General features: G+C 74.6%; 58 protein-coding genes and 1 pseudogene (2 of these 59 only partly in view). 20 read left to right on the top strand and 39 right to left on the bottom strand.

All coding sequences use genetic code 11. The features are described from left to right. The 8 genes from PSED_RS18510 to hpnC form a co-directional block, all read right to left on the bottom strand. Window positions 1-397 carry the 5' portion of a VC0807 family protein gene (locus PSED_RS18510; RefSeq protein ID WP_103380232.1) on the bottom strand. Its footprint begins 260 nt before the window's first position, so only the first 397 of its 657 coding nucleotides appear in the window; the start codon lies at window positions 395-397; the stop codon falls past the left edge of the window. Between the two features lie 150 nt (window positions 398-547). Further along, window positions 548-1,552, bottom strand: a complete 1,005-nt coding sequence (gene hpnH, locus PSED_RS18505) for an adenosyl-hopene transferase HpnH (RefSeq protein ID WP_013675771.1) — start codon at window positions 1,550-1,552, stop codon at window positions 548-550. Then, on the bottom strand, window positions 1,552-3,081 hold the full coding sequence (ispH, locus tag PSED_RS18500; protein WP_013675770.1) for a 4-hydroxy-3-methylbut-2-enyl diphosphate reductase: 1,530 nt from the start codon (window positions 3,079-3,081) through the stop codon (window positions 1,552-1,554). Before ispH ends, hpnH begins: the two co-directional genes overlap by 1 nt. Continuing rightward, a complete protein-coding gene (shc, locus tag PSED_RS18495) occupies window positions 3,078-4,985 on the bottom strand; it encodes a squalene--hopene cyclase (protein ID WP_013675769.1) in 1,908 nt (635 codons plus the stop codon). The genes ispH and shc overlap by 4 nt, the downstream gene beginning before the upstream one ends. Beyond that, entirely contained in the window at window positions 4,985-6,055 is a 1,071-nt protein-coding gene (locus PSED_RS18490) for a polyprenyl synthetase family protein (RefSeq protein ID WP_013675768.1), read from the bottom strand. The genes shc and PSED_RS18490 overlap by 1 nt, the downstream gene beginning before the upstream one ends. After that, window positions 6,052-7,485 carry a hydroxysqualene dehydroxylase HpnE gene (hpnE, locus tag PSED_RS18485; RefSeq protein ID WP_013675767.1) on the bottom strand — a complete coding sequence of 478 codons (1,434 nt, stop codon included), beginning with the start codon at window positions 7,483-7,485 and terminating at the stop codon, window positions 6,052-6,054. Before hpnE ends, PSED_RS18490 begins: the two co-directional genes overlap by 4 nt. Further along, entirely contained in the window at window positions 7,482-8,414 is a 933-nt protein-coding gene (locus PSED_RS18480) for a squalene/phytoene synthase family protein (protein ID WP_013675766.1), read from the bottom strand. Before PSED_RS18480 ends, hpnE begins: the two co-directional genes overlap by 4 nt. Further along, window positions 8,411-9,394, bottom strand: coding sequence for a squalene synthase HpnC (gene hpnC, locus PSED_RS18475; RefSeq protein WP_013675765.1), 984 nt, complete (start codon window positions 9,392-9,394; stop codon window positions 8,411-8,413). The genes PSED_RS18480 and hpnC overlap by 4 nt, the downstream gene beginning before the upstream one ends. A gap of 126 nt (window positions 9,395-9,520) precedes the next feature. Between hpnC and PSED_RS18470 the strand changes: the two genes are divergently transcribed. Continuing rightward, on the top strand, window positions 9,521-10,717 hold the full coding sequence (locus PSED_RS18470; protein WP_233899073.1) for a PucR family transcriptional regulator: 1,197 nt from the start codon (window positions 9,521-9,523) through the stop codon (window positions 10,715-10,717). Here PSED_RS18470 and PSED_RS18465 read toward each other — a convergent pair. Then, entirely contained in the window at window positions 10,704-11,372 is a 669-nt protein-coding gene (locus PSED_RS18465; protein WP_013675763.1) for a class II aldolase/adducin family protein, read from the bottom strand. The genes PSED_RS18470 and PSED_RS18465 overlap by 14 nt on opposite strands. Window positions 11,373-11,425: 53 nt before the next feature. Between PSED_RS18465 and PSED_RS18460 the strand changes: the two genes are divergently transcribed. Continuing rightward, the gene (locus PSED_RS18460; protein ID WP_041761588.1) at window positions 11,426-12,880 is read left to right on the top strand and encodes an FGGY-family carbohydrate kinase; all 1,455 of its coding nucleotides are present in this window, start codon (window positions 11,426-11,428) and stop codon (window positions 12,878-12,880) included. 61 nt (window positions 12,881-12,941) lie between these two features. Here the strand turns inward: PSED_RS18460 and PSED_RS18455 are convergent, their stop codons facing one another. Then, complete coding sequence (locus tag PSED_RS18455) at window positions 12,942-13,547, bottom strand: hypothetical protein (RefSeq protein ID WP_143770538.1); 606 nt, start codon at window positions 13,545-13,547, stop codon at window positions 12,942-12,944. Between the two features lie 485 nt (window positions 13,548-14,032). On the opposite strand from PSED_RS18455, the gene PSED_RS18450 reads away from it, so the two are divergent. Then, a complete protein-coding gene (locus PSED_RS18450) occupies window positions 14,033-14,785 on the top strand; it encodes a GntR family transcriptional regulator (protein ID WP_013675760.1) in 753 nt (250 codons plus the stop codon). Here PSED_RS18450 and PSED_RS18445 read toward each other — a convergent pair. Further along, complete coding sequence (locus PSED_RS18445) at window positions 14,763-15,917, bottom strand: acyl-CoA dehydrogenase family protein (protein ID WP_013675759.1); 1,155 nt, start codon at window positions 15,915-15,917, stop codon at window positions 14,763-14,765. The two genes, PSED_RS18450 and PSED_RS18445, sit on opposite strands and share 23 nt — an antisense overlap. 250 nt (window positions 15,918-16,167) lie before the next feature. Between PSED_RS18445 and PSED_RS35340 the strand changes: the two genes are divergently transcribed. Then, the gene (locus PSED_RS35340; RefSeq protein WP_013675758.1) at window positions 16,168-16,290 is read left to right on the top strand and encodes a hypothetical protein; all 123 of its coding nucleotides are present in this window, start codon (window positions 16,168-16,170) and stop codon (window positions 16,288-16,290) included. Between the two features lie 141 nt (window positions 16,291-16,431). Here PSED_RS35340 and PSED_RS18440 read toward each other — a convergent pair whose 3' ends face one another. After that, the gene (locus PSED_RS18440; RefSeq protein WP_013675757.1) at window positions 16,432-16,779 is read right to left on the bottom strand and encodes a DUF3784 domain-containing protein; all 348 of its coding nucleotides are present in this window, start codon (window positions 16,777-16,779) and stop codon (window positions 16,432-16,434) included. A gap of 25 nt (window positions 16,780-16,804) precedes the next feature. Beyond that, entirely contained in the window at window positions 16,805-18,505 is a 1,701-nt protein-coding gene (locus tag PSED_RS18435; RefSeq protein ID WP_013675756.1) for a sodium:solute symporter family protein, read from the bottom strand. A 278-nt stretch (window positions 18,506-18,783) separates the two neighbouring features. On the opposite strand from PSED_RS18435, the gene PSED_RS18430 reads away from it, so the two are divergent. From PSED_RS18430 to galK, 3 genes are read left to right on the top strand one after another with little or no spacing between them, the layout of a single operon-like run. Continuing rightward, window positions 18,784-19,578 carry a DeoR/GlpR family DNA-binding transcription regulator gene (locus tag PSED_RS18430; RefSeq protein WP_013675755.1) on the top strand — a complete coding sequence of 265 codons (795 nt, stop codon included), beginning with the start codon at window positions 18,784-18,786 and terminating at the stop codon, window positions 19,576-19,578. Beyond that, the gene (gene galT / locus PSED_RS18425) at window positions 19,575-20,651 is read left to right on the top strand and encodes a galactose-1-phosphate uridylyltransferase (RefSeq protein ID WP_013675754.1); all 1,077 of its coding nucleotides are present in this window, start codon (window positions 19,575-19,577) and stop codon (window positions 20,649-20,651) included. Before PSED_RS18430 ends, galT begins: the two co-directional genes overlap by 4 nt. Beyond that, on the top strand, window positions 20,648-21,826 hold the full coding sequence (gene galK, locus PSED_RS18420; protein WP_013675753.1) for a galactokinase: 1,179 nt from the start codon (window positions 20,648-20,650) through the stop codon (window positions 21,824-21,826). Before galT ends, galK begins: the two co-directional genes overlap by 4 nt. Here galK and PSED_RS18415 read toward each other — a convergent pair. Next, complete coding sequence (locus tag PSED_RS18415; RefSeq protein WP_013675752.1) at window positions 21,813-22,934, bottom strand: glycosyltransferase family 4 protein; 1,122 nt, start codon at window positions 22,932-22,934, stop codon at window positions 21,813-21,815. The genes galK and PSED_RS18415 overlap by 14 nt on opposite strands. 130 nt (window positions 22,935-23,064) lie before the next feature. After that, window positions 23,065-23,451: a hypothetical protein gene (locus PSED_RS18410; protein WP_013675751.1), complete on the bottom strand. Its 387-nt coding sequence runs from the start codon at window positions 23,449-23,451 to the stop codon at window positions 23,065-23,067. Window positions 23,452-23,671: 220 nt separating this feature from the next. Between PSED_RS18410 and PSED_RS18405 the strand changes: the two genes are divergently transcribed. Then, the gene (locus PSED_RS18405) at window positions 23,672-23,860 is read left to right on the top strand and encodes a DUF397 domain-containing protein (protein WP_041761584.1); all 189 of its coding nucleotides are present in this window, start codon (window positions 23,672-23,674) and stop codon (window positions 23,858-23,860) included. 195 nt (window positions 23,861-24,055) lie between these two features. After that, window positions 24,056-24,946 carry a Sco1979 family transcriptional regulator gene (locus PSED_RS18400; RefSeq protein ID WP_013675749.1) on the top strand — a complete coding sequence of 297 codons (891 nt, stop codon included), beginning with the start codon at window positions 24,056-24,058 and terminating at the stop codon, window positions 24,944-24,946. 60 nt (window positions 24,947-25,006) lie between these two features. On the opposite strand, the gene PSED_RS18395 is transcribed toward PSED_RS18400, so the two are convergent. From PSED_RS18395 to PSED_RS18375, 5 genes are all read right to left on the bottom strand, one after another. Further along, entirely contained in the window at window positions 25,007-25,834 is an 828-nt protein-coding gene (locus tag PSED_RS18395; RefSeq protein WP_013675748.1) for an SAM-dependent methyltransferase, read from the bottom strand. Window positions 25,835-25,994: 160 nt separating this feature from the next. After that, window positions 25,995-27,041: a sigma-70 family RNA polymerase sigma factor gene (locus PSED_RS18390; RefSeq protein WP_013675747.1), complete on the bottom strand. Its 1,047-nt coding sequence runs from the start codon at window positions 27,039-27,041 to the stop codon at window positions 25,995-25,997. Between the two features lie 168 nt (window positions 27,042-27,209). Beyond that, on the bottom strand, window positions 27,210-27,629 hold the full coding sequence (locus PSED_RS18385) for an ATP-binding protein (RefSeq protein WP_041759845.1): 420 nt from the start codon (window positions 27,627-27,629) through the stop codon (window positions 27,210-27,212). A 120-nt stretch (window positions 27,630-27,749) separates the two neighbouring features. After that, window positions 27,750-28,277, bottom strand: a complete 528-nt coding sequence (locus tag PSED_RS18380; protein WP_013675746.1) for a mycothiol transferase — start codon at window positions 28,275-28,277, stop codon at window positions 27,750-27,752. A gap of 43 nt (window positions 28,278-28,320) precedes the next feature. After that, a complete protein-coding gene (locus PSED_RS18375; protein ID WP_013675745.1) occupies window positions 28,321-28,941 on the bottom strand; it encodes a TetR/AcrR family transcriptional regulator in 621 nt (206 codons plus the stop codon). 61 nt (window positions 28,942-29,002) lie between these two features. On the opposite strand from PSED_RS18375, the gene PSED_RS18370 reads away from it, so the two are divergent. Then, window positions 29,003-30,460: an FAD-dependent monooxygenase gene (locus tag PSED_RS18370; RefSeq protein ID WP_041759843.1), complete on the top strand. Its 1,458-nt coding sequence runs from the start codon at window positions 29,003-29,005 to the stop codon at window positions 30,458-30,460. Here the strand turns inward: PSED_RS18370 and PSED_RS18365 are convergent, their stop codons facing one another. Next, a complete protein-coding gene (locus tag PSED_RS18365; protein ID WP_013675743.1) occupies window positions 30,461-30,847 on the bottom strand; it encodes a hypothetical protein in 387 nt (128 codons plus the stop codon). It lies immediately after the preceding gene. A gap of 235 nt (window positions 30,848-31,082) precedes the next feature. On the opposite strand from PSED_RS18365, the gene PSED_RS18360 reads away from it, so the two are divergent. Further along, window positions 31,083-31,274: a hypothetical protein gene (locus tag PSED_RS18360; RefSeq protein WP_143770536.1), complete on the top strand. Its 192-nt coding sequence runs from the start codon at window positions 31,083-31,085 to the stop codon at window positions 31,272-31,274. 16 nt (window positions 31,275-31,290) lie between these two features. Here PSED_RS18360 and PSED_RS18355 read toward each other — a convergent pair whose 3' ends face one another. Then, the gene (locus tag PSED_RS18355) at window positions 31,291-31,587 is read right to left on the bottom strand and encodes a hypothetical protein (RefSeq protein WP_013675741.1); all 297 of its coding nucleotides are present in this window, start codon (window positions 31,585-31,587) and stop codon (window positions 31,291-31,293) included. Window positions 31,588-31,881: 294 nt separating this feature from the next. Between PSED_RS18355 and PSED_RS18350 the strand changes: the two genes are divergently transcribed. Both PSED_RS18350 and PSED_RS18345 read left to right on the top strand, forming a co-directional pair. Next, window positions 31,882-32,292 carry an STAS domain-containing protein gene (locus tag PSED_RS18350; protein ID WP_013675740.1) on the top strand — a complete coding sequence of 137 codons (411 nt, stop codon included), beginning with the start codon at window positions 31,882-31,884 and terminating at the stop codon, window positions 32,290-32,292. Between the two features lie 251 nt (window positions 32,293-32,543). Further along, window positions 32,544-33,044 (top strand): STAS domain-containing protein, encoded by a 501-nt coding sequence (locus PSED_RS18345; protein WP_013675739.1) that lies wholly within the window; start codon window positions 32,544-32,546, stop codon window positions 33,042-33,044. Window positions 33,045-33,086: 42 nt separating this feature from the next. On the opposite strand, the gene ppgK is transcribed toward PSED_RS18345, so the two are convergent. The 9 genes from ppgK to PSED_RS18300 form a co-directional block, all read right to left on the bottom strand. Continuing rightward, window positions 33,087-33,857, bottom strand: coding sequence for a polyphosphate--glucose phosphotransferase (ppgK, locus tag PSED_RS18340; protein ID WP_013675738.1), 771 nt, complete (start codon window positions 33,855-33,857; stop codon window positions 33,087-33,089). A gap of 1 nt (window position 33,858) precedes the next feature. Continuing rightward, window positions 33,859-35,502: a phosphoglucomutase (alpha-D-glucose-1,6-bisphosphate-dependent) gene (gene pgm / locus PSED_RS18335; protein ID WP_041761580.1), complete on the bottom strand. Its 1,644-nt coding sequence runs from the start codon at window positions 35,500-35,502 to the stop codon at window positions 33,859-33,861. 58 nt (window positions 35,503-35,560) lie between these two features. Next, window positions 35,561-36,388, bottom strand: a complete 828-nt coding sequence (locus tag PSED_RS18330) for an ABC transporter permease (RefSeq protein WP_013675736.1) — start codon at window positions 36,386-36,388, stop codon at window positions 35,561-35,563. Beyond that, window positions 36,348-37,178 carry an ABC transporter ATP-binding protein gene (locus PSED_RS18325; protein ID WP_013675735.1) on the bottom strand — a complete coding sequence of 277 codons (831 nt, stop codon included), beginning with the start codon at window positions 37,176-37,178 and terminating at the stop codon, window positions 36,348-36,350. The genes PSED_RS18330 and PSED_RS18325 overlap by 41 nt, the downstream gene beginning before the upstream one ends. After that, complete coding sequence (locus tag PSED_RS18320) at window positions 37,175-37,654, bottom strand: MarR family winged helix-turn-helix transcriptional regulator (protein WP_013675734.1); 480 nt, start codon at window positions 37,652-37,654, stop codon at window positions 37,175-37,177. Before PSED_RS18320 ends, PSED_RS18325 begins: the two co-directional genes overlap by 4 nt. Before the next feature lie 69 nt (window positions 37,655-37,723). Beyond that, window positions 37,724-38,089 (bottom strand): hypothetical protein, encoded by a 366-nt coding sequence (locus PSED_RS18315; protein ID WP_013675733.1) that lies wholly within the window; start codon window positions 38,087-38,089, stop codon window positions 37,724-37,726. A gap of 64 nt (window positions 38,090-38,153) precedes the next feature. Then, window positions 38,154-38,960, bottom strand: a complete 807-nt coding sequence (locus tag PSED_RS18310; RefSeq protein WP_013675732.1) for a methyltransferase domain-containing protein — start codon at window positions 38,958-38,960, stop codon at window positions 38,154-38,156. Further along, window positions 38,953-39,837, bottom strand: coding sequence for a shikimate dehydrogenase (locus PSED_RS18305; RefSeq protein ID WP_083845456.1), 885 nt, complete (start codon window positions 39,835-39,837; stop codon window positions 38,953-38,955). The genes PSED_RS18310 and PSED_RS18305 overlap by 8 nt, the downstream gene beginning before the upstream one ends. Window positions 39,838-39,871: 34 nt before the next feature. Next, window positions 39,872-40,201, bottom strand: a complete 330-nt coding sequence (locus PSED_RS18300) for an MSMEG_0570 family nitrogen starvation response protein (RefSeq protein WP_013675730.1) — start codon at window positions 40,199-40,201, stop codon at window positions 39,872-39,874. Window positions 40,202-40,346: 145 nt separating this feature from the next. Between PSED_RS18300 and dprE2 the strand changes: the two genes are divergently transcribed. Beyond that, window positions 40,347-41,102, top strand: coding sequence for a decaprenylphospho-beta-D-erythro-pentofuranosid-2-ulose 2-reductase (gene dprE2, locus PSED_RS18295; RefSeq protein WP_013675729.1), 756 nt, complete (start codon window positions 40,347-40,349; stop codon window positions 41,100-41,102). A 626-nt stretch (window positions 41,103-41,728) separates the two neighbouring features. Here dprE2 and tatA read toward each other — a convergent pair. Then, the gene (tatA, locus tag PSED_RS18290) at window positions 41,729-41,998 is read right to left on the bottom strand and encodes a Sec-independent protein translocase subunit TatA (protein ID WP_013675728.1); all 270 of its coding nucleotides are present in this window, start codon (window positions 41,996-41,998) and stop codon (window positions 41,729-41,731) included. A gap of 303 nt (window positions 41,999-42,301) precedes the next feature. Here tatA and PSED_RS18285 point away from each other — a divergent pair, with 303 nt between their 5' ends. Continuing rightward, complete coding sequence (locus tag PSED_RS18285; protein ID WP_013675727.1) at window positions 42,302-44,365, top strand: transglycosylase domain-containing protein; 2,064 nt, start codon at window positions 42,302-42,304, stop codon at window positions 44,363-44,365. Here the strand turns inward: PSED_RS18285 and PSED_RS18280 are convergent. Next, entirely contained in the window at window positions 44,353-45,024 is a 672-nt protein-coding gene (locus PSED_RS18280; RefSeq protein ID WP_013675726.1) for a helix-turn-helix transcriptional regulator, read from the bottom strand. The two genes, PSED_RS18285 and PSED_RS18280, sit on opposite strands and share 13 nt — an antisense overlap. A gap of 94 nt (window positions 45,025-45,118) precedes the next feature. On the opposite strand from PSED_RS18280, the gene folE reads away from it, so the two are divergent. Together folE and PSED_RS18270 are read left to right on the top strand one after the other, a co-directional pair. Further along, on the top strand, window positions 45,119-45,754 hold the full coding sequence (gene folE / locus PSED_RS18275) for a GTP cyclohydrolase I FolE (protein WP_013675725.1): 636 nt from the start codon (window positions 45,119-45,121) through the stop codon (window positions 45,752-45,754). After that, window positions 45,747-47,012, top strand: coding sequence for an NAD(P)/FAD-dependent oxidoreductase (locus tag PSED_RS18270; protein WP_013675724.1), 1,266 nt, complete (start codon window positions 45,747-45,749; stop codon window positions 47,010-47,012). The genes folE and PSED_RS18270 overlap by 8 nt, the downstream gene beginning before the upstream one ends. On the opposite strand, the gene PSED_RS18265 is transcribed toward PSED_RS18270, so the two are convergent. Next, entirely contained in the window at window positions 47,013-48,185 is a 1,173-nt protein-coding gene (locus PSED_RS18265) for a trans-sulfuration enzyme family protein (protein WP_013675723.1), read from the bottom strand. A 52-nt stretch (window positions 48,186-48,237) separates the two neighbouring features. Between PSED_RS18265 and PSED_RS35690 the strand changes: the two are divergent. Continuing rightward, a pseudogene (locus tag PSED_RS35690) lies at window positions 48,238-48,465 on the top strand (DnaJ family domain-containing protein); the annotation flags it as partial. Window positions 48,466-48,741: 276 nt separating this feature from the next. Continuing rightward, entirely contained in the window at window positions 48,742-49,113 is a 372-nt protein-coding gene (locus PSED_RS35685; RefSeq protein ID WP_049803704.1) for a DUF3817 domain-containing protein, read from the top strand. A gap of 9 nt (window positions 49,114-49,122) precedes the next feature. On the opposite strand, the gene PSED_RS18250 is transcribed toward PSED_RS35685, so the two are convergent. The 5 genes from PSED_RS18250 to PSED_RS18230 all read right to left on the bottom strand — a co-directional run bounded on the left by PSED_RS18250 (window position 49,123) and on the right by PSED_RS18230 (window position 55,294). Continuing rightward, complete coding sequence (locus PSED_RS18250; protein WP_013675721.1) at window positions 49,123-49,989, bottom strand: SWIM zinc finger family protein; 867 nt, start codon at window positions 49,987-49,989, stop codon at window positions 49,123-49,125. Then, window positions 49,979-53,140 (bottom strand): DEAD/DEAH box helicase, encoded by a 3,162-nt coding sequence (locus PSED_RS18245; RefSeq protein WP_013675720.1) that lies wholly within the window; start codon window positions 53,138-53,140, stop codon window positions 49,979-49,981. Before PSED_RS18245 ends, PSED_RS18250 begins: the two co-directional genes overlap by 11 nt. Window positions 53,141-53,226: 86 nt before the next feature. Beyond that, a complete protein-coding gene (locus PSED_RS18240; RefSeq protein WP_013675719.1) occupies window positions 53,227-53,514 on the bottom strand; it encodes a GNAT family N-acetyltransferase in 288 nt (95 codons plus the stop codon). Further along, entirely contained in the window at window positions 53,511-54,497 is a 987-nt protein-coding gene (locus tag PSED_RS18235) for a pirin family protein (protein WP_013675718.1), read from the bottom strand. The genes PSED_RS18240 and PSED_RS18235 overlap by 4 nt, the downstream gene beginning before the upstream one ends. Before the next feature lie 92 nt (window positions 54,498-54,589). Beyond that, on the bottom strand, window positions 54,590-55,294 hold the full coding sequence (locus tag PSED_RS18230) for an MBL fold metallo-hydrolase (RefSeq protein ID WP_013675717.1): 705 nt from the start codon (window positions 55,292-55,294) through the stop codon (window positions 54,590-54,592). Window positions 55,295-55,336: 42 nt separating this feature from the next. Between PSED_RS18230 and PSED_RS18225 the strand changes: the two genes are divergently transcribed. Next, on the top strand, window positions 55,337-55,622 hold the 5' portion of the coding sequence (locus PSED_RS18225; RefSeq protein WP_013675716.1) for a TIGR03668 family PPOX class F420-dependent oxidoreductase. It continues 125 nt past the right edge of the window; the window shows 286 of its 411 coding nt (coding positions 1-286); its start codon is at window positions 55,337-55,339; its stop codon lies off the right edge, out of view.

Raw genomic sequence — 55,622 nt, 5'->3', positions numbered from 1 at the left:
GCGTGTCGGGGAACGCGCAGAAGTCGTCGGCTAGCTTGGCCAGCAGCGGACGCTCGAAGCCGAGGGTCACCAGCAGCGCCAACGCGAACACGAAGTTCTGCACCGTCGGCTGCAGGAAGTACAGGAACGCACTCCCCGTGCAGAAGCCCACCACCGTCCGCGCCAGCAGCAGCAGCGTGCTGATCACCAGGATCGCGGGGATCTTCCGGCGCAGCACCACCCGCCGCCCGATCGCCACCGCCGACCACGCGAGCGCGGCCAGCAGCCCCGCGTCGAAGCCGGCCTGGGTGAACAGCACCCAGAACAGCGCGAGCGGGACGAGCGTCGACTCGAGCAGCGGGCGTCCCGCCTGTCGCAGTAACGACCCGATGGGGGGCAGGTGGATCAGGGTCGTCATGCGGTGGTGGTCCGGCATCCGCGCGGTCCGCCTCTCCGGGGGGGTTCGGGGTCTCCGAAGCATATCGGTCCCGATAACGAGGAGGTAACGGGGCTGCTGTCCGGTTCGCGGCAGCTCGTGCCGAACGGGCCGTCTCTGACGTGGCGGGCCTCAGCTTCCCGCCGCGGCGCGGATCGACTCGCGCAGCGACCCCATGGTCGCAAACACCGCCGACGGCTCGTACCCGCAGTGCGCCATGCAGTTGGCGCACCGCTCGTCCTTACCGCGACCGAACGCATCCCAGTCGGTCTCCTCCAACAGTTGCCTGTAGGAGGAGGTGTACCCGTCATCGAGCAGATAACACGGCTTCTGCCAGCCGAGCAAGGAATACGAGGGAATCGCCCACGCCGTGCAGTCCAGGTCGACCTTGCCCTCGAGGAAGTCCAGGAACACCGGCGAGTGGTTGAGCCGCCACTTCTTGCGCCGCCCACCGTCGAACGCCTTGCGGAACAGCTCGCGGGTCTGCTCGACGCCGAGCCAGTGCTCCTGGTCGGGCGCCTTCTCGTAGGCGTAGCCGGGCGAGATCTGCATGTTGTCGATGCCGAGCTCGTCGTTGAGGTAGTCGAGCACGTCGATGACGTCCTGCGGCGTGTCGGTGTCGAAGAACGTCGTGTTCGTGTTCACCCGGAAGCCGAGCTCCTTGGCCTGCTTGATCGCGGCCACGGCCTGGTCGAACACGCCGTCCTTGCTCACCGACGCGTCGTGGCGCTCGCGCAGCCCGTCGATGTGCACCATCCACGCGAAGTTCTTGTGCGGGGTGAACTTGTGGATGTGCTTGGGCAGCAGGACCGCGTTGGTGCACAGGAAGACGATCTTGTTGCGGTCCAGCAGCTGCCGGACGATCTCGTCGATCTGCGGGTGCATGAGCGGCTCGCCGCCCGCGATCGAGACCATCGGCGCGCCGGACTCCTCGATCGCCGCGACCGCCTGCTCGACGGGCATCCGCTGCTTGAGCAGGGCGGCCGGCTGCTGGATCTTGCCGCAGCCGTTGCACTTGAGGTTGCAGGCGAACAGCGGCTCGAGCTCGACGAGCAGCGGGAACTTCTCGACGCGCTTGATCTTCTGCTTGATCAGGTAGGCACCCAGCCGAACCGACTGGCGAAGCGGCATGGCCATTAGTGGCTCACCTCCTTGGGAAGGGTGAATCGGACGTGCTCGGATCCGGTCGAGGTGGCCGTGACGGTCACCGGGCCGAGCCCGGACAGGCAGCTGACGACCTCGTCCACGAGGTCGTCGGGGGCGGACGCGCCGGCCGACAGCCCGACCCGGCCCACCCCGGCGAGCCAGGAGAGGTCGAGCTCGGACACGTCGTCGACGAGGTGGGCGGGCACACCCTGGCGGGCGGCGACCTCGGCGAGGCGCCGCGAGTTCGACGAGTTGGGCGACCCGACCACGATGACGAGGTCGACGTCGGCAGACACCGCGCGGATGGCGCGCTGCCGGTTGGTCGTCGCGTAGCAGATGTCGTCCTGGCGGGGCGCCGCGATCGACGGGAACCGCTCGCGCAGGATCGCCGCGATCCGCTCGGCCTCGTCGACGGCGAGCGTCGTCTGCATCGCGTACGCGACCCGCGTGGGGTCGGGGACCTCGACGGTGCGCGCGGACTCCTCGTCCTCGACCACGGTCACCCGCGCGGGGGCCTCGCCGACGGTGCCTTCGACCTCCTCGTGGTCGGAGTGGCCGATGAGCAGCACGGACTCGCCACGGCGGGCGTGCCGGCGGACCTCGGTGTGGACCTTGGCCACGAGGGGGCACGTGGCGTCGACGACCGAGAGCCCCCGGGCGTCGGCGTCGGCGCGGACCGCGGGGGAGACACCGTGTGCGGCGAGCACGACGTGCGCCCCGGGCGGGACCTCGTCGACCTCCTGGACGAACACCGCGCCGCGGTCGGTCAGCCGGCGCACGACGTGGGCGTTGTGCACGATCTGGCGGCGCACGTAGACGGGGGCGCCGTAGCGGTCCAGCGCCCGGTCGACGATCTCGATGGCCCGCTCGACCCCCGCGCAGAACGACCGCGGCTCGGCCAGCCGCACGGTGCGCGGTCCGGTCGCGTCGAGCCACGTGCGCAGCGCGGGCGCCGCCCGGCGCAGGGTCCGCAGGGCCGTCAGGCCGCGCACCGGGGTCCCGGGCCGCAGCAGCGGGGCCCCGGGCGTGTCGACGACGACGCGCACCACCGCGAACGGTCCGCCCGCCGCGGCCGCCGCGAGGTCGGCGGACTCCATGTCGACGACGAGCGCACCCGTCGTGGCCAGCGCGATCCGCTGGTCGCCGTCGACGACCTGCGGCGTGCTCACGACCGGTCCGACGTGCACGCGCAGTCCCAGCGCGCGCAGCGCGGCGGCGAGCGGCCGGGCCGTCGGCACGGCGACGGGCCCGCGCGCGCCGGTGCCGTCGCGGACCTCGTCGGCGACGACGACGTCGCCCGGCTCCAGGTGCGGGGCGAGCGCACCGGCGACGCCCGCGACGAGCACCGGGCGCGGCCCGTCGACGGCGAGCGCGCGCGCGGTGCCCGCGGCGCGCCGGCCCATCCCGGTGCGGACGAGCCTGACCCCGGCCAGCGCGTCCCCGTCGAGCGCGCGGCGTTCGACCGCCAACGGTGCGCACACGACCGGCGGTCCGAGGGTGTGGGGCAGCGGGGCCGTCATCGGGTGCCCTCGCCGTGGACGTAGCGGCCGAGCGCCGACACCGGGAAGACCATCCGGTAGAGGTGGTAGCGGATGTAGAACGCGCCGGGGAAGCCGGTGCCGGTGTAGAGCGTCTCCTCCCACGACCCGTCGGGGAGCTGGGTGTCGACCAGGTACCGCACGCCGCGGGCGGTCGCGGCCGAGTCCCGCTCGCCCGCGGCCAGCAGCGCGAGCAGTGCCCACGCCGTCTGCGACGGTGTCGACGCGCCCTTCCCGATCCACGCGGGGTCGTCGTAGGAGCGCAGGTCCTCGCCCCAGCCGCCGTCGTCGTTCTGGTGGCGTTCCAGCCAGGCGACGGCCCGGCGGATCGACGGCGCCGTGGGGGACACCCCGGCGGCGACGAGTGCGGGGACGACGCCGCCGGTGCCGTAGACGTGGTTGGCGCCCCAGCGGCCGAACCAGGAGCCGTCGGGCTCCTGCGCGGCGAGCAGCCAGTCGACGCCGCGCCGGCAGGCGTCGGTGCCGGCCAGGCCCTCCGCGGCCATCATCTCGACGACGTGCGCGGTGACGTCGGCCGACGGCGGGTCGATGACGGCGCCGAAGTCGCAGAACGGCAGCTTGGTGATCAGCTCCCGGGTGTTGTCGGCGTCGAAGGCGCCCCAGCCGCCGTCGCTCGACTGCATGCCGACGGTCCACGCGACACCGCGGTCGACGGCGGCCCGCAGCCGTGCCGGGTCGGGATGGGCGACGCGGCGCAGCGCGAGCACGACCTCCGCGGAGTCGTCGGTGTCGGGGTAGCCGTCGTTGTCGAACTCGAACGCCCAGCCGCCGGTGGGAATGTCCGGCCGGCGGACGGCCCAGTCGCCCCGGACGTCGCGGACCTCCTCGGCGAGCAGCCAGTCGGCGGCGGCGAGGACGTCGGGGTCGTCGGCGGGGACGCCGGCGTCGAGGAGCGCGGTGACCGCGAGGCAGGTGTCCCACACCGGGGACTGGCAGGCCTCCAGCCGCCGCACGACGCCGTCGGGGGTGTCCTCGCGGACCAGGAACCGGTCGAGCCCGCGCAGGCCGGCGGCGACGGCGGGGTGGTCGAGCGGGTAGCCGAGCAGGTGCAGGGCCAGCAGCGAGTACACCCACGGCGGCTGGATGCCGCCCCACGAGCCGTCGGCCTCCTGACGGGCCAGTACCCACTCCGCGGCGCGGCGCATGGCGAGCCTCCGCAGACCGCGCAGCGGGCGCCGGGAGTACGCGTGCAACACGCGGTCGAGCCGCTGGAACGCCCCGGCCCACGTCCAGGGCCGCGCGGGCGGGGGCGGCACCGCGCCGGTGCGCAGCTCGTCGACACCGAAGGGGAGCGGGCGGCTGGGCCGCAGCGTCGCGACCACGGTCAGCGGGACGACGGTCTGGCGCGCCCAGCAGGCCCAGTCGTAGACGTTGAGCGGGAACCACTTCGGCAGGAAGATCAGCTCGGGTGGCATGTCCGGGAGCTCGTCCCAGGACCAGAGACCGAACAGGGCCAGCCAGATGCGGGTGAAGACGCGGGTGCGCTCCAGGCCGCCGTGGGCGAGGACGTGGTGCTGCGCGCGACGCATGTGCTCGGCCGCCGGGTCGTCGCCGGCGAGCCGCAGCGCGACCCAGGCCTCGACCGTCGTCGACAGGTCGGGCGGGCCGTCCTGGAACGTCGCCCAGGTGCCGTCGGCGCGCTGACGGGAGCGGATCCAGCGGGCCGCCTCCGCGGTCTCGGTCTCGGTGCGGATGCCGAGGAACTCCCGCAGCAGCAGGTCCTCGGCGTCCATCGTGACGTTCGTCTCGAGCTCGCCCTGCCACCAGCCGTCGGGGTGCCGGCCGGCGCGCAGGAACGCGACGGCGGCGTCCAGCGCGGCCCGCGGCGTGCGGGTCGCGAGGAGCTCCGGCGCGGTGAGGGTCATCAGAACTCCCTGTCGACGAGGTGGTGTGCGACGGCGACGAGCTCGGCCGTGGGGCCGGGGAGGAGCCCGGCGCCGGTCACGGCGTCGAGTGCGCGGTCGCGGCGGCGGCGGGCCTCGGCGGCGGCCCACTCGCGGCCGCCGCCCTGTTCGACGAGCCGCGCCGCGGCGTGCAGCTCGTCGTCGGTCGGGTCGCCGTCGGCGGCGAGCCAGTCGCCGAGCTCGCGGCCGATGTCCCCGCCGTTGCGGATCGCGTAGGTGACCGGCAGCGACTTCTTGCGCGACCGCAGGTCCGACAGCACCGGCTTGCCGGTGACGCCCGGGTCGCCCCAGATTCCGAGCAGGTCGTCGACCAGCTGGAACGCCATCCCGACCTCGTGGCCGTAGGTGTGCAGCGCCTCGGTCTGCGCGGCCGGGGCGCCCGCGAGCACCGCGCCGATCGACGCGCTCGCCGCGAGCAGCGACCCCGTCTTGCCCGCGGCCATCGACAGGCACTCGTCGACCCCGACGTCGTCGCGCGACTCGAACGCGAGGTCCTCGGCCTGGCCGCGGATCAGCTCCCGGGTGGTGACGGCGAGCAGCCGGGCGGCCGGCGCCGCGTGCGGCGACGGCGCCTCGAGCAGCACCTCCTGCGCGAGCGCCAGCATCGCGTCGCCGCACAGGATCGCCGACGACGCGCCCCACTGCACCCACACCGTCGTGCGGTGCCGGCGTTCGGTGTCGCCGTCCATCAGGTCGTCGTGCAGCAGCGAGAAGTTGTGCACCAGCTCGACGGCGACCGCTCCCGGTACGCCCACCTCGACCCCGGCACCGGCCGCGGCGGCCGAGAGCAGCGCGAGCGCGGGCCGGACGGCCTTGCCGCCGCCCGCGCCGGGTGACCCGTCGAGCTTGGTCCAGCCGAGGTGGTAGCGGGCCTGGGTGCGGCTGGCGTCGTCGAGGCGGTCGACGGCGGCCTGCAGCGCCGGGGTGACGGTGTCGCGGCCGCGCCGCAGCACCGCGGTCGCCACCTCCCGGTGGCCGGCACCGTGGTCCGGGGACCCGGGCACCGCCCGGCTGCCCAGTGTCGCGGTCATGCCGCCGCCCCCGCGGCGACGGTCGCACCGGAGTCGGCGAGGACCGCGGCGGCCGCGGCGTCACCGCTGCGCACCGCGCCCTCCATCGTCGCGGGCCACCCGGTGGCGGTCCACGCGCCGGCCAGGGCGAGGCCCGCCAGCCCGGACACCGGCCCGGGACGCAGCGCGGCCTGCCCGGGGGCGGCGCGGAACGTCGCGTGCGGCTCGCGCGTCACGAAGAAGTCGAGCACCCGGGCCGTGGCGGCGGTGGGCAGCACCGCGGCCAGCGCCGGGAGCATCCGGTCGCGCAGCGCGGCGACGGGCAGCCCGATCAGGTCGTCGGCCGCCGACAGCGACACCGCCAGGTACTGCGCGCCCGGCGGATGCACCGACTCCGCGCCCGACGAGGCCGTCCGGTCGAACACCCACTGCACCGGGCCGTCGACGGCGGCGGCGAACTCGTGGTGCAGCACCCGCCGGTCGTAGACGACGTGCACGTTGACGATGGGGGAACTGCCGAGCCGCCCGGCCCAGCCGTCGGGCAGGTCGACGGCGCCGGCCGGCAGCAGCCGGGTCGCGGCGGCGGGGGGCACGGCGGACACGATCCGGTCGGCCACGATCTCCTCCTCTCCTGCGGGTCCGGCGGTGCCGGGCCCGGCCTGCGCTTGGGTGTCCCGTCTGGTTCGGGCGGTGGTGCGGGTGACGGCGACCCGCCAGCCGTCGGGGGCCGGGGTGAGCGACCGGACCCGGGCCGAGGTCCGGACGTCGACGCCGGCGGCGCGCAGTGCGCGGCGGGCGGCGTCGTCGTGGAGGCGGCCCAGCGGCACCCGGGCCCAGCCGATGTCGCCCGCCGCGGCGTCGGTCAGCAGGCCCAGCTGGAACACGGTGGCGGCCAGTGCGAGCGAGGCCTCGTCGGCCCGGGCGTTGAGCGTCGCGATGCCGACGAGGTCCCACAGCGTCTCGACGGCCCGCGGCCGCTGCCCGTGCGCCGCCAGCCAGTCGCCGAACGTCCGGGCGTCGACCGCCGGGTCGGTGGGGTCGACGCGGCCGAGTGCGAGCGCCGCGCCCAGCACCCGCACCCGGTCGGCGACGGGCATCGGGCGGTAGCGCAGCAGCGCCGCGCCGAGGTGCAGGGGAGCGGGCAGCCCGCTGCGGCGCAGGCGCGACGGAGCCGCACCCGGCGCGAGCACCGGGATGTCGAGACGGTCCTGCAGACCGACGTCGGCCGTGACCCCGAGCCGGTCGAGCAGCGCCAGGTAGGAGGTGCAGCAGCGCAGCACGACGTGCTGGCCGGTGTCGACGTCGAGCTCGCCGCGCCGGAAGGAGCCCGCGACCCCGCCGAGGCGCGCCCGCGACTCCAGCAACGTGACCCGCGCCCCGGCGTCGGCGCAGCGCAACGCGGCCGTGATCCCCGCCAGCCCCCCGCCGACGACCGCCACGTGCACGCTCACGCCCCGGCACCTCCCGGCGCGCGGCCGGCCAGCGCCTTGACCGCGACCCCGATCTTCTGGCGGCCCGACAACGACCGGCGCTGGTGGTAGACCGACGGCGGGTCGGCGGCGATGTCGTCGAGCAGCTGCCGGTAGATGCCGGCCATCGCGGTCGCGCAGGCGGCGCTGCGCCGGTCGAGCAGCGGTACCAGCCGCAGCCCGTCGGCGTACCACTCGCGCGCCCGCGCGGCCGAGAAGCGGATCAGCTCGGCCAGTCCGCCGGTCTTGTCGACGAGGTTGCCGTGCTCGTCGAGGCGCAGGTCCACGTCGAACCGGGCCAGCTCCTCGGTCGGCAGGTAGATGCGACCGTTCTGCAGGTCCTCGCGGATGTCGCGCAGGATGTTCGTCTGCTGCAGCGCGATGCCGAGCGCGTCGGCGAACCCGGGGGCCCGCGGGTCGGGGCGCGACCCGAAGATGCCCAGGCACAGCCGGCCCACCGAACCCGCGACCTGCCGGCAGTAGCCGACCATGTCGTCGAACGTCGCGTAGGGCGCGGACTCGCCCGGCACGTCGTCCATCCGCACGTCGGCCTCGACGCCGTCGACGAGCTCGTCGAAGGCGCCCAGCGGGATCGGGTAGCGGCGCGCGGCGTCGGTGACGGCGACGAGCACCGCGTCGCTCGCGTCGGGGTCCTGCTCGCGGGCGCGCCGCACCGACTCGCGGACCCGGCCCAGCGCGGCGAGCTTGGCCTCGGTGCCGGGGTCGCCACCGGCATCGCCGTCGCCGATGTCGTCGATGCGCCGGGCCAGCGCGTAGACGGCGCACAGCGCGGACCGCTTCGCGGGCGGCAGCAGCCGGATGCCGTAGTAGAAGTTGCGCGCCTGCTCCCGCGTGATGGCCTCGGTGCGCGCGTAGGCGAGCTCGAGGGCGGTGGACGGGCGACGGCTCATACGGCACTCCGGGCTAGCTCGCGGACCAGGTGGTGGGCGACGTCGCGCCTGCGTGTGCGCGGGCTGCCGGCGAGGACGTCGAACCTGCTGCGGCGCAACGCGTCTGCGGCGCCACGGCCCCCGGCGAGGTAGCCGGCGACGGCGAGCCGGGCCCAGCCGTGCAGCTGCCCGAGCAGCGGGGCGCCCTCGTCGAGCAGGGCGCTCGCGCGTTCGGTCTCGCGGGCGACGAGCGCGCGCACCGTCGTCGGTGTGTGCGGGGCGGTGAGGTCGGCCTCGGTCACGCCGAACGCGGCCATGTCCTCGGCCGGCAGGTAGACGCGCCCGCGGCCGAGGTCCTCGGCGACGTCCTGGCAGTGCTCCAGGACCTGCAGCGCGGTGCAGATCCGGTCGGAGCGCCGCTGCACGAGCGACCCGTCGGGGGCGTCGGCGCCGAACACCGCCAGGACCATGCGCCCGATGGGTTCCGCGGACAGCACGCAGTAGCCGAGGAGGTCGTCCCACGTCCGGTAGCGGGTGACGTGCTGGTCGGCCAGGTTGGCGGCGACCAGGCGCTCGAAGGGCTCCCGGGCCAGCCCGCAGGCGCGCACGGTCGGGACGAGGCGCTGCAGCACCGGATCGACGGGGCCGGGCGGGCCGTCCCAGACCCGACGCAGATCGGCGCAGAAAGCATGGAGCCGGGCGGTCCGGTCGGCCCGCTCGGTGTCGGTCCGGTTGGTGGCGGTCCGGTTGGTGTCGGTCCGGTCGGGGTCGGCGCGGTCGGGGTGGGTGCCGACCCGGCGGCCGGGGTCGTCGTCACCGTCGCCGATGTCGTCGATCGCGCGGACGACGTCGTAGACCGCGCGCAGGTGTGCACGCGTCCGCGCCGGCAGCACACGCAGTGCCACCGGGAAGTTCTCGGACCGCTCGGCGTCCCGCAGCCGGGCCTCGGTCGCGGACCCCGCCGCGGGCGCCGGCGGTGCCCCCGCCCGCCGACCTCCCACGGGGCAAATCCTGCTCCTTCGCGCCGGACGATCTCTGCGCACCAACGGTTAATTCTGCCCGGCCAGAGTTGTCACATCCTGATAAATCCGGTGAGTCGGATGCCCCGAGGGGCGTACAAAAGATGTGTGGACGTTCAGGACCCGTCCCTGACGGCGCTCTTACCGGTGCTCGCCGAGCGCCTCCCGGCGCTGCTGTCCGAGGTGCGCGCAGCGCTGGGGGAGGAGTGGCCGGACTACGCGTCCTTCCTCGACGAGCACGACGTCGAGGTGGCCGTGGCGGCCGACGCCGCGATGCGCAGGCTCGTCACCATGGCGGGGGCACCGAGCAGCGAGGACGGCGTGGGCCCCGAGCTGTTCGAGGAGATCGGGCGCATCCAGTGGCGCGAGGGTCGCGACCTCTCGGCGCTGCTGGGCGCCTACCAGGTCGGCGCCCGGGTGTGCTGGCACCACGTCTCCGCGGCGGCCGTCGAGATGGGGGTCGAACCGCGGACGCTGGCCTCGCTCGCCGAGGCCGTCTTCTTCTTCGTCGACAAGCTGTCGTCCTCGTCGGCGCGCGGCTACGTCCTCGAGCAGTCGGAGGAGGCCGCGACCCGCGAACGGCTGCGCGACGAGCTCGTCGGGCTGCTGCTCTCCGACCGGGCCGACCAGGCGGCCGTGCGTGCCGCCGCCGCCCGCGCCGGCTGGACCGTCCCCGACGAGCTGGGCGTCGTGCTCATCCAGCGCGACAACGCCGTCGGGCACCGCACGCTGGCCCGGATGGACGCGTCGTGCCTCGTGTTCAGCCGGCCGCCGCTGCTGGGTGCGATCGTGCCCGACCCGTCGCGTCCCGGGCTGCGGCGGCGGTTGGGGCTGACCCTGCGCGGGGCGGGTGCCGTCGTCGGGGTGGCCGTGCCGCCCGACCGGCTGCCGGCCAGCCTGCACATCGCCGAGATCGCCGCACGGTTGCAGCGCGAGGGCATCCTCACCGACGACCCGGTCTTCACCGACGAGCACCTCGACGCGATCATCGTCCACCGCGACGCCAAGCTGCTCGACGCGCTGCGCCACCAGGTCCTCGGCCCGTTGCGGGGGACGACGCAGGCGTCGCGGGAGCGGCTCGTCGAGACGCTCGGATCCTGGCTGCGGCACATGGGCGACCGGCAGGCGATCGCGGCGGAGCTGCACGTGCACCCGCAGACGGTCCGCTACCGCCTCGCCAAGCTGCACGAGCTGTTCGGCGACGACCTCGACGATCCCGAGGTGCGGGCCCGGATGGTGCTGGCGCTGTCGTTCGGGGAGGCGCGCACGCCCGCGTCCGACCCGCTGGCGGTCAGCTCGTCGTGACGGCGCCGCCCGCGGGCCTGCCGTAGCCGCGCAGCAGTTCCGCGACGCGGTCCAGCTCGTCGGCCGGCAGGAGCCGCGGGGTGCCCGCGAGGCTCGCCTGGTGCCACAACCGGCACAGCCACTCCAGGTACAGGCTGCGGGTGTAGGCGGTCGCGAGGTCGGGCCCGTGGGTGGTCGCGCCGTGGTTGCGCAGGATCACCGCGCTGCGCCCGGCCAGCGCCTCGACGCTCGCCCGGGCCAGCGCCTCGGTGCCGTACGTCGCGTACGGCGCGACCCGCACCGGTCCGCCCAGCGCCGCGACCATGTAGTGCACCGCGGGGAGCTCGTCGAGCAGCACCGACACCGCCGTCGCGTACAGCGGATGGGTGTGCACGACCGCGCCCGCGTCGGTGGCGCGGTAGACCGCGAGGTGCATGGGCAGCTCGCTCGACGGCACGACGGGCCCTGTCGCGTCCGGGTCGGCCGGGCGGCCGTCGAGATCGACGACGCACACCGCGGCCGCGTCGAGCCGGTCGTAGGGGACGCCGCTGGGCGTGACGGCCACCAGGTCGCCGACGCGGACGCTGATGTTGCCCGACGTCGCGACGGTGAGGTCGTCCGCGCGCATCCGCAGGCAGTGCTCGACGACGGCCTCGCGGGCCTCCGGCAGCAGCATGGTCGTCGGTCCTCCCGGTCGGCGTGATCACCGGCGACGTTATCGTCGCCGACGTGCTCGCGGAGGGACCCGGCGGTCCGGTCTGGCTGGGGGTCGACCTGGGTACCCAGGGGGTCCGCGCCGTCGCGGTCGACGCCGCGGGGCACGTCGCCGGCGCCGGGTCGGCGCGGCTGCGGCACGACCTGCGCCGGGGGCCGCGCCACGAGCAGGACCCGCAGGAGTGGTGGACGGCGACCTGCGCGGCGACGTCGGCGGCGCTCGCGGGGCTGCGCGGGCGCGAGGTCGCCGCGCTGGCCGTCGACTCGACGTCGGGGACGCTCGTCGTCCAGGACGGCGCCGGCCGGGCCGTCGGCCCGGGGCTGATGTACGACGACACCCGCGCCGCCGCGCGGGTGGCCGCCGTCCGGGAGGCGGGGCAGGCGGTGTGGGCGGCGCTCGGGTACCGCGTGCAGGCGGCGTGGGCGTTGCCCAAGCTCGTCGAGCTGTGCGCGACGGGTGCCGTCCCGGCCGGGCACACGGTCGTCCACCAGGCCGACCACGTCGTCGCCCGGCTCGCGGGGCACCCCGTCGCGACCGACACCAGCCACGCACTCAAGACCGGCTACGACCTGCTCGCCGACGCGTGGCCGACCGCCGTGTTCGAGGCGCTGGGGGTCGACGCGGCGGTGCTGCCCGCCGTCGTGCCGCCCGGGACCCCGCTGGCCGTCGTGTCGCCCGCGGCGGCCGCGGAGAGCGCGGTGCCGGCGGGGACGCCCGTCGTCGCCGGGATGACCGACGGGTGCGCCGCGCAGGTGGCGGCCGGCGCCCTCGCTCCCGGCGACTGGTGCTCCGCCCTCGGGACGACGCTGGTCGTCAAGGGGGCCACGGCCACGCCGGTCGTCGACCCCGCGGGCGGGGTGTACTGCCATCGCCATCCCGACGGCGGCTGGCTGCCGGGCGGGGCGTCGAACGTGGGGGCGGGGGTCCTGCGCCGTGAGCTCCCCGGTGTCGACCTGGCCGCGCTCACCCCCGCCGCGGCCGCGCTCGGCGTGCCGCCGGGTGCGACGTACCCGCTGGTGGGGGTCGGGGAGCGGTTCCCGTTCCCCGACCCCGACGCGCGGGGTTTCGACGTCGGCGGCCCTGCGGTCCCGACCCCGGCCGAGACGCTCGCGCGGGTCGCGCACGGCGTGGCCTACGTCGAGAGGCTGGCGTTCGACGTGCTCGCCGGGCTCGGTGCCGACGTCTCCGGCGCGGTCACCGTCACCGGCGCCACCAGCGCCAACGACTGGTGGAACCAGCTGCGGGCCGACGTCCTCGGCCGGCCCGTCGCCGTCCCCCGGGAGGCGGGCTCGGCGTTCGGCGCCGCCGTGCTCGCCGCCGCGGAGCCGGGGTCGCTCGCCGCGACCGCGCAGCGCATGGTCCGGCTCCGGGCCCGCTTCGACCCGCGGCCCGAGCGTGCCGACGCGCTGGCCGAGGGTTGTGCCCGCCTCCGCGCCGAGCTCACCCGTGAGCGCCGATGGTCGCTCTAGCGACCATCGCCGCTCACGACGTCTGAGCTGGGCTCGGCAGTGCCGGTGCCGGGGCGGCCCGTCAGGCGCCGGTCCAGCAGCCGATGATCGTGCGCGCGACCAGGAGCGCCGTCTGCGGCGGGGTGATCGGCGGGGAGCCGAGGCCGGGCGGGAGGTCCGTGTCGTCGACCAGCAGGACCTTGAAGTCCTTGCGCACCACGACCGAGCCGTTGGTCGTGACGAACGCGCCCTCGCCGAGCCCGTCCTCGGTGCGGGTCGAGCCGAGCCGCTGGGCCAGCGCGTCCATGTAGGCGGTCGTCTCGGCGACCGACGACAGCTCCTTGACCGACAGCGTGAACGAGCCGGCGGGATAGCGGTAGCGGCAGGAGTAGACGTGGTCGGCCCAGGTGGGCGGGTCGATGGCGGTGGGCGCCACGCCGAGGGCCTCCGTGATGTCCTCGCGCGCCTCGTCGGAGCAGACGAGCACCGAGCTCGCCGACGGGTTCGCCCCTGCGGGCTCGGCCGTCGTGGGTGCGAGGGGCGCGGGCACCTCCTGCGACGGCCCGGACCCCGACGGCCCGGACCCCGACGGCCCGGACCCCGACGGCCCGGACCCCGACGAGCAGGCGGTGAGCAGGGCGGCGACGGCCGCGAGGACGGCCATCCCCACGGCACGACGGCGGGTCACGCGGCCGAAGGCTAGCCACGGTCGCGGGCGGCGGTCCGGTCGGGCGGCGGGTGTGCGCCGAGCGGGCGCCGTCGGGAGGGCGGCGGGCCGCCGGCGAGGCTCTCGACCGCCGTCGCGCTCGGCGACGGCGCTGCCTCCCGCGACAGCGCCGCCCCCGCGACAGCGCCGCCCCCGCGACAGCGCCGCCCCCGCGACAGCGCCGCCTCCCGCGACGGCGGCGCCTCCCGCGACAGCGCCGCCCCCCGCGACAGCGCCGCCCCACGGGGAGGTCGGGGGCGACGGCCCTTCTCGGGTGCGGCGACGACGCTGCGCCGCAGGCGCGACGTGCCGGACCGGCCACCGCGCCGCCTCGGTGCTCGTCGGTCTCGCCGAGACGGTGCGCCGCGCGACGCCCGGTGTCCACGGCGGGCGGCGTCCCCTCGACCCCGGCCGGCGGACAGTAGGCTCGTCGCGGATCGGCGTGGTGACAACGGGAGACGACGGCGGTGGGGGAGACGGCGGGCGACGGTGTGCGGATGGGCCGGTCGTCGCAGCTCACCGACCGGGTCGCGAGCTGGCTGCGCGAGGCGATCATGGTGGGGGAGCTGCCGGCGTCGTCGTTCGTGCGGACCGAGCACGTGGCCGCGCGCCTCGGGGTGAGCGCCACCCCGGTCCGCGAGGCGCTCATGCTCCTGCACGGTGAGGGCGCCGTGCGCTGGGAACCCCGTCGGGGTTTCCGGGTGGTCCCGCTGACCCGCACCGACGTCGACGATCTCTTCGCGGTGCAGGCCCACATCGCGGGCGAGCTCGCCGCCCGGGCCGCGACGACGCTGTCCGACGACGGCCTCGCCGACCTCCACCGGCTGCAGCGGGAGCTGGAGGCGGCGGGGGAGCGCGGCGAGCTCGGCCGGGTCGGCGAGCTCAACCACCAGGTGCACCGCACGATCAACAAGGCGGCAGGCGCGCACCGGTTGGCGTCGATGCTGAACCTGTTCGTCAACCACGTCCCACGCGGCTACTACGACCGCGTGCCGGGCTGGAGCGACGCGACGACCCACGACCACGACGCCGTGCTCGCCGCTCTGGACGCCCGCGATCCGGCCGCCGCCCGCGCCGCGATGGACGCGCACATCCGTCACATCGGGGCGCTGCTGGCCGACCACCTCGAGCAGCGCGGTGTCCTCGGGCCCTCCCCCGGGGACACCGCGCCCGACGCCGCCCGGGCGAGCGAGCGGGTCAGCCGAGTCCGCCGCGCTTGACCAGCTGTGCGGCGATGACGTTGCGCTGGATCTCGTTGGTGCCCTCACCGACGATCATCAGCGGCGCGTCGCGGAAGTAGCGTTCGACGTCGAACTCGGTGGAGTAGCCGTACCCGCCGTGGATGCGCACGGCGTCGAGCGCGACCTGCATCGCGGTCTCGGAGGCGAACAGCTTCGCCATCCCCGCCTCCATGTCGCAGCGCTGCCCCGCGTCGAACCTGTCGGCGGCGAAGAGGATCAGCTGACGCGCCGCGGTGATCTTGGTGGCCATGTCGGCCAGGTAGTTGCCGATCGACTGGTGCTGCCAGATCGGCTTGCCGAAGCTCTCGCGCTCCTGGGCGTAGGCCAGCGCGTCGTCGAACGCCGCCTGGGCGACGCCGAGCGCGCGCGAGGCGACCTGGATGCGCCCGGTCTCGAGGCCCTTCATCATCTGCGCGAAGCCGCGTCCCTCCGTGCCGCCGAGGACGGACGAGGCGGGCGTGCGGTAGTCGTCGAACGACAGCTCGCAGCTCTCGACGCCCTTGTAGCCGAGCTTGGGCAGGTCGCGCGAGACGGTGAGGCCGGGCCCGTGCTCGACGAGCAGGATCGACACGCCGCGGTGCTTCGGCTCGGCGGCCGGGTCGGTCTTGCACATCAGCGCGATGAGCTGCGACCTGCGCGAGTTGGTGATCCACGTCTTCGCGCCGTTGACGACGTAGTCGTCGCCGTCGCGGCGCGCGGTCGTCGTCATCGCCTGCAGGTCCGACCCGCCGCCGGGCTCGGTCAGCGCCATCGTCGCGCGGATCTCGCCGGTGGCCATCCTCGGCAGGTAGCGGTCCTGCTGCTCCTTGGTGCCGAACGCGACGAGCAGCTTGGAGACGACGGTGTGCCCACCCATCGCGCCGGCCAGGCTCATCCAGCCGCGGGCGAGCTCCGCGGTGACGAGGGCGTAGCACGGCATCGACACCGGCGCCTCGCCCCACGGCTCGGGGATCGCGAGGCCGAAGATGCCGAGCTGCTTCATCTGCTCGATGAGCTTCTCGGGGTACTCGTTCGCATGCTCGAGGTCGCGGACCACGGGCCGCACCTCGCGGTCGACGAACTCGCGGACGGTCTCGACGACGGCGCGTTCCTCGGTGCTCAGCTCGGTCACGACGGCAGGCTCCTCGCTCGGGTCCAGGGATTCTCCAGAATATAGAATTTCCGGCCTCTTCGCGCCGCCGGGCGGACGTCGTCACACCGGGTCCGGGCGTGACGTGTATCGCGCACTCAGCGTGTCGGTAACGATTCAGAAGATCGCGTCGTTGGAACGAGTGGAGCCCAGGGAACGTGCTCCCCGCCGGGACCCCGACACCGTGCACGACCCCGGCCGGCACACATCGACCGCACCGGAGGAACACAGAATGGCCGTCATCGACCGCCGCACCGTGTGGAGCGCCGTGGTCCGCGCCGCTCGCCGCTTCGACGAGTGGACGCTCGTCAGCTTCAACCCGCGTTACCCCGTCGGCTCGCACGACGAGCGGTGAGCACCGCGCCCGGGCTCACCGGCGACACAGAGACGAACGGGCCGGCGCCGCCGCGAGGCGACGCCGGCCCGTTCGCACGTGCAGGGACGGCTCGTGCAGGGACAGCTGAGACTGCAGGGACAGCTGAGATCGCGCGGATCGTCAGTGGGCGGGTGGCCCGTCGTCGCGGGCCGCGGCGACCTGCGCGGGCGTCGGCGGCTTGAGCGGCCGCAGCGTCACCCAGAGCAGGAACAGCCCGGCGACGACCAGCATGCCGATGCCCATGTCCAGGTTCAGGTTCGAGCCGCCGGTCTTCGCCCGGTCCTCGGTGCTCGTGGACACCAGCCCCATGATCAGCAGGACGATGCCGTAGACGCCGAACAGGACGGCGATGATGGTGCGGAGGTCGAACAGGTTCGCCGCGGCCGACGGCGGTGCGTCGGTCCCGCCCTGCGGTACCTCGGTGGGGCCCGTCCCGGCGGCGTCGTGGGCCTCTGGGGAGTCGGTCATCCGTCTCGCTCCTTCGGTTCCGGGCTCAGATGAAGATGATGTAGAGGACGACGACGAGGATCAGCACCAGCACGGCGAGCAGCTGCGGCGACCGGTACCAGCCGGCGTCGTCACCCTCGACGGAGTGCGACCGGCTCGCCCGCGGCGTGAGGCTCCACACGAGCCCCGCGAGCTCGCTGTCCGGCTTCGGCCGGCCCGCCATCGAGACGAGCAGCGCGACCCCGACGCCGACGATGAACGCGGCGCTGGCGCCGACGAAGCTGCCGGCCTGGCTGGACAGCTGCAGGACGTCGAAGCGGACCAGCTGGTCGATGACGACGGCGGCGACCGTGCCCGACAGCAGGCCGACCCACGCCGCGGTGCCCGTCATCCGCTTCCAGAACAGACCGAGGATGAAGATCGCGAACAGCGGCGCGTTGAAGAAGCTGAACAGCGCCTGGATGTAATCCATCAGGTTCTGCGAGCCCGACGCGATGAAGGCCGTGCCGATGGCGAGCACGCAGCCGACGACCGTGACCAGGCGGCCGACCTGCAGGTAGTAGCGGTCCGACCGGCCCGGTCGCACCCAGTCCTGCCAGATGTCGTAGGTGAACACGGTGTTGAACGAGCTGATGTTGGCCGCCATGCCCGCCATGAACGCGGCGAGCAGGCCCGCGATCGCGACGCCGAGGATGCCGTTGGGCAGCAGCTCCTTCATCAGCAGCGTCAGGGTGTCGTTGTAGGTGATGTCGCTGCCCGCGGGCGCCGTGCCGGCCTTGACGGCCTGGATCTGCGGGAGCAGGACGGCGCCGATCATGCCGGGGATCACGACGACGAGCGGGATGAGCGCCTTCGGGAAGGCACCGATGATCGGCGTGCGCCGGGCCGCGGACATGCTCTTGGCCGACAGCGCGCGCTGCACCTCGGCGAAGTTCGTCGTCCAGTAGCCGAAGGACAGGACGAAGCCGAGCCCGAAGACGATGCCGATGACCGACCAGACCGGGTTGGAGATCTCGGTGAGCTCCGTCCCCGGCCAGGACGACAGCTGTTCGGCGCCGCCGGGTCCCGCGGTGACCTTCTCCTTCAGACCCTCCCAGCCGCCGACGCGGTTGAGGCCGGCGAGGGTCAGCGGGATCAGCAGCGCGAGGATGACGAAGAACTGCAGGACCTCGTTGTAGATCGCCGCCGAGAGCCCGCCGAGCGTGGTGTAGGCGAGGACGACGAGCGCGGCGACCGGGATCGCCACCCCCAGCGGCCAGCCGAGCAGGGCTTCGATGATCAGGCCGAGGGCGAAGAGGTTGACCCCGGCGATCAGGATCGAGGCGACCGCGAAGATGACGCCCTGGATGCGCTGGGTCGTGCGGTTGAAGCGCTTGAACAGGAACTCGGGGACGCTGCGGGCCTTCGAGCCGTAGTAGAACGGCATCATGACCAGGCCGAGGAACACCATGGCCGGGACGGCGCCGATCCAGTAGTAGTGCACCGTCGCGATGCCGTACTGGGCCCCGTTGGCCATCATGCCGATCAGCTCGAGGGCGCCGAGGTTCGCGGAGATGAACGCGAGCCCGGTCACCCACGCGGGCATCGAGCGGCCGGACAGCAGGAAGTCGAGGCTCGACGACACCGACCGGCGGGCCATGTAGCCGATGCCGAGCACCAGGACGAAGTAGAAGGCGACGAGCAGGTAGTCGACGAAGTTGGCATCGAGCCGGACGTCGGCCGCCGCCTGGGCGAGCACCGTGGTCATGTCGTGCTCCGGGCCTCGCGTCGGGGCCAGTGCCGTCCGGTTCGCATCATCGCGACTCCCGCTCTCGGTCGACCGTTGTGCGGAGCAAGCTACCGGCTTCGGACACGTTCGAACAATTATCGACGTAACGATCCGATACTCATGGGTCCGCTGCGACAGGGGCGGTGACCCCTACCACACCGGGCGGGTCCGCGCACGTTGACGACTGAGTGATCATGTTGCATTCTGTGCGAAGTCGTTCGCGTCGTGGCTTTCGGCAGCTCGTGCGAGGAGGGATCGTGGGCCTGCTCGCACAGCAGCGCCGGGAGCTGATCCTCGAGCAGGTCCGGGCCCGCGGTGCCGTGCGCGTCACCGACCTGGCCGAGCGGTTCGGCGTGTCGGACATGACCGTGCGCCGGGACCTCGACGTGCTCGCCCGGCGCCGGCTCGTCGACAAGGTGCACGGGGGCGCGACGGCCGTCGGCTCGCCCAGTACCGACGAGCCGGGCTTCGTCGTCAAGTCGCACCGCCAGCTCGCCGAGAAGGAGGCGATCGCCGCCGCGGCGGCCCGGCTCGTCGAGCCCGGCTCGGCCGTCGGGCTCTCGGCCGGGACGACGACGTGGGCGCTCGCCCGCAGGCTCGTCGACGTCCCGGGTCTCACGATCGTCACCAACTCGATGGCCGTCGCCGACGTCTTCCGGGGCACCGCGCGGTCGGACCCGACGGTCATCCTCACCGGCGGGGTGCGGACCCCGTCGGAGGCACTCGTCGGGCCCGTGGCGGTGCGGGCGCTGCGCAGCCTCAACCTCGACGCGGTGTTCCTCGGCGTGCACGGCATGGCCGCGGCCGCCGGGTTCACCACACCCAACCTGACCGAGGCGGAGACCGACCGGGCGCTCGTCGAGGCGGGTCAACGCCTCGTCGTCGTCGCCGACCACACGAAATGGGGAACCGTGGGCATCTCGACCATCGCCGCACTCGGCGACGCGGACGTGCTCGTGACCGACGACGGCCTGGCCGCCGACGCGCGGGCCGTGCTCGCGGGCGAGGTCGAGGAGCTCGTCGTCGCACCGGTGCCGGGGGAGGGCGCGTGAGGCGCACCGAGGGCAGGCTGGCCGACGGCCGTCGCATCCTGTGGTTCGACGAGGACGCGACGCCCGGGCGCGACCCGGCCACGCTCGTCGACCGGCGGGACCTGCCGCGGACGATCTCGGCGTCGCAGCTGCGCTACGACACGCTCGCGGGCGAGTGGGTCGCGGTCGCCTCCCACCGCCAGGACCGCACCTACCAGCCGCCGGCCGACCAGTGCCCGCTCGACCCGACGCACGGCGAGCACCACACCGAGATCCCGACGCCGGACTACGAGGTCGTCGTCTTCGAGAACCGGTTCCCGTCGTTCGGCGGCGGTGCGCCGCTGTCGGGAACGACCCCGGACCCGGCGGCCGGGCGGTGCGAGGTCGTCTGCTTCACCAGCGACCACGACTCGTCGTTCGGCGCGCTCACCCCGGCCCGGGTGCGGCTCGTCGTCGACGTCTGGGCCGACCGGACGGCCGAGCTCGGCGCGCTCCCCGGTGTCGCGCAGGTGTTCCCGTTCGAGAACCGCGGCGCCGAGATCGGCGTGACGCTCGCCCACCCGCACGGCCAGATCTACGCCTACCCGTACGTGCCGCCCATCCCCGCGCGGATGCTCGACAGGGCCCGTGCCCACCTCGCCGCGACCGGCCGCAACCTGTTCGCCGACGTGCTGCACGCCGAGCGGGCGGGCGAACGTGTCGTCGTGGCGGGGGAGCACTGGACCGCGTTCGTGCCGGAGGCGGCGCGGTACCCGGTGGAGGTCCACCTGTACCCGCACCGGCAGGTCCCCGACATCCCCGCGCTGACCGACGCCGAGCGTGACGAGTTCGCCGAGGTCTACCTCGACGTCCTCGGTCGTCTCGACGCGCTCTACGGCGACCCGCTGCCCTACGTCGCGGGCTGGCAGCAGGCGCCCGTGCGGCCCGAGCACGACGGCGACCGCGAGCTCGCCCACCTGCACCTGCGGGTGTCGTCGATCCGCCGGGCGCCGGGCAAGCTCAAATACCTGGCGGGCTCGGAGACCGGCGCGGGCGCGTTCGTCAGCGACGTGCTCGCGGAGTCCGTGGCCCAGCGGCTGCGGGACATCCGGTGACGGTCGGGTCGAGCACCCTGCGCGCCGCCTTCGCACGGCGGTTCGACGGGCCGCCCGACGTCGTCTGGCGGGCGCCGGGCCGGGTCAACCTGATCGGGGAGCACACGGACTACAACGACGGCTTCGTGCTGCCGTGGGCGCTCCCGCTCGGGGTCAGCGCGGCGTTGCGGCGCAACGACTCCGGCGTCCTGCGGATGGTGTCGCTGCAGCACGGCGACGAGGTCGTGGAGGCCGGGGTCGCCGACCTCGAGCCCGGGTCGGTGCCGGGCTGGGCGGGCTATCCCGCCGGTGTGGTGTGGCGGTTGCGCCGCGCCGGCCTGCCCGTCGGCGACGCCGGGTTCGACCTGGTCGTCGACGGTGACGTGCCGGCCGGTGCGGGGCTGTCCTCGTCGGCGGCGCTGGAGTGCGTCGTCGTCCGCGCGATCGACGACGTACTCGGCCTCGGCCTCACCGGCCCCGACGCGGCGGCCCACGCCAGGGGTGCGGAGAACGAGTTCGTCGGCGTGCCGAGCGGCGTGATGGACCAGATGGCCTCGCTCATGTGCGCGGAGGGCTGCGCGCTGTTCCTCGACACCCGCAGCATGGCGACGCGGCAGGTGCCCCTCGACCTCGATCCCGGTGCCGGTGGGGGGCTCGCGCTGCTGCTCGTCGACACGAACGCACCGCACCGGCTCGTCGACGGCGAGTACGCCGACCGGCAGCGCGCCTGCGCCGCGGGCGCCCGGGCACTCGGGGTGCCGGCGCTGCGCGACGTCCCGCTCGCCGGCCTCGACGACGCCCTCGCGCGCCTCGACGACGAGGTCGTCCGCCGCCGGGTGCGACACGTCGTCACCGAGAACGCCCGGGTGCTCGACGTCGTCGGCCTGCTCGACGCCGGGCGACCCGAGGAGATCGGGCCGCTGCTCACCGCCTCGCACGCGTCGCTGCGCGACGACTTCGAGGTCACCGTGCCCGAGCTGGACACGGCCGTGGCGGCGGCGCTGGACGCGGGCGCGCTCGGTGCCCGGATGACCGGGGGCGGGTTCGGGGGCAGCGTCGTCGTCCTCGCCAGGACCGACGCCGCCGGCGCCGTCACCGACGCGATCGCCGCCGCGTTCGCCGACCGTGGCTACGCGCCGCCGCGCGCGCTGCCGGCGACGCCGTCGGCGGGCGCGCACCCGATCACCGACGACTGAGCGTCGCGGTCCCGCTCTCGAGCAGTCCGGCGTAGATCCCGCGCAGCTCCGCGGCCCACCGGCCTGCCTCGAAGCGGTCGAGGAACCGCTGCCGGGCGGCCGCGCCGAGCCGCGCGCGCCGGTCGGGGTCGGCGGCGAGCGCATCGAGCGCGGCCGCGATCCGGGCGGCGTCGAGCGCGACGAGCACGCCGGTGTCGCGGGTGACGATCTCGGGGATGCCGCCCGTCGTGCTCGCCACCGCGGGCAGACCGAGCGCGAGCCCCTCGACCAGCCGGCGCGGCATGGCGTCGGACCGCGTGGTGTGGACCATGACGTCGGCGGCCCGCAGCAGGTCGAGGGGGTCGCCGGTGGGGTGGAAGACGATGCGCGCCGCGAGCTCGTCGTCGCGGTCGACGCGTGCCTGCAGCCACGGCCGCAGCGGCCCGTCGCCGCCGAGCACGACGGTGACCGGGCTGCTGTCCGAGAGCGCGGCGACGGCGTCGAGCAGCAGGTCCTGGCCCATCCCGCGGCGCATGGGCGCGACCGAGGCGACGAGCACGCCGTCCGCCGCCACCCCGAGGCGCTCGCGCAGCCGCTCGCGGGCGGTCGCGTCGCCGTGGCCGGGGTCGCCGACGCCGTTGGGCAGCACGACGAGATCGGCCGCCGCGCCCGCGTACCAGTCGCGCTGCAGCTGCGAGATCGCGATCGTGCGCGTCACGAAGCGGCGCCTGGCGAGGATCTTCGCCGCGCGCTTGGCCCGGTCCGAGGCGTCGGCGGGCTGGGACTCGATGCGGTGCACCGTCGACACGACCGGCATCCGCAGCCGCGCCCCGGCCAGCCCGCCGAGCGTGTCGGCGTTGCCGACGTGGGTGTGCAGCAGGTCGACGCGGTGCCGGCGCAGGACGTCGACGAGCCGCGGCAGCGACCGCGGATCCCACGGCGCCGTGCCCAGCTCGACGACGGGCACGCCCAGCGCGCGCAGCCGGCCGGGCACGGGGGAGAGCGCGGTCGTCGCGATCGCCACCACGACCAGTTCGAGACCGGCCGCGGGCGCGGCTCCGGCCAGGTCGAGGATGCCGTTCTCGGGCTCGTCCGGGTGCAGGGACGGGACGAGATGGGCGACGCGCACGGCGGCCTCCTGCTCCGGCCGGCCGGGGACCGGCCAGGGGCGACGGCGCCGTCACCCCGTCGGGTGATGTCCGTGCCGGACCCTACCGAGGGCCGCGCGGGCCGGCACGCGGGGTGCGCCCGGGACGCGGTCAGGCGCTGCGCCGCCGGCCCTTGCGCCGCTTGCGGGCCGTGCCCGTCATCTCGGCGCACGCGTCGCACGGCTTGCCGTCGGGCTCGACGAGCGGGGCGGGGGACACGACGTACCCGCAGACGGCGTGGTAGCGGCCTGTGTCGGCCGCGGCGGTGCGGGTGAGCTCGGTGTCCGGGACGTGGTGCGAGCGCGCGTCACGTCGACAGGTCACGGCGACGGTGACGATCCCGGCGTCGATCCTCGCCCCGTCCGCGACGGCAGCCGGCGCGACCGCGCCCGGCCGCGTGCCGCGGCGCTCTCCTGCTCGTTCCCCGCCCACCTCGGACTGGATCTCCTCGCCACGTACCCGGTTCCCGACCGGACAGGTCGTCCGCTCGGCACGCACGCTATCGTCCCCGGCTCGACGGCCATCTGCAAGGTCATCTGCACGTGCATCTGCAAGGACGAGCCGCCCGGAACGGCGGATCGGGGGACGACTCATGACAGCGGTTCCGCCCGCCACACCCGCGCCCGGGCCGGACGCGACCCGGACGCCGACGGCCGTCGGCGGCGCCGATGTCGACCGGTCGGCCCGGCCGTGGGTACGGGCGCCCGAGCTCGGCACCGTGCGCTGGCGCAAGAGCAGCGCGAGCAACCCGAGCGGTGACTGCGTCGAGGTCGCCGGGCTCGACGGCGGAGCCGTCGCCGTCCGCAACTCGCGCGACCCGCTGGGCCCGGCACTCGTGTACACCCGCGCGGAGATCGCCGCGTTCGTCCGCGGGGTGCGCCTCGGGGAGTTCGACGACCTGACCTGATCGTGAGTGGCGATGCCTGCTCGTGAGCGGCGTCGTCCCCTGATGTCCCGGACGACTCCGGATCCCGGTGCGGCACAGGGTGCGCGGTGCTGCGGCCGATCGGCCGTACGGTCCCGGCCCGGTGGCGGTCGCGGTCCGCGCACGGCCCGCTATGCTCCGTGACGACCGTGTGCCCGTCGGCGTCTGGAGTCGTTCGTGACCGCACCGGGCAAGCCGCAGGGGCTGCCGGATCCGGAACACAGCGGACCGACCGTGCTGAGGATCGTGCTCGGCACCCAGCTGCGTCGGATGCGCGAGGCCCAGGGGATCACCCGAGAGCAGGCGGGCGACCACATCCGCGCCTCGCACGCCAAGATCAGCCGCCTCGAGCTGGGGCGGGTCGGGTTCAAGGAACGCGACATCGCCGATCTGCTCACCCTCTACGGGGTCACCGACGAGCGCGAGCGCGGCGAGTTCATGGACCTCGTCGCGCAGGCCAACGTGCCGGGGTGGTGGCACCAGTACGGGGACCTGCTGCCGAGCTGGTTCGAGATGTACCTGCGGCTCGAGCAGGCGGCCTCGGTGATCCGCACCTTCCAGGTCCAGTTCGTCCCAGGCCTGCTGCAGTCCGAGGACTACGCGCGGTCGGTCATCGTCGTCGGGCATCAGGGCGAGTCCGTCGAGGAGATCGACCGCCGCGTCCACCTGCGGATGACCCGGCAGAAGCTGCTCGGCGAGCCGGGCGCGCCCGCGTTCTGGGCGGTGATCGACGAGGGTGCGCTGCGGCGGCCGTTCGGTCCGCCGCGGGTCATGCGCGGGCAGATCGACCACCTGCTGGAGATGACCGAGCTGCCCAACGTCACGGTGCAGGTGCTGCCGTTCACCTTCGGTGGGCACGCCGCCGCGGGCGGGCCGTTCACCATCCTGCGCTTCGCCGAGCCCGACCTGCCCGACATCGTCTACCTCGAGCAGCTCACGAGCGCGGTCTACCTGGAGAAGCGGCCCGAGGTCGAGGCCTACCTGGCCGTCATGGAGCGGGTGAGCGTGCAGGCCGAGACCCCGGCGCGCAGCGCCGAGATGCTGCACCGGCTGCGCCGGGGCCTCTGACACACGCTGACGGCCTCTGGCACAGGCTGACGCCCGCGCCGGAGGGCGCAGGACGTGCGCTCAGTCCTTGCGGCCGATCGCGCCCGCGCACAGCGTGTGCACCGGGCTGTCGGTGGGCGTCGCGGCGTCTGGGTGCCAGTCGTTGGCGTACACCAGGCCGGGCTCGACGAGCTCCAGCCCGTCGAAGAAGCGCCGGAGCTCGTCCCAGGTGCGGAACCGCCCGGTCCCGAGGCCACCCTGCAGGAAGCCGCGCTCGAGGCGCTTGGCGCGGGGCTCGTCGTCGTCGAGGAAGTGCGAGAGCAGCAGGTACCCGCCGGCGGGGAGCCGGTCGCGCAGCGTCGCGACGATCCCGCAGGGATCCTCGTCGTCGCCCAGGTGCTGGACGATGCCGGACAGCAGGATCGCGTAGGGCTCGCCGGTGTCGATGAGCCTGCCGACGGCGTCGTTGCCGAAGATCGAGTCCGGGTCGCGCAGGTCGGCCGTGATCACCGCGGTCGACGGGTCCCGGCCGAGCAACGCGCGTCCGTGGGCGAGGACCCCCGGGTCGTTGTCGACGTAGACGACGCGTGCGTCGGGGGCGACCTCGTGGGCGAGCTCGTGGACGTTGCCCTCCGTGGGCAGGCCCGAGCCGATGTCGAGGATCTGGCGGATCCCGGCCTCCGCGACGAGGTACCGCACGCCGCGGCGCAGGAAGTGGCGGTTCTCCCGGGCGAGCAGGGGCGCGTCGGGCAGCGCGTCGAAGATGCTCTGCGCGGCACGACGGTCGACCTCGAAGTGCTGCTTGCCGCCGAGCACGTAGTCGTACACCCGGGCGATCGACGGCCTGCTCAGGTCGGCCCCGGGCACCTCGTCGCGGGTGTCCTGGCCGGCGGCCGGTCGGTTGGTCACCGCGTGCTCCTTCATCGTGCCCGGGTCGTGCCCTGCGCCCCCGGCCGCCCGGTGCGGGCGTCCGGCGGTGCGGTGCCGAACCCTATCGAGATCGACACCGCGGGACCGCCGCGGCCCCACGGCACGTCCGGGTGCGTGTCGGGAACGACCCGATCGGGCGTCAGGCCCGGCGGATCTCCCCGTCGGGGTGCTGCGGGAGGCCGAAGAGCGGGAACAGGTTCGTGTCGAGGAAGTGGCTGAACCCGACGATCCGGTCGTCCTCGACGTGCAGCACCTGGATCGAGAACGGCTCGTGCAGCCCGCCCGGGCCGCTCGGGCGGTACGCCGCGAACGCGAGCTGGCCGTTGGCCTCGAAGGGCAGCAGCCGCGACCCCGCGCACCCGCTGCCGGGACCGCCGTCCATCCAGGCGATGATGTGGTCGCGGCCCCGCATCCAGAGCGCGAAGGGCGGCATGACCTGCACCGCGTCCTCCGCGATGAGCCCGACGAGCGCCTCCATGTCGAAGCGCTCGAAGGCGGCGACGTAGCGCTCGAGCAGCGCCCGGTTCTCCTCGTTCATCGGGTCGGGCCGGTCGTCGGTGAGGTCGCGCGACGACATCGTCGCCCGCGCGCGCTGCAGCGCGCTGTTGACCGACGCCACGGTCGTGTCCAGCAGCTCGGCCGTCTCGGCCGCCGACCAGGCCAGCACCTCCCGCAGGATCAGCACGGCCCGCTGCCGCGGCGGCAGGTACTGCAGGGCCGCGACGAACGCGAGCCGGATCGACTCCCGCGCCACGGCCGTCTCCGCCGGGTCGGCCGTGCCGGGCAGCACCCGCGAGTCGGCGATCGGCTCCACCCAGACCGTCGAGTCCAGCGGCTCTCCGAGCGCCTCGGCGACGGGCTCACCCGCCGCCGACAGGTCCATCGGCAGGGCGCGGCGCTTGCGCCCCTTCAGCATGTCGAGGCAGACGTTGGTGGCGATCCGGTACATCCACGAGCGCAGCGACGACCGCCCGTCGAACTTCGCCAGGCCGCGCCACGCCCGGATCATGGTCTCCTGCACCGCGTCCTCGGCCTCGAACGCCGACCCGAGCATGCGGTAGCTGTACGCCGTCAGCTCGCGCCGGTGCTCCTCGAGGCGCGGGTCGAACGCGGGTGCCGAGCCGGGCGGCGCCGGGTGTGGTGCCGGCCGTGCAGCCGGGTGCGGTGCCGTCGCCAGGTCCGTCATGCAGAACCCCTCCCCCAGGGTCGTCGGACGGGACCGGTCGCACGCCTGTCGCGGCCGGTGTGATGGCCAGCATAGGGACGGGCACCGACGAAAAACCCGCGTCGATCGGTGGGACGGCGCGGCCGGTCCGGCGGACGGCGCGGTCGTGTGCACTGTGCGATCGTCGGGTCACGGAGGGGTACGGCGCGGCCGGTCGTACGACGCGAGGTGCAGGGTCGTGCCCGCGTCGCCGTGCTCGACCCGGAGCTCGCGGGTCAGCGCCCGGATCAGCCGCATGCCGTGGCCGCGCGGTGCCGCGCTCGTCGCGACGCCGTCCCAGCGGCCGCAGTCGTGCACGGTGCAGTCGACGTGGCAGGACGCGTGTGCCGTGGTGAGCCGGGCGTCGACCCGGATGCCCTCGCAGACGCGCGCGCACCCGTGCTCGACGGCGTTCGACACGGCCTCGCTCACGGCGAGCACGAGATCGGCGGCCTCGTCGGCGGGCCAGCCCGCCGCCGCGAGCCAGCGCCCGAGATCGCGACGCAGCGGCTCGAGCGCGGTGGGCGCGCAGCGGACGGGCCACGACACCGCCCGCGCCGCCGCCCCCATACCGCCTCCGCGCCCGCCGTCTCGCCCGTCCACCCCGGTCGGCCTGCGGATACCCGGGCCCGGGGCGCGCCCAAACAGAACGCCGCGGCGCGCGGGGGAGCGGGGGCGCGGCGGCGGCGGTCAGCTCTCCGCGGGGCGACCGCGCTCCAGGACACCCCGCAGCAGCGCGGCCTGCCCGGCGTGCTGGGCGTCGTCGTCGACGACGCTCACGAGCCGCACGCCGAGGGTCACGGGCGGGTCCCAGCGCACGTCGACGACGCGGTCGAGGTCCTCGGGGGTGAGGGTGCGCAGGAACTGCTGGGTGCGCTCGTTCACGGCCGCGAGATAGCCGCGCAACAGGTCCGCGCCCGGCCGAACGGCGGCCACCTCCGCGGGGCCGTGGCCGTAGCCGGTGGCCGTCGCGGCATCCGCGAGCGGAAGTGCGAACCGGTCGGCCCAGCCGTCGGCGGTCCAGGCCTGCTCGCGACCCGCGACCTCGCTGACGTGGTCGTCCTGCACCCGGATCAGGTGCCAGACCAGCCAGGCGATGCTGTTGCCCTCGGGGTCGGGCAGCCGGACGAGCACGTCCTCGTCGATGCCGGCGAGCACGCCGTCGACGGTGTCGGGGATGCGGCCGAACGCGTCGGCGAGCAGGTCGGCCGGGGTCATGCGGGCCTCCGAGGAGCGTCGGTCGAGGATCTCCCGCGCGACGCTACGCAGGATCTCCCGCGACCGCAGCCGTGTCCACCGCCGACAGCGGCCGCAGGGTGTCGAGTGCCGCGTGAGCCCGCGCGGCGACGTCGGGCAGCTCGTCGGGGCCGGTCACCGCGCCGAGCCGCTCGATGGTGCGGACGACCACCGCCAACAGCGCGTCGGCCAGCACCGCCGCCCGTGGCCCGGCCGCCGGGTCGGCCGCGGCCAGCTCCGACGCGAGCCTGCCGGCGATCCGGTGTGCCAGCGCGAGCAGGGCGCGGTGCAGCGTGTCGCTCCCGGCGACGAGCCGGATCATCCCACCGGGCGTCGCGATGCCGCGTTCGGCCGCGGGGCCGAGGACGAAGTCGTCGAACCACCCGCGGAACGCGTCGAGCGGGTCCCGGCCGGGCGGCCGCTCGGCGACGGCGCCGAGCAGGGTCGCCTCGAAGACCGGGGCCTGGTCGAACACGAGGCTCTCCTTGGTGGGGAAGTAGTTGTAGAGCGTCTGGTCCGAGACACCCGCGGCGCGGGCGATCTGGCTCATCGAGACCGCGGCGTACCCGTTGCGGCCGAACAGCTCCGACGCCGCCGCGGCCATCGCGGCGCGGGCCTGCGCCTTCTTCTGCTCCCGAATCCCCATCCGTCCTCGCCCAGAATCTGGTGTTACTCTAATGTTTGTGCAACTCAAAGAATCTTACGACGTGTTGGTCGTCGGTGCCGGCCCGGTCGGTCTGTTCCTCGCCGCGGAGCTGCGCCGGGGTGGTGTCGACGTCGCGGTGCTGGAGCGCGAACCCGCCCCGGTCCCGCAGATCAAGGCGGGCTCGATCGGCCCGACGTCGGCCGAGCTGTTCGACCAGCGGGGGCTGGTCGATCGCTTCCCACAGCCCGACCTGACCCGGTTCCTGCCGGCCGCGCAGTCCGGGGCCCAGGAGCAGCGACGTCCCGTCGGGCACTTCGCCGGCCTGTGGTCGCTGCGGGGAGCCCCCGGGCTGCGCACCGCGCCGATCATCGCGGCCCAGTACGAGGTCGAGATGGTGCTGGCGGAGTACGCGGCCGGGCTGGGCGTCACCGTCGCGCGCGGGTACACCGTCACCGGGCTCGTCGACCACGGACCGACCGTGCGCGTCACCGCCGCGCGCGCCGGGGGCGAAACCGAGGTCGCGGCCCGGTTCGTCGTCGGGGCCGATGGCGGGCGCAGCGCCGTCCGCAGGCTCGCCGGGTTCGGGTTCGACGGCACGGCGGCGACGATCACGGGCAGGCAGGCGCTGGTCCGGCTCGCGGAACCGCATGCGCTGGAACGCGGCTGGCACCGGACCGGGCACGGCATGATCGTGTACGGCCCCGACCCGCGCCGCGTCCTCACCGCCGAGTTCGACGGCCCGCCCACCGACCGGGAGTCGCCGCTGACCCGGGAGGAGATCGAGAACAGCCTGCGCCGGGTGTCGGGCACCGACGTCACGGTCACCGAGCTGCTGACCGGCACCCGCTGGACCGACAATACCCGCAAAGCCGACGACTACCGGCGTGGCAGCGTGCTGCTCGCGGGCGACGCCGCCCACGTGCACCCGCCGTTCGGCGGGCAGGGCCTCGACCTGGGCTTCCAGGACGCGGCGAACCTGGGTTGGAAGCTCGCCGCCACGGTCGCGGGCACCGCGCCCGACGGACTGCTCGACACCTACCACGATGAGCGCGGACCGGCCGCCGCGGCCGTGCTGGACAACACCCGGGCGCAGGTGGCGCTGATGCGCCCCGACCCGCAGACCTCCGCGCTGCGGGACCTGTTCGCCGACCTGCTCGTCTACGACGACGCGAACGCGCACGTCAGCCGCCTGATGGCGGGGACCGGCAACCCGTACCCCACCGAGTCGGCGCATCCGGAGGCCGGCCGCCCCGCCGCCGACCGTGCGGTGGGCGACGAGCGGCTGTACGCCCTGCTGCGCACCCCCGGCGCGCTCCTGCTCGACGCCACGCCCGACGGTGCCGCACAGCGGGTCGCGGAGGGCTGGGCCGGTCGTGTGCGGGTCGTCGAGGGACCGGAGAACCTCCTGGTGCGCCCGGACGGTGTCGTCGCCTGGGGCGGGCCGGACCTCGACGGGCTGGCCGACGCGCTCACCCGTTGGTTCGGCGCTCCCGCCCGGCGGCCCTCGACCGTCGGGTGACTACGCCGGACGGCGCGGCGTCCCACGCATGCTGCACCAGAACGCGGCGATCTCGGCCGTCGTCAGCTCGGTGCGCACCTCGGCGGCCATCTTGTGTCCGAACCGGCGGCGCAGCGCCTTGCGCGCGATCTTGCGGACGCGCCGGTCGAGCTCGTCGGGCGGTTCCTGGTCGCCGAAGGACAGCAGCGCGACGAACCCGTGGCGGTACCGGTCCCGGCGGCGTGGCGGGGTGCGGACGTCACGCGCGACCGACAGCTCGGCGGTCATCGGACGCTTCGCGTTCCCGTTGATCGCGCGGGTCAGCTCCGCGGCGATCGCGTGCGGGTCGAGGTGCGCAGGCGCTGTGACGTGCACCACTGCCATGACGGCGTCCGACGCCTCGGCCACGGCCCACCTCCGGTCGACGTCGCGGTCCCCACGGGAACGGTATGCCAGCGGCGACCGGGCCGCCGGGCGCGCAGGCCCGACGGCGGTCGCGACGTCACGCGCACGCCCGTTCCGCGCGGTGCCCGCACTCACGCGACCGGTGCGCGGGCACCGGCCGCTCGCCAACGGGGCCGGCGAGGCCCGCCGCGCTGCCGCGCCGGCCGACGAGCCTGCCGTGCAGGGGGACACTGGGGGAATGACGGAAGCGGACCGCGACCTCCGGCCCGGGAACGGCGACCGGTACGAGCACGAGCACGCCGATCGGGGCGGCGCGCCGGCGTGCTTCGCCCACCTGCTGTGCCCGGAGTGCGCGGCGGTCCCGGAGGACGGCGCCACGAGCTGCTGGCGGTGCGGATCCGTGCTCCCGCGGCGTGACGCCTCGGGCTGAGCAGCTGCGCTCGGGCTCAGACCCAGGGGTACGACCCGGTGGCGCGGGTCCGCTCCGCCGGGTCGTCGGGCCTGCGCGCCACGTGTGCGGCGGCCCCCGGCGACATCCCACGGCGGCCGGGGTCCCACTCGCCCTGGTTCGGTGCCTCGTGCGCCGAGTAGCCCGACCCTGCAGGCGCGCAGGGCGCGGTGTGGACGTAGGTGTGGTTCCAGAGCACGGTGCCGTCCGGCAGTGCCCGGTCGATGTGGGCCAGGCCGAGGTGCTCGTCGGTCTCGGCGACGGGCCCGAAGCAGCGTTCGCAGATACGGATCATCGTTCGGTCTCCAGCGACGGGGTCCGTGCGGTGCACGGACTGGCGGAGGCGGCCGCGTCGGCGTTGACGGTGGTGTCGGTCCACCCTGTGTCCATGGGCTCGGGTACCCAAGTTCACGGGAAAGTGTCTCATTTCGAGACGACAATGCAGCGTTAGCTACGCCACGCGGCAGGATGCCGCCCCCTCGGTCCGAGGTTGCCCCGAAGGGTGGCGTCGGCGAAGGTGTCGAGCAGGACGCATCGTTGAGCAGCAGCCGTGCGCGCCGTTCCCACAGTCGGTCGACCGGGAGTGACGATGAGTCCGTTGACCAGCCCCGCCCCGGGCGGGTTCGAGGTGCGCACGCACGTCCCCGTGCCGACCGTGGCGGTGCTGCGCCCGGAGGGTGAGCTCGACCTGGTGACCGCGCCGGAGCTCGTCGCGCGCGTCGAGCTGCACGTCGGCCAGGGCCGCCACGTCGTCATCGACCTCCAGGACGTCACCCTGCTCACCTCCAGCGCCCTGCAGTCGCTGCTCGCCGTGCACACCACCGCCCGCACGGCAGGCCGCCGGCTGCGACTCACCGGCTGCGGGCACGCGCCGGTGGCCCGGGTCCTGGTCGGGACCGGGCTCGACGCCGTGCTTCCGCTGACGGCGCTGAGCAGCGAGGAGGTCGTCGCCGCACTGGCGCATCCCCGGGGCGCGACCCGGCGACCGGCGTCCGACTGAGCTCCGACGGGCGCGGGTGGGCCGGCCGCGGGACCGTTCGACCCGTCGTCCGTACGTCCCGCCGCGCCGCGCGGCCCGCTCGCCGCTGGGGGCCGTTGGTCCCTACTGTCCGTTCACCGTCGGGAGTGGACTGCCCGCGGCAGCGACGCCGGGTCTCGTTCGGGAGCCGCCTCCGCGGAGGAGGACGGCGGACACCGTGGTGGCGCCGCCCGTTCCGGGGCGCATCCCGGGTACCGGCCCGAGGAGGAACCGTGCGTGCTCTCGACCGCATGGTGATCGACACCCACCCCGACCCTGACCCCGACACCCGTCACGACGGCGACGTGCCCACCCGTCCGTTCCCGTCCGCCCGTCCCGCCGGCGCGCCGGTCAGCAGCGTCCTCCTCGGCGTGCACGGCGGGTGCGACGTCGTCGTCACGGTCCGCGGCCCGCTCGACGACGCCACGGTCGGCCGCATCGCCCGGCTGCTCGCGGTCGTGACGGCAGACGGTGCGCAGCACGTGATCGTCGACCTCACGGCGTGCCCCGACCTGCCGGCCGGCGCACGCCCCGTGCTCGACGAGCTGCGTGCCCGGCTGGCGGCGAACGGCGGCTGGCTGCTGGTCGAGGGTGCCACGACGGGACCGCCCGAGCCGAGCCTGATCGAGGTCTTCGCGGCCTACGCCGACACCGCCCGCAGGAACTGCGACGACCGCGACCAGACCGGTCCGGCGATCCCGGACCCCCGTGGGGAGTCCGTGCTCACCGGGTGAGCACGGGCGTCGCCGCGGGGACGGGCCCCCGCGGGCGGCACGTCAGTGACCGGCGGCCAGCACCGCCGCGCCGATGATCCCTGCCTCGTTGAGCAGCTCGGCGGGCACCATCTTCGTGTGGATGTCCACCTTCGACATCCACTTCGCGGACTTCTTGCTCACGCCGCCGCCGACGACGATCAGATCGGGCCGCAGCAGCGACTCGACGACGCCGTAGTAGCGGGTGAGCCGCTCGGCCCAGCCGTCCCAGTCGAGGTCCTCGCGCTCGCGGGCGGAGTCGGCGGCGCGCTTCTCCGCGTCGTACCCGTCGATCTCCAGGTGGCCCAGCTCGGTGTTGGGCCAGAGCTTGCCGTCGATGACCAGCGCCGATCCGATCCCGGTGCCGAGCGTGCTGACGAGGACGACACCGGAGTTGCCCTTGGCGGCGCCGAACCGGACCTCGGCCACGCCGGCGGCGTCGGCGTCGTTGACGACGAGCGCCTTGCGGCCGGTGGCGTTCTTCATCAGCTCGTGGGCGTCGGTGCCGATCCAGCTGTGGTCGATGTTGGCCGCGGTCCGCACGACGCCGTGCTGCACGACCGCCGGCAGGGTGCAGCCGAACTCGCGGTCCCAGCCGAAGTGGTCGAGCACCTTGGTGACGACCTCGGCGACGGCGTCGGGCGTCGCCGGCTGCGGGGTCGGGATGCGCAGCCGGTCGTCGGTCAGCTCGCCCTTGCGCAGGTCGACCGGTGCGCCCTTGATGCCCGAGCCGCCGATGTCGATGCCGAACCCGATGTGCTTGTCGTGCTTGGACTTCTCCGACTTGCCCGACATGTCACGCCCCTCCGAGTGCCGCGGAGACCACGTCGCGGGCCTCCTCCTGGATGCGCGCCAGGTGCTCCGCGCCGCGGAAGCTCTCCGCGTAGATCTTGTAGACGTCCTCGGTACCCGACGGCCTGGCCGCGAACCAGCCCGACTCCGTCGTGACCTTCAGCCCGCCGAGCGGCTCGCCGTTGCCCGGCGCGCAGGTGAGCCGCTCGGTGATCGGCTCGCCGGCGAGCTCGGTCGCCGTGACGTCGTCGGCCGAGAGCTTGCCGAGACGGCTCTTCTGCTCCCGGGTCGCCGCGACGTCGGTGCGCGCGTAGGCCGGGTCGCCGAAGCGGCCGGTCAGCTCCCGGTAGTGCTCGCTGGGCGTCGACCCGGTGACGGCGGTGATCTCGGAGGCGAGCAGCGCCAGGATGATGCCGTCCTTGTCGGTCGACCACGCCGAGCCGTCGAAGCGCAGGAACGACGCCCCCGCGCTCTCCTCGCCGCCGAACCCGACGGAGCCGTCGAGCAGCCCGGGCACGAACCACTTGAACCCGACGGGCACCTCCAGCAGGGTCCGGCCCAGGTCGGCGGTGACGCGGTCGATCATCGACGAGCTCACCGCGGTCTTGCCGACGGCCGCGCCGCCGGGCCAGCCGGGCCGGTGCGCGAAGAGGTAGCCGATCGCGACGGACAGGTAGTGGTTGGGGTTCATCAGCCCGCCGTCGGCGGTGACGATGCCGTGCCGGTCGGAGTCGGCGTCGTTGCCGGTGGCGATGCGGTACTCGGGGTTCTCGGCCATGCGCGCCACCAGCGACGCCATGGCGTAGGGCGACGAGCAGTCCATCCGGATCCTGCCGTCCCAGTCCAGCGTCATGAACGCGAACCGCGGGTCGACCTCGGGGTTGACGACGGTCAGGTCCAGCCGGTGCCGCTCGGCGATCGCGGCCCAGTAGTCGACGGCCGCGCCGCCGAGGGGGTCGGCGCCGATGCGCACGCCCGCCTGCCGGATCGCGTCGAGGTCGACGACGTTCGGCAGATCGTCGACGTAGCCGGTCAGGTAGTCGTGCGGCCGGGTCGTGGCCCGCGCCAGGGGCACCCGGCGGACCCCGGCGAGCCCGGCCTCGAGCAGTTCGTTGGCCCGGTCGGCGATCCAGCCCGTCGCGTCGGTGCCGGCCGGCCCGCCGTGGGGCGGGTTGTACTTGAAGCCGCCGTCGGCGGGCGGGTTGTGCGACGGGGTGACCACGACGCCGTCGGCCAGCCCGGAGGTGCGGCCGCGGTTGTGGGTCAGGATCGCGTGCGAGACCGCGGGGGTGGGGGTGTAGCGGCCCGCGGCGTCGACCAGCACATGGACGTCGTTCGCGGCGAAGACCTCGACGGCGGTCGTCCAGGCGGGCCCGGACAGGGCGTGGGTGTCGCGGCCGAGGAACAGGGGGCCGTCGGTGCCCTGCGCGGCCCGGTACTCGACGATGGCCTGGCTCGTCGCGGCGATGTGGTCGTCGTTGAACGTCGTCGTGAGCGACGAGCCGCGGTGGCCCGAGGTGCCGAACGCGACGCGCTCGGCGACGACCTTCGGGTCGGGGTGGCGGTCGCGGTAGGCGGCGTACAGCTCGTCGAGATCGACGAGGTCCTCGGGGCGCGCGGGGGTGCCGGCGCGCGGGTGCGGAGCCATGGTCACAGCCTGCCGCATCCCGCCTCGCGCGCAAGGGGTGCCCGGGTCGCCCGGGCCGTCAGCCGCGGACCAGCCGGGGGAGCAGCGACGACGCGATCGTGATCATCGCCGCGGCCGCCAGCAGGAGCACGGCGAAGTCCAGCCAGAGCCGCGCCGGCGTGCCGATCAGGAGCCCGCGCAGCGCCTCCACCTCGTAGCTGAGCGGGTTGACGTGGTTGATCACCTGCAGCCAGCCGGGCATGAGCTCGACGGGGTAGAGGGCGTTCGAGGCGAAGAACAGCGGCATCGTGATCGCCTGCCCGATGCCCATCAGGCGGTCGCGGGACAGCACGAGCCCCGCGATCGTGATCGACAGGCAGCAGAAGAAGGCCGACCCCAGCAGCAGCGCGACGACCACCCCGAGCCAGTGCAGGGGGTTGGGGGACAGTGCCACCCCGAGGACGAGCGCGAGGAGCAGCACGACGACCGCCTGCGCCACGGCCCTGACCCCGGCCGCGAACGCCTTGGCGGTGACCAGGGCCATCCGCGGCGTGGGGGTGACCAGCAGCTTCGACAGCACCCCGGCGTCGCGTTCCCAGATGATCTGGATGCCGTAGAAGATCGCGATGAACAGTGCCGACTGGGCGAGGATGCCCGGGGCGAGGAAGTCCAGGTACGGGGTGTCCCCGGTCGGGATCGCGTGGATGCGGGTGAACACCTGGCCGAACACGAGCAGCCACAGCGCGGGCTGGACCGCCCGGGTGACCAGCTCGGAACGGTCGTGGCGCAGCCGCTGGAGCTCGACCAGGCACATCGTCGCGACGCGGCGGGCCGCGGTCGCGAGGGTGCCGAGCGGGCCGGGGTCCTCAGCCGAGGCGGCCGGCGGTGCGACGGGCAGCACGGACATCGCGCAGTCCTCCGGATCGGTCGGCGAGCGTGTCGCCGGTGTGGTGGCGGAACACGTCGTCGAGGGTGGCGTCGGGGCCGAGAGCGCCCCGCAGGTCGGCGGGGGTGCCCAGGGCCTGGACCCGGCCACGGTGCATGAGGGCGATCCGGTCGCACTGGGCGTCGGCCTCCTGCATCGCGTGGGTGGTGACCAGGACGGTCATCCCGGTCGCGAGGCGGATGTCGGTGATGCGGTCCCACACGCCGTCGCGGGCGACGGGGTCCAGCCCGACCGTCGGCTCGTCGAGCACGAGCACCCGCGGTGCACTGACCAGCGCCTGGGCCAGCTCCAGGCGCCGGACCATGCCGCCGGAGTAGGTCTTGACCTGCCGGTCGGCGACGTCGAGCAGGTCGACGGCGGTGAGCACGGCGTCGACCTGGGCGTCGCGGTCGCGGCGGGGGACGTCGAAGAGCCGGGCGAACAACGCGACGTTCTCCCGCCCGGAGAGCGTGCCGTCGGCGGACAGCTGCTGCGGGACGTAGCCCAGCAGCCGGCGCACCGCGCTGCGCCGACGGGCCACGTCGATGCCGAACACCTCGATCGCGCCGGGCGGGGCCGGGAGCAGCGTCGTGATCATGCGGATCGTCGTGGTCTTGCCGGCGCCGTTCGGCCCGAGCAGGCCGAACACCTCGCCGGGCCGGACCTCGAGGTCGATGCCGTCGACGGCGACGGTGTCGCCGAAGGCCTGGCGCAGGCCGGTGCAGCGCACGGCCGGGACGTCGGCGGGGGGTCCGGCGCCGATGGCGGTCATCGAGCCTCCTCGGGGGATCGGGTGACGGGAACGGGGAGCTCGTCGAGGGTGCCGGCGAGCTTGTCGAGGATCGGCAGCGCGGCGGCGAGCACGGCCTGTTCGTCGGCGCCGAGCGTGCGCAGCCCGGCGGTGACCAGCTCGGTACGGGCGGCCCGCCAGCGGGCGAGGCGCTCCCGTGCGGCGGCGGTGAGCTCGAGGCGGGCGGCGCGGCGGTCGTCGGGATCGACGGTGCGGCACAGCAGGTCGGCGGCGACCAGCTGGTTGACCAGGGTGCTGACGGTGTTGGGCGCCAGGTGCAGCCCCCGGGCCGCCGCGGCGACGCCGATGCCGGGCTCGCGCTCGACGAGCTGCAGCAGCTCGACCTGCGCCCCGCGCAGCGGGACGGTCCCGGGGAGCTGCTCGCGCAGCCTGCGACGGACGACGCGGCGCAGCCCGAGGACCGCTGCCATCAGCTCGTCGCCACGGGGGAGGGACACGCCGGAACCATACCTCCGAGTCAGAGCTATTGCCTAATGGCAAGTATCACGTCCCGACGGGCGGCGTGCTCAGGCGGACGAGGCGTAGTACACCTGCATGACCACGCCCATCACGATCGCCGCGACCCCGACGACCAGCGCGGCGATCCACACCCCGCTCGCGCCGCGCCGGCGGGCGAGCACCGCGAGGACGATCGCGGCGAGGCCGAGTGCGTAGCCCGCCAGCGGCATGAAGTACCCGGACGCGACACCCGCGACCGCGATGACGACGGCCGCGACGGCCTGGGTCGAGGCCTGGCCCATGCCGCGCTGGGGTTCCGCCGCAGGCGCGGGGGCGGGCGTGGCGGGCTTCGGCGCGGTACGGGGCGCGGGTCGGGCGGCCGCGGACCGGGACGTCCCGCCGCGACCCTTGCCGCCCCGGTTGTTCTTGGCCATCGCTGCCGCCCCTGCCGTCACTCGATCCGGTATCCCGACCGGGCACCACCGTACCGAGGCCGCCTCAGTGCGGTGCGCGCGCGAGGACCTCCCCGTTCGGGACGGTGAACCAGCCGTCGGGGTCGGCCGCCCAGGCCCGCCAGCCCGCGGCCATCTCCGCGAGCTCGGATGCGGACGCGATGCCGCGTTCCACCGCCTGCTGTGCCACGCGCGAGGTCGTGATGCGGTCGGCCCAGAGCCCGCCCCACCAGGCGCGCTCGTCGGGCGTCGTGTAGAGCCAGACCGACGCCGAGGCCGTGACCTCGGTGAAGCCTGCCTGCCGTGCCCAGGCGTGGAGCTTGCGGCCCGCGTCGGGGTCGGCGCCGTTCGACCGGGCCACGGCCCGGTACGTCGCGAGCCAGGCGTCCAGCCGGTCGTCGGCCGGGTACCACGTCATCGCCGCGTAGTCGGCGTCGCGGACGGCGACGACGCCGCCGGGGGCGAGGACCGACCCCATGGCGCGCAACGCCGCCACCGGGTCGGTGAGGTGCTGCAGGACCTGGTGGGCGTGCACGACGTCGTAGCGCCCGGCGCCCGGGTCCAGCGCGTACACGTCGGCGACTGCGAACTCCAGCGTCGTGATCCCGGCGCCGGCCGCGCGGGCCTCGGCGAGCGGGTCCTCGACGGGATCGATGCCCAGCGTCCGGCCGGGCGCGACGAGCCGTGCGAGGTCGGCGGTGATCGTCCCCGGCCCGCAGCCGACGTCGAGCAGCGAGAGCCCTGGCCGCAGGTGCCCCAGCAGGTAGCCGGCCGAGTTCTGCGCAGTGCGCCAGCGGTGCGAGCGCAGGACGCTGTCGTCGTGCCCGTGGGTGTAGACGTCCTGGTCAGACACGGGTGGCCCCCTGAGGCGTCGAGACCGCCGCGTCGAGCGCCGCGCGCATCGGCTCGACCGGCCCGGCATGCCCGGTCATCAGCGTGACCTGGGCGACGGCCTGGTGCAGCAGCATCGACAGGCCGCTCACGACGGCGCAGCCCGCCACGCCCGCCGACCGGGCCAGCGGCGTCGGCCAGCCCGCGTAGACGGCATCGAGCACGGCGGTGCCGGGCGTCCAGACCGTGTCGACCAGGACGTCGGCGGCCCCGGGCGGCAGCGTCGAGACGACGACCCCCGCCCCGGCCAGGGTGCCCATGGCGACGCGCGGGTCCGCGAGATCGGCGCGCACGTCGGGGGAGACGCCCAGCCGCTCGGCGGCCGTCCGCAGGTCGGCGGCCCGGGCGGGGTCGCGGACGAGGACCCGCGGTGCGGGGTCGCCGAGGTCGCGCAGCGCCGCCAACGCCGCGCGCGCCGTGCCGCCCGCGCCGAGGACGACCGCGTCGCGTGCCGTCCGCACCCCGGCCTCGCGCAGCGCCGCGACGATGCCCGCGACGTCGGTGTTCTCGGCGACCCGGCCGGCGGCGGACAGGACGAGGGTGTTGGCCGCCCCGGTGGCCGCGGCGAGGTCCGACACCGTGTCGGCGACGTCGAGGGCGACGCGCTTGAGCGGCATCGTCAGCGACAACCCGGCCCAGGTCGCGTCGAGGCCCTCGACGAACGCGGGCAGGCCCGCCTCGTCGCACTCGTGCAGCCCGTACTCCCAGCCGGTGAGGCCGAGCGCGGCGTACGCGGCGCGATGCAGGACGGGGGACAGCGAGTGCGCGACGGGCGAGCCGAGCACGGCGGCGCGGCGCACCGGGCCGGTCTGTTCCGGGGCCGCCGGTTCCACGGGCATGTCCGGCAGTATGCGCACCGCCGCCGCGCGGGCACTACGCGGGCGGCGCACCCCAGCTGCGGAAGCGCTCGACGGTGACCTTGCCGGCGCCGGGGTCGGGCTCGCCGGCATCGGCGCGCGCCGTGAACCGCCGCACGCCGTACTCGACGCCCGCGAGCGTCATCGCCGACTCCGAGCAGCCGATGCCGTACTTGGCACGGACCCGCTCGTCGGCGATGGTCATGCACTCCCGCGTGCGGGCCAGGAAGTCGTCGAGCGAGTACTGCGCACCCGCCTCGAAGTAGTCCTTGACGATCAGCGAGGGCGAGTAGAACGACTGCGTCGACCCGTCCGGCCAGCGGACGTCGAACAGGACATCGGGCACGGTGCTCCTCGGAGTGCGCGGCCACGGGGGATCGGGAGGGGTCGACCGACCACGCCGTCGATCACCGACAGGTTAGGCGACGCCGGTCACCTGAGACGAGACCCCGGCCCGCGGCCCCCGCCCGGCGCTCCGGGAGACTGCGCGCGTGGCGGGGCGTGGGACGGGTGGGACGGTGCTGGTGCTCGGCGGGCGCAGCGAGATCGGGGTGGCGGTCGCCGAGCGGCTCTCGGCCGCCGGTGCCGAGCGGGTCGTCCTCGCCGCGCGGCGCAGCGCCGAGCTCGACGACGAGGAGCGCCGGATCCGCGCCGGCGGGGCGGCGGTCGAGCGCGTCGAGTTCGACGCCGACGACCTGGCCTCGCACCGGCCGCTGCTCGACGACCTCGTCACCCGGCACGGTCGCCTCGACGTCGTCGTCGTCGCGTTCGGGATCCTCGGGCAGCAGGCCCGCGCCGAGACCGACGCCGCCCACGCGGTCGAGATCGTGCACACCGACTACGTCGCCCACGTGCACGTCCTCACCCACCTGGCGCAGGTGCTGCGGGCGCAGGGAGGTGGGCGGCTCGTCGTGTACTCCTCGGTCGCGGGCTGGCGGGTCCGGCGGGCCAACTACGTCTACGGCTCGGCCAAGGCGGGCCTCGACGGCTTCGCCAGCGGGCTGGCCGACGCCCTGCACGGCAGCGGCGTGCGGATGCTGCTGGTGCGGCCGGGGTTCGTCGTCGGCCGGATGACGGCGGGCATGACGCCCGCGCCGCTGTCGAGCACGCCCGAGCAGGTGGCGGACGCGACCGTCGCCGCGATGGCGCGCGACAGTCGTGAGCTGTGGGTCCCGGCGGTGCTGCGGCCGGTGTTCTTCGGGATGCGGCTGCTGCCGCGGGCGGTGTGGCGGCGGCTGCCCCGCTGAGGTCGCGGCCTCGCGCAACGGCCCGCGTGCGGCGCGGGGTGTGGGGCGCGGGAGTACGGGCAGGGTGCGCGGCGTGGATTGTGTGCGGGGCAGGACACTCGGCCGACGCGGGGACGCGAAGACGATCACGGCGTGCGGTCGGATGACGACCGAGCCGAGGGCTCCACGGGGTGATCACCGAATTCGGGACATCAACGCAGTATGCGGCGCTCATGCCCCGCCGACGACGATCATGCTCCGGCGGACGGGCCGCCGCGGCGACGACGCAGCGGGACGACGGATGGGCACGCCGAGGGATGACGCAGGGTACGACCACCAGCCGACGCCGACCCCGGCTCACCGCTGCTGATCGCCGAAACGGGGACATGAGCGCGGTATGCGGCGTCCATGTCCCGCACACGGCGATCACTCCGGGTCCGCGCCGATCACAGGACCCTTGGACCCTGGACGCAGGACCGCAGGGCCGCTCGACGCGCACGACTTCGCAGCCGAGCTGCACCCCGCTGCCGCTACGGCCGCCGCCCGGCACGGCCGCCCGCCGCGACCGCCGCCGTCTGCCTCGGTCCGCCACCTGCTGCGGCCCGCCCGCTGCGACCTCGGCTACGGCACCCGGACGGGACCTGGGTCTAGGTCGCGGCGGGTGGGGCACCCGCGGCGGGCTGCGCCGTCGCGCCGGGCGCGGACGCGGGCGGAGCCGTGGCGGCGGCCTGCTCCGCGGACGGTGCCGGCGGTGGGGTCGGGGCGGTGCGCTCGTCGGCGTCGGCCCGCAGCTCGGCCTTGAGGATCCGCGTGGACTGGCCGAGGCTGCGCGCCGCGTCGGGCAGCCGTTTGGCGCCGAACAGCAGCATCGCGACACCGATCACGATCAGCCAGTGCCACCAGCTCAACTCACCCATGACGGTTCCTCCTCACCATGACCGCGTGCCGGTCGGCCGCGTTCCAGTCTGCCTTCCGCAACGCCGTGGCGGCGGGCCGGGTGCGAATTCATCGGTGCGTCGAGGCAAATCCGGCGGAATTATGCAGCGTGATTTCCACGAATCGTCGCCATTGCGCCGCCGATGCGACCGTTCTCCTTTTCACGACGTTCGGGCGTGCTGTCCGGGACGCGGCGCGGCACGGCGGGACGAGCCGGTCAGGAAGGTCGCGACCCGCCCGGGCCGGTCGTTCCGGACGGGCTCCGGCCTGGTAGACACGCACGGGTGAAGGTGAAAGGTGCGCTCGGCCGACTGGTCGTGATGATCGTCGCGGCCGGGCTCGTCGGCGCCGCGATCGCGTTCCCGTTGGTCGGCGGGGCCGGGGTGGTGGCGGGGCAGGTCGCCGATTCCGCGGTGGGCTCGACGAGCGACCTGGAATCGGGCGTCATGCCCGCTGCGACGACGGTGACCGATTCCGCGGGCACGCCGATCGCGTACCTCTTCGACCAGTACCGCATTCCCGTCCCGGCCGACCGCATCTCGCCCGCGATGAAAGCGGCGATCGTCGCGATCGAGGACAGACGTTTCTTCGAGCACGGCGGTTTCGACCCGCTCGGCGCTGCCCGGGCGCTCGTCAACAACTCCAACGGGGGCGCGACGCAGGGTGCTTCCACGCTGACCGAGCAGTACGTCAAGAACTACGACCTCTACGTCGCCGCGCGCACCGAGGCCGAACGGCGGGCGGCCGTCGCCCCGAGCTATGCCCGCAAGCTCAAGGAGGCCGAGCTGGCGATCAGCCTCGACCATCGGGTGAGCAAGGACGACATCCTCGCCGACTACCTGAACATCGTGTACTTCGGGAACGGGGCCTACGGGGTCGGCGCCGCGGCGCAGGCGTACTTCGGGACCACCGCCGACCGGCTGACGGTCGCGCAGGCCGCGCTGCTCGCGGGCATGGTCCAGAGCCCCACCGAGTACGACCCGATCCAGCACCCGGAGGCGGCGACGGGCCGGCGCAACGTCGTGATCGAGCAGCTGCGCCAGCAGGGCTCGGTCGACGCCGGCCAGGCAGCGGCGGCGGCCGCCGAGCCGCTCGGCGTCGCCGCGGTGCCCACCGCGCCCGCGGAGGGCTGCATCGGCGCGGGCGACGCCGGGTTCTTCTGCTCCTACGTCGTGTCGTACCTCGCGCAGTCGGGGATCACGCAGGACCAGCTGGAGTCGGGCGGGTTCACGATCCGCACCACGCTCGACCGCGGGGCGCTCGACAAGCTCAAGGCCGCGGTCGACGGGCAGGTGCCGCCGACGCAGCCCCACGTCGCCGACGTCATCTCCGTGATCACGCCTGGTGCCGACGGCCACCACGTCCTCGCGATGGCCGCGAACCGGACCTACGGCAACAAGCCCGGGCAGTCCAGCTACGGCCTGCCCTACGTCCCGGAGAACATGGGCGCCGGGTCGGTCTACAAGATCTTCACGGCGGCGACCGCGCTCGAGCAGGGCGCGCTCGGGATCAACACCGTCATCCCCGTGCCGCCCAGCGGGTACACCTCGCCGATCTACCGGGGACCGAGCGGCACCCCGATCCCGGTCCGCAACGACGGCAACTACGCCGACCAGCTGCCGCTCACCGACGCGCTGGCGGAGTCGCCGAACACGGCGTTCGTCAAGCTGGAGGAGACGACGGGGGTGCCGCCCGTCGTCGACATGGCCGAGCGGCTCGGCCTCACGTCACTGGCGACGACGCCGGCGTCCCGCGCGCCGGGCGCACCGTCGATCGGCGACGTCGCCCGCCGGCAGCGGCAGGCGTCGTTCACCCTAGGGGTCTCGCCGACGAGCTCGCTGGAGCTGGCCAACGTGATGGCGACGCTGGCCAGCCACGGGACGTGGTGCCCGCCGAGCCCGGTGCTGTCGGTGACCGACCGGTCCGGTGTGCCCGTCACGGTCACCCAGCCCGCGTGCAAGCAGGTGCTCGACCCGGGGATCGCCGACACCCTGATGAACGGGCTGAGCCGCGACGACGCTCCGGGCGGGACGTCGGCCGCCGCCGCCGGGTCCGAGGGCTGGGACCGGCCGGTGGCGGCGAAGACCGGGACGACGCAGGAGTACAAGTCCGCCGCGTTCGTCGGGGCGACGCCGCAGCTCGCGGGCGCTGCGATCGTGTTCGACGACAGCAACGCCCCGCGCCCGATCTGCGACGGCACCCCGCCGTTCAGCTGCGGGTCCGGCAACATCTACGGCGGCAAGGTGCCCGCCCGGACCTGGTACCGCGGCGTCGGCGACATCCTCGCGGGACAGCCCGTCGTGCCGCTGCCCCCGCCCGACCCGCGCTACCTCGGTCAGCAGCCCTGACGCCGGCCCCCGGTCAGGACCACGCAGCAGCGCCCGGGTGCGGGGTCGAGGACGGCCGTCGTCGCGTCGGCGCCGCGCTCGGCGAGCACCGCACCCACGAGGTGCAGGCTCATCCCGCAGGTCAGGTCGGGATGGTCGACGGCGAGCCGGTGGAACGGGCAGTTCGCGAGCGTCGTGACCGCGCCCTCGTCCCGTGGCTCGAAGCCCAGCGCGGCCAGGACGGTGAGTACGTCGTCGCCGCTCTCGCGGGCAGCCTGCGTGCCCGCGGCCGCGGCGGCGGTGCGCACGGCCTCGCGGATCGGTGTGCCGTGGGATGCCGAGTCCTCCGCGGCGGCGGCGAGCACCGCCGCGGCCAGGGCGTAGCGACGGTCGGGGACGGTGACGTCGAACTCCCGCGCGGAGCGGCGGTACAGCTTGGTCGGGCGCCCCGCGCCCGGTCCGCGCCGGGTGCCCAGTCGGCGGAACTCGGTGTCGAGCAGCCCGTCGGCGGCCAGCCGGTCGAGGTGGAACTTGGCGGTGTGCCGGGGCAGGCCGGTCGCGGCCGCGGCCTGGTCGCGGCTCACCGGTTCCGGCTGCGCGACGACGTAGCGGTAGAGGGCACGGCGCTGGGGTTCGGCGAGCGCGCTCACGCTCTCGATCTGCGCGGCCAGGTCCGGCACGGACCGCCTCCTTCTAAAGGACAGAACTGTTGACGCAAGAGAAGTCCGGGTTCTAACGTTAAGCGTAGCGTCCTTTAGAAAATGGGGGTACCGCATGAACGGCGACAGCGCTCTGGCCGAGGCGGTCGTACGACCGCTGCGGGTGGTCCCGCCGGACTCGGGAATCGATCTCGGCCGGGCCGAGCGCGCCGCCCGGGACTTCCTCGTCGCGCTGGGTGTCCCCGTCGACGGCGACGCCACCGCCGGCACCCCCGGCCGGATGGCCCGCGCCTACGCCGAGATGTTGGCGCCGCGGTCGTTCGACCTCACGACGTTCGCCAACGACGAGGGCTACGACGAGCTGGTCCTCGCCCGCAGCATCCCCGTGCAGTCGGTGTGCGAGCACCACATGCTGCCCTTCGTCGGTGTCGCGCACGTCGGCTACCTGCCCGGCGAGCGGATCCTGGGGCTGTCCAAGCTCGCCCGCGTCGTCGAGCTGTTCGCCCGGCGGCCGCAGGTGCAGGAACGCCTGACCAAGCAGGTCGCGGACTGGCTCGACTCGCAGCTCGCGCCGCGCGGGGTCGGGGTCGTCGTCGAGGCCGAGCACATGTGCATGTCGCTGCGCGGGGTGCGGGCCGACGGCACGAGCACGATCACCTCGACGTTGCTCGGCACCCTGCGCGAGGATCCGCGCTCGCGCGCCGAGTTCCTCGCGCTGACGATGCCACGACCAGGAGGCGGACATGTCTGAGGCGGGTTCGGGCCGAACCGTCGTCGTCGCGGGCGGTGGGCTCGCCGCCGCGAAGACGGCGGAGGCGTTGCGCGGCGAGGGGTTCGAGGGCTCGATCGTGCTGGTCGGGGCGGAGGCCGTCGTGCCGTACGAGCGCCCGGGGCTGTCCAAGGGCTATCTGCAGGGCAGCGCCGAGCGCGCGTCGCTCGACGTGCACCCGGCGGACTGGTACGCCGACAACGCCGTCGACCTGCGGCTCGGCGCGGCCGTCACGGCCCTGGACGTCGCCGGGCACGCGATCACGACGGCCGACGGCGACCGCACCCGCTACGACACGCTCGTCCTCGCCACCGGCTCGCGCGCCCGCCGGCTCGACCTCCCGGGCGCCGACGCGGCCGGGGTCCACCACCTGCGCGACGTCGGCGACAGCGAGCGGCTGCGCGCCGCGCTGCGCCCGGGTGCGCGGGTCGTCGTCGTCGGCGGCGGGTGGATCGGGCTGGAGACGGCGGCCGCCGCGGTCACGGCCGGTGCGCAGGTGACCGTCGTCGAGGTGGCGGAGCTGCCGCTCGTGCGGGTGCTCGGGCCGGAGGTCGCCCGGGTGTTCGACGACCTGCACCGGGCGCACGGCGTCGACCTGCGCTGCGGTGTGGGGGTGCGCGACGTCGTGGCAGGGGACAGTGGCGAGGGCGCGAACGTCGTGCATCTCGACGACGGCACCGCGCTGCCGGCCGACGTGGTCGTCGTCGGCATCGGGGCGGCGCCGAACGTCGAGCTCGCCCGCGACGCGGGCCTCGAGCTCGGCGGTCGCGACACCGGCGGCGGGGTGTGCGTCGACGAGCACCTGCGTACCTCGCACCCCGACGTGCTGGCCGTCGGCGACCTCGCCGCGGCGTGGAACCCGTTGCTGGGCAGGCGGATCCGCGTCGAGCACTGGGCCAACGCGCTCAACCAGCCCGCGGTCGCCGCGCGCACCGCGCTGGGCGTGCCCGCGTCCTACGACCGGCCGCCGTACTTCTACACCGACCAGTTCGAGCTCGGGATGGAGTTCACCGGCTGGTTCGACCCGACCCAGCCCTACGACCTCGTCGTGCGCGGCGATCTCGACAGTCGCGAGTTCGTGGCGTTCTGGCTGGTGGAGGGCGTCGTCGCGGCCGCGATGAACGTGAACGTGTGGGACGTGACCGAGCATCTGGGACTGCTCGTCCGCAGCCGGGCGACGCCGCCCGCCGCACACCTGGCCGACCCGGCGGTCGCCCTCGCCGATCTCGCCGAGGGCTGATCAGAGCCGGTCGAGGGCCTGGGTGAGGTCCGCGACGAGGTCGCGGGGGTCCTCCAGGCCGACCGAGAACCGCAGGTGTCCCCACCGCCGGAACTCCGGCGGGTAGAACCGGGCGCGCTCGTCGTCGGCCGCGACGTGCACGATCAACGACTCGTCGTGTCCCAGCGACACCGCGGACGTGATCACCCGCAGGTCGGCGACGAACCGGTTCTGCGCGGCGGTGTCCCCGCGCACGGCGAAGGCGAGCATGCCGCCGAAGCCGCCGTCGAGCGTGCGTGCCGCGAGCGCGTGCTGGGGGTGCGAGGCCAGGCCCGGGTAGGCGACGTAGGCGACGCGCGGGTCGGCCTCCAGGAACTCGGCCAGCTCCAGCGCCGACGCGCAGTGCCGGCGCATCCGCAGCGGCAGCGTCACGGCGCCGCGCATGATCAGCCACGCGTTGAACGGACTGATCGTGGCGCCCGCGTTGACCATCGCCTCGGCCCGGATCCGCTCGACGAGATCGGCGCGCCCGATCACGGCTCCGCCCATCGCGTCGTCGTGCCCGTTGACGTACTTCGTCAACGAGTGCACCACGAGGTCCGCGCCCAGCGCGAGCGGGCGCTGCAGCACCGGTGTCGCGAAGGTGGCGTCGACGCTGAGCAGCGCGCCCGCGTCGTGCGCGATCGCCGCGACCGCCTCGACGTCGGTGATCCGGGTCGTCGGGTTCGCCGGTGTCTCGACGTGGACGAGCCGGGTCCGCGGGCGGATCGCCGCCCGGACGGCCTCCGGGTCCGACGAGTCGACCAGCGTCGCGGTGATCCCGTACTTGCGCGGCAGCAGCTCGGTGAGCAGTCGGTACGTCGCGACGTAGGTGACGTCCGAGCAGACGACGTGGTCGCCCGCCTCCAGGAACGTGAACAGGACCGCGTGCAGCGCGCCGACGCCGCTGGCCAGCGCGACGGCCGCCTCGCCGCCGTCGAGGGCGGCGAGCTTGTCCTCGAGCCAGCCCTGGTTGGCGCCGCCGTTGCGGGTGTAGAGCGCCGTGTCGGTGCCCGACCACGACAGCTGCGACGGGTCGTCGGGCAGCGCGTAGGAGTTGGCGGCGACGATCGGGCGGCGGATGGCGCGCGTCCCGGGGTCGACGTCGTTGCCCGCGTGGACGGCGAGCGTGGCGAGGTGGGGTGGCTCCTGCATACGCTCGTTCTAGCCCTGGCACGGGATCCACGGGCGCGGGGGGAGGGGGCCGGTGGCGGAACGGCACGAGCCGGTCGTCCATGAGTCGGTCGTCGAGGAACAGATCCGGTTGGCCGCCGAGCGCGGCGCGTTCGAGAACCTGCCTGGCAAGGGCAGGCCCCTGCGCCTCGACGGCCCCGACGACGACAACTGGTGGGTCCGGCGCTGGATCGAGCGCGAGGGTCTGTCCGGCGACGCCCTGTTGCCCACATCGTTGTTGCTGCGCAAGGAGATCCAACGGCTGCCCGGCACCGTCGCGGCGCTGCGCGAGGAGGCCGAGGTCCGGGCGGTGGTCTCGGACCTGAACCGGCGGATCGCCGGCTGGCTGCTGGCGCCGACGCCGCCGAACGTGCCGCTGTCCCCGGTCCGTGCCGACGACGTCGTCGCGGACTGGCGGCGTGTCCGCGCAGGTGGCGGTGACGGGGCCGCCGATGAAGTTCGACACCCGGTAGAAGACGTGGCGGAGGGGTCGGGCAGAGTGGGCGGTGCCGTCGACACCGACCCGGGAGCCGCACCGATGACCGCCACCTCGCCGACCGCGCCGACCGACCCGACCAGGCTGTCCGGGCCCGCCCGGGCGTTCCGCGCCGTCGCGATCGCCGAGGCGTGCTCCTGGCTGGGCCTGCTGATCGGGATGTTCGTCAAGTACGTCGTCGTGTTCGACGACATCGGGGTGAAGATCTTCGGCCCGATCCACGGCGCGCTGTTCGTCGCCTACCTGGTGGTCACCGTCGTCGCGGCCCGACGCCTGGAGTGGTCGCTGCGCACGACGCTCCTGGCCCTCTTCGCGAGCATCCCGCCGCTGTTCACGCTGTGGTTCGAACGGTGGGCGATGCGCACCGGCCGGCTCGCCGTGCGACGCTCCGCGTCGGCCGTCGCGCCGGCCTGACCCCGGCGCTCAGGAGGTGTCGCCCAGCGTCCGGTACACCGGCCGCAGCAGGTCGGCCACCTTCTTGCCGCGTACCGCGATCGCGAACCCGGGGACCTGGTCGAGCAGCGCGTCGGGGGCGGTCGGGACGGGGACGACGCGGCGCGCGTCGTCGAGCCCCGGGCCCGCGGCGAAGAAGTCGTCGAGCACCTCGGCCAGCGGTGGCGCCGCCGGCTCCTCGGCACCCGGACCCGCCGGTCCCGTGGCGTCGTGCGCCGCGACCGCCGCCCGGCGCGAACGCAGGTTGGCCAGCAGCGTCTCGCGGTCGCGCCCACGCAGCGCCAGCACCTCGAACGGGTCGGCGTCGAACCGCTCGGCGAGCAGGTAGAACACCGCCGCGAGGTGCTTGCAGGGAACCGCGTGGTCGGGACATGAGCAGTCCATCACGAGGTCGCGACCGTCGGCGGGGAACAGGGCCAGCCCCAGCGTCGCGAACAGGCCCTCGATCTCCGGCGGCATCGAGCCGGCGAGCAGCGTCGCGGCGTACCAGGCGTCGGCCGCCAATGCCTCCTCGACGCGCGCCCATTCCGGCTTCCCGTACGTCGTGACGCCGATCCGCACCCGGTAGGGCTCCGGGCGGCTGCCCTGCACGGTCGCGGTCACCGAACCGGGGTCGACGCGCATGTCGAGCGTCTGCCCGGCGCGGGCGTAGCTGCGCCCGCGGGCGAGGCGCCCACCCGCGACGAGGCTCTCGAGGACGGCCAGGAACCGGGCCGACCACCACGTGCGCGCCACCGCGCCGCGCGTCGCGTGGATCTGGATGCCACCGGTGACCGGACGCGGCCTGCCGCCGGCGTCGGCGTCGCGCCACCAGAACGGGTCGGGTTCACGCGCCACGGGGCACCCCCTGCCCGTCGGGATCGTCGGCCGGGTCGGCGAGCGCGTCGCCGCTGAGCGCGAAGACCTCGCGCAGCCGGTCGGTCGAGAGGTCGGCCAGCTCGCCCACCCAGTTCTCGCCGTCGCCGATCACCTTGCCCGACAACGCCTTCTTCGAGGTGATCAGGTCGTCGATGCGTTCCTCGACGGTGCCGGGGCAGACGAGCGTGCGGACCTGCACGTTGCGTCGCTGCCCGATCCGGAACGCCCGGTCGGTGGCCTGGTTCTCGACGGCCGGGTTCCACCAGCGGTCGAGGTGGACGACGTGCGAGGCCGCCGTGAGCGTGAGGCCGGTGCCGCCCGCCTTGAGCGAGAGCAGGAAGATCGCCGGCCCGTCCGGGGACTGGAAACGCTCGACCATCTCGTCGCGGCGCTTCTTCGGGGTGCCCCCGTGCAGGTAGAGGACCTCCTGGTCGAAGCGCCCGGACAGGTGCGGCACCAGCATCGAGGCGAACTCGGCGTACTGGGTGAAGCACAGTACCTTGTCGCCCTCGGCGAGGATGCTCTCCAGGATCTCCTCGAGCCGGGTGACCTTGCCCGACCGCCGGCCGATCGGCGAGCCGTCGTGCAGCAGCTGTGCCGGGTGGTTGCACACCTGCTTGAGCTTGGCCATCGCGGCCAGCACGTTGCCGCGACGGGCGATGCCGTCGGTGCCCTCGATGCGGTCGAGCATGTCGTCGACGACGGTCCGGTACAGCGACGCCTGCTCGCGGGTGAGCCGGTAGTGCTGGGTGATCTCGATCTTCTCCGGCAGGTCGTCGATCACGCCGGGGTCGGTCTTGACCCGGCGCAGCAGGTAGGGCGCGACGAGCCGGCGCAGCAGCGCGGCGGCCTCGTCGTCGCCGTAGCGCTCGACGGGGATCGCGAAGCGCTGCCGGAAGCGCTCGGCGCTGCCGAGCATGCCGGGGTTGAGGAAGTCCATCACCGACCACAGCTCGGCCAGCCGGTTCTCGATCGGGGTCCCGGTGAGCGCGACCCGGTGCCCGGCCGCCAGCCTGCGGACCGCCCGCGCGGACGCGGCCAGGCTGTTCTTGACCATCTGCGCCTCGTCGAGCACCACCCGGTGCCATCCGCGGCGCTCCAGCAGCTCGACGTCGCGCACCAGGGTGCCGTAGGTGGTGACGACGACATCGGCGGCCGCGGCGGCTGCGTCGAACTCCTCGCCGGCGCCGCGGTCGCCGCCGTGATGGACGAGCACCCGCAGGCGGGGCGCGAACCGGGCCGCCTCGCGCTCCCACGTGCCGACCAGCGACATCGGGCAGACCAGCAACGTCGGCGCGTGCCGGTCGGCGTCGCGCTCGTAGGACTCCAGCGCGAGCAGCTGGACGGTCTTGCCCAGGCCCATGTCGTCGGCCAGGCAGGCGCCGAGCCCGAGCGCGGACAGGAACGCGAGCCACGACAGCCCGCGCTGCTGGTAGGGCCGCAGCGTGGCGGTGAACCACGACGGCGGCTCGACCGGGCTGAGCGTGTGCTCGGCCGAGCCGTCGATGAGGTCGCCGAGCCAGCCCGTGGCCTCGACGCCGGTGACGGGCAGCGGCGCGTCGGCGGGCGGGGCCGCGGCCATGGCGACGACCTCGCCCGCGCTGCGCCGTCGCCCGGCGTTGCGGCGCATGAACTCCAGGCCGGCGCGCAGCTGGTCGGGGTCGACGGTCACCCACTGGCCGCGCAGCCGTACGAGCGGAGCCTTGGTGGCGACGAGCTCGGCGATCTCGTCCTCGTCGAGGATCTCGTCGCCGACGGCGAGCTGCCAGCGGAACGCGGCGAGCTCCTCGCGGCCCAGCCCGCCCCGGACGACGACGCCGGGCGCGGCGGTCGAGCTCGCCGAGAGCCGTAGGCCCAGCCGGCGACTGCCGTCCCACCCCGCGGGGAGCTCGACGTCGAACCCCTCGGCGAGGAGCCTGCCGGCGACCTCGGTGAGGAACTCGGCGGCGCCCTCGACGTCGAGCGGCAGGACCTCGGGGCAGGCCGACCGCAGCGCCCGCGTGAGCCGCGGGTAGACCAGCGCGGCGCGGCCGAGCTCGGCCAGCAGCAGCTCCTGCGGTTCGCCGATGAGCCGGGTCAGCGTCGTGCCCGCGCCGTCCCAGATCCGGGCCGCGGGCACGAGCAGGCTCGGGTCGTCGGTGGAGCGCAGCGAGAACTGCAGCTCCCACCTGGTGCCGTCCCCGGTCTGGTCGGTGCTCGGCGCCAGCTGGTTCTCGGGATCGGCCGGGTCGTCGAGCACCGGGACCTCGGCCAGCCGGAACGACGCCCGCGCCGGGCCCGCGGCGTCGGCCCCCACCTCGTCCCACGCCGCGACGGCGCGGGCCAGCTCGTCGAGCTCCGGGCGCCGGACGCCGGCGGCACCGCCGATCCGCCCGTCCGGGGAGACGAGCGCGGTGAGCCACGACTCGGCGGCCGGCGCGACAGCGGGCGCCCGGCCCCGCCGCGGCGGCAGGACGGGGACGGGTTCGTCGGCACGGGCCAGCCGGTCGCGCACCGCGGCGTCGGTGAGGACGGCGAGCGCGTCGGTGAGCAGGGTGTGGGGGTCGTGGCCGCGGACGTCGGGCGGGGCGCCGGGACCCGACCGGGGGCGGCGCTCGGCCCGCCCGACCGGTGGCACACCCGCGACCAGGCTCTCGAAGGCCACCGCGTCGAGGCCCTGGACGACGGGCCGCCAGCGCGCGTACGCGACGCCGCCCTCGTCGGCGGCGAGCGTCGGCAGGACGCGGCCACGACCGGCGAGGTCGTCGGCGAGGTCGAGCACCGCGCGCAGGTGCGCGACGGAGGCGCCGTAGCGGACCTCGGGGACCGGGTCGCGCAGCTCCGCCGCGTCGACCGCCAGCGCCGGCACCGTCCACGGCAGGAGCTCGGGTGCCGCCCGCGGGCGCCGCACCGGCCCCGTCCGGACGAGCTCGGGCGAGGCCAGCGGACCCGAGGGCCGGCCCGGCAGCAGCAGCACCAGGGACGCTGCCTTGCCGGGGTGCAGCGCCGCGAGCTCGCCCGACGGCACCGCGAACGGGTGTGGGCGGGCCGTGCGCAGCGACCGGGCGCTGGTGGTGGCCGGCCGCTCGCCGTCCTCGGCCCACAGCAGCACTCCCCGGCCGGGGGACCACAGGGCATGGACGACGAGCACCCGGACAGGCTACGACCGCCCACCGACGATCTCCGGCGGGCGCCGGGGTCGTGAGCGGCGATGGTCGCTCCAGCGACCATCGCCGCTCACGGGCTGTACTCCGGGTGCTTCTCGATCCAGCTCCGGATGAAGGGGCAGTCCGGGCGGACGCGCAGCCCGCGGGCACGGGCGGCGTCGAGCGCGCCGCGGGCCAGCACCCCGCCGAGGCCGCGACCGCCGAACCGGTCGTCGACCTCGGTGTGGGTGAACACGATCAGCCCGTCGTCCAGCGTGTAGAAGGCGCGGCCCGCGACCTCGTCGCCGACGAGGACCTCGAAGCGGGACCGCTCGGGGCGGTCGACGACGACCGGCGCGGGCCCCGCCACGTCGGTCACGACGTCGCCCCGCCCAGGTCGCCGTGCGGGACGTAGCTCGCCGGGATCACGCCGAGCTTGCCCTTCTGGTAGTCCTCGAAGGCCTGCAGCACCTCGGCCTTGGAGTTCATGACGAACGGGCCCGCCCACGCGACCGGCTCCTGGATCGGGCGGCCGCCCAGCACGACGACGTCGAGGCCCGCCAGCCGCGACTCCTGCTTGTTCGCCCCGTTGACGGTGATGACGTCGCCCGGCCCGAGCACGACGAGCTGTCCGGTCTCGATCGGCTGCCCGTCGGGCCCGATGCTGCCGGCGCCGGAGAGCACGTAGACCAGCGCGTTGAAGTCGCGGCGCCACGGCAGCCGCAGCTGCGCGCCGGGGCTGATCGTCGCGTGCATCATCGCCATCGGGGTGCGGGTCGAGCCGGGACCGGTGTGCCCGGCCAGCTCACCGGCGATGACCCGGATCAGGGCGCCGCCGTCGGCTGTGGTGAGCAGGGCCGCCTCGGCCGCCCGCAGGTCCTGGTACTTCGGCTCGCTCCACTTCTCCGCCCTGGGCAGGTTCACCCACAGCTGCAGTCCGTGGAAGAGGCCGCCGCTCGCGACGAGCGCCTCCGGGGGCCGCTCGATGTGCAGCAGCCCGCTGCCCGCGGTCATCCACTGCGTGTCGCCGTCGGAGATCGTCCCGCCGCCGCCGTGGGAGTCCATGTGCTCGAAGGTGCCGTCGATGATGTAGGTGACGGTCTCGAAGCCGCGGTGCGGGTGCCACGCCGTGCCCTTCGGCTCACCGGGTGCGTACTCGACCTCGCCCATCTGGTCCATGTGCAGGAACGGGTCGAGGTCGCGCAGGTCCACACCGGCGAACGCGCGGCGGACCGGGAACCCCTCGCCCTCGTAGCCGGTCGGCGCGGTGGTCACCGAGCGGACGCGGCGGTCCAGGTCGGTGGGCCCGGCTTCGGGAACCCGGGCGAGCGTGGTGATGTCGGCGACGGTGACGGCCGGCATGGCGACCTCCTCGTGTCGTGAGCACCCTCTGTCAGTTGAGCGTGCAACTATCTCGTCGAACGGTGCCGGGGCTCCCGGCATTCCCGGCCCCTTCAGACGAGCGCGGTCCGCAGGTGCGCCCCGAGCGCCGCGCCGTCGGCGACCGACGGCCCGTGGCTGAACGCCAGCACGGAGTGGTCCACCTCGGCGAGGCGGCGGACCGTCTGCCGGCAGAGCCGCGCGTCGTTGCACAGCGCCCGCGGCGAGACCCGCATCCGTCCGACGTTCATCAGCGCGTCCCCGACGACCAGCACCCCGCTCGGCTCGTGCAGCAGGGCGACGTGGCCGGGGGTGTGCCCGGCCGTCGCGAGCACGTGCAGCCCGCCGTCGAGCGCCTGGCCGTCGGTGAGCTCCTCGGCGACCGGCACCGGCGGGAACGTCCCCTTGCCGAGCCGGGCCATGATCCGCCCGCCGCGTGTCGACGGGTCGAACCGCGGACCGGCCCCGGCCAGGGCGAACGAGACGTCGTCACCGTGCAGCGCGACCGGGGCGCCGGTCGCGGCGGCGAGTGCGGCGGCACCGCCCGCGTGGTCGGGATGGGCGTGCGTGACGACGATGCGCCGCACGTCCGACGGCCTCCGCCCGATCGCGGCCAGACCCGCGAGCACCCGCTTCGGTGCTCCCGGCAGCCCCGTGTCGACGAGCGTGACCTCGCGCCCCGGGCCCTGGGCGAAGACGAACGTGTTGAGCCACGGGCCGCGGACCGTGTGCAGCCGCCACGCTCCGTCGGCGAGCGGTACGGCGAGCGGATGGGCCATGTCGTCGCAGCGTAGACCCGCCACAATGGACCCGTGCCCGCGATGAGCGACGACGACCGGCGCGCCCGGGTGGCCGCGTCCCCGGTGGCCCGGCTCGCCACCCTGCGCGCCGACGGCACCCCGCGCCTGGTCCCGGTGACGTTCGTGCTGCTCGACGGCCTGCTGTGGAGCGCGGTCGACGACGTCAAACCCAAGAGCGGCAGGCGGTTGGCCCGGCTCGACGACGTCGACCGGGACCCGCGGGCGGCCCTGCTCGTCGACCACTACGAGGACGACTGGGACCGGCTGTGGTGGGTGCGCGTCGACGGCACCGCCGAGATCCGCGACG

Origin of the sequence: Pseudonocardia benzenivorans CB1190 (assembly GCF_000196675.2) — a bacterium.
GTDB lineage: Bacteria > Actinomycetota > Actinomycetes > Mycobacteriales > Pseudonocardiaceae > Pseudonocardia > Pseudonocardia benzenivorans.
Note: the sequence above shows the minus strand (reverse complement) of the source record. Positions and strands in the feature narration are given on the sequence as shown.

Bases quoted from the DNA above. Each gene is read 5' to 3' on its own strand.
- hpnH (WP_013675771.1), bottom strand. From the start codon at position 1,552: ATGGCCATGCCGCTTCGCCAGTCGGTTCGGCTGGGTGCCTACCTGATC.
- ispH (WP_013675770.1), bottom strand. From the start codon at position 3,081: ATGACGGCCCCGCTGCCCCACACCCTCGGACCGCCGGTCGTGTGCGCA.
- shc (WP_013675769.1), bottom strand. From the start codon at position 4,985: ATGACCCTCACCGCGCCGGAGCTCCTCGCGACCCGCACGCCGCGGGCC.
- PSED_RS18490 (WP_013675768.1), bottom strand. From the start codon at position 6,055: ATGACCGCGACACTGGGCAGCCGGGCGGTGCCCGGGTCCCCGGACCAC.
- PSED_RS18480 (WP_013675766.1), bottom strand. From the start codon at position 8,414: ATGAGCCGTCGCCCGTCCACCGCCCTCGAGCTCGCCTACGCGCGCACC.
- PSED_RS18465 (WP_013675763.1), bottom strand. From the start codon at position 11,372: ATGCTGCTGCCGGAGGCCCGCGAGGCCGTCGTCGAGCACTGCCTGCGG.
- PSED_RS35340 (WP_013675758.1), top strand. From the start codon at position 16,168: ATGGCCGTCATCGACCGCCGCACCGTGTGGAGCGCCGTGGTCCGCGCC.
- PSED_RS18440 (WP_013675757.1), bottom strand. From the start codon at position 16,779: ATGACCGACTCCCCAGAGGCCCACGACGCCGCCGGGACGGGCCCCACC.
- PSED_RS18435 (WP_013675756.1), bottom strand. From the start codon at position 18,505: ATGACCACGGTGCTCGCCCAGGCGGCGGCCGACGTCCGGCTCGATGCC.
- PSED_RS18390 (WP_013675747.1), bottom strand. From the start codon at position 27,041: ATGACGGACCTGGCGACGGCACCGCACCCGGCTGCACGGCCGGCACCA.
- PSED_RS18385 (WP_041759845.1), bottom strand. From the start codon at position 27,629: ATGGGGGCGGCGGCGCGGGCGGTGTCGTGGCCCGTCCGCTGCGCGCCC.
- PSED_RS18380 (WP_013675746.1), bottom strand. From the start codon at position 28,277: ATGACCCCGGCCGACCTGCTCGCCGACGCGTTCGGCCGCATCCCCGAC.
- PSED_RS18375 (WP_013675745.1), bottom strand. From the start codon at position 28,941: ATGGGGATTCGGGAGCAGAAGAAGGCGCAGGCCCGCGCCGCGATGGCC.
- PSED_RS18360 (WP_143770536.1), top strand. From the start codon at position 31,083: ATGACGGAAGCGGACCGCGACCTCCGGCCCGGGAACGGCGACCGGTAC.
- PSED_RS18355 (WP_013675741.1), bottom strand. From the start codon at position 31,587: ATGATCCGTATCTGCGAACGCTGCTTCGGGCCCGTCGCCGAGACCGAC.
- PSED_RS18350 (WP_013675740.1), top strand. From the start codon at position 31,882: ATGAGTCCGTTGACCAGCCCCGCCCCGGGCGGGTTCGAGGTGCGCACG.
- ppgK (WP_013675738.1), bottom strand. From the start codon at position 33,857: ATGTCGGGCAAGTCGGAGAAGTCCAAGCACGACAAGCACATCGGGTTC.
- pgm (WP_041761580.1), bottom strand. From the start codon at position 35,502: ATGGCTCCGCACCCGCGCGCCGGCACCCCCGCGCGCCCCGAGGACCTC.
- PSED_RS18330 (WP_013675736.1), bottom strand. From the start codon at position 36,388: ATGTCCGTGCTGCCCGTCGCACCGCCGGCCGCCTCGGCTGAGGACCCC.
- PSED_RS18325 (WP_013675735.1), bottom strand. From the start codon at position 37,178: ATGACCGCCATCGGCGCCGGACCCCCCGCCGACGTCCCGGCCGTGCGC.
- PSED_RS18315 (WP_013675733.1), bottom strand. From the start codon at position 38,089: ATGGCCAAGAACAACCGGGGCGGCAAGGGTCGCGGCGGGACGTCCCGG.
- PSED_RS18305 (WP_083845456.1), bottom strand. From the start codon at position 39,837: ATGCCCGTGGAACCGGCGGCCCCGGAACAGACCGGCCCGGTGCGCCGC.
- tatA (WP_013675728.1), bottom strand. From the start codon at position 41,998: ATGGGTGAGTTGAGCTGGTGGCACTGGCTGATCGTGATCGGTGTCGCG.
- folE (WP_013675725.1), top strand. From the start codon at position 45,119: ATGAACGGCGACAGCGCTCTGGCCGAGGCGGTCGTACGACCGCTGCGG.
- PSED_RS18270 (WP_013675724.1), top strand. From the start codon at position 45,747: ATGTCTGAGGCGGGTTCGGGCCGAACCGTCGTCGTCGCGGGCGGTGGG.
- PSED_RS18265 (WP_013675723.1), bottom strand. From the start codon at position 48,185: ATGCAGGAGCCACCCCACCTCGCCACGCTCGCCGTCCACGCGGGCAAC.
- PSED_RS35685 (WP_049803704.1), top strand. From the start codon at position 48,742: ATGACCGCCACCTCGCCGACCGCGCCGACCGACCCGACCAGGCTGTCC.
- PSED_RS18235 (WP_013675718.1), bottom strand. From the start codon at position 54,497: ATGCCGGCCGTCACCGTCGCCGACATCACCACGCTCGCCCGGGTTCCC.
- PSED_RS18230 (WP_013675717.1), bottom strand. From the start codon at position 55,294: ATGGCCCATCCGCTCGCCGTACCGCTCGCCGACGGAGCGTGGCGGCTG.